Source organism: Teichococcus aestuarii (assembly GCF_003116135.1).
GTDB classification, from domain to species: domain Bacteria; phylum Pseudomonadota; class Alphaproteobacteria; order Acetobacterales; family Acetobacteraceae; genus Pseudoroseomonas; species Pseudoroseomonas aestuarii.
The window spans coordinates 1-55,507 of sequence record NZ_PDOA01000023.1 but is presented as its reverse complement, the minus strand read 5'-3'; the positions used below and the strand labels follow the sequence as shown (position 1 = coordinate 55,507).

53 protein-coding genes and 4 pseudogenes (1 of these 57 cut by a window edge) are annotated in these 55,507 nt (G+C 63.8%); 32 read left to right on the top strand and 25 right to left on the bottom strand.

Annotation, left to right across the window (positions count from 1 at the left end):
- The 5 genes from CR165_RS21155 to CR165_RS21135 all read right to left on the bottom strand — a co-directional run.
- A protein-coding gene (locus CR165_RS21155; protein WP_109518915.1) for a VirB4 family type IV secretion/conjugal transfer ATPase crosses the window boundary here: on the bottom strand, positions 1–1,963 show its 5' portion. The gene continues 446 nt to the left of window position 1, outside the view; the window shows 1,963 of its 2,409 coding nt (coding positions 1–1,963); it begins with the start codon at positions 1,961–1,963; the stop codon falls past the left edge of the window.
- A complete protein-coding gene (locus CR165_RS21150; RefSeq protein ID WP_109518914.1) occupies positions 1,956–2,327 on the bottom strand; it encodes a VirB3 family type IV secretion system protein in 372 nt (123 codons plus the stop codon). The genes CR165_RS21155 and CR165_RS21150 overlap by 8 nt, the downstream gene beginning before the upstream one ends.
- 1 nt (position 2,328) lies before the next feature.
- Entirely contained in the window at positions 2,329–2,646 is a 318-nt protein-coding gene (locus CR165_RS21145) for a hypothetical protein (protein ID WP_146201973.1), read from the bottom strand.
- Positions 2,624–3,334, bottom strand: a complete 711-nt coding sequence (locus CR165_RS21140) for a transglycosylase SLT domain-containing protein (protein WP_181378276.1) — start codon at positions 3,332–3,334, stop codon at positions 2,624–2,626. The genes CR165_RS21145 and CR165_RS21140 overlap by 23 nt, the downstream gene beginning before the upstream one ends.
- A gap of 72 nt (positions 3,335–3,406) precedes the next feature.
- A complete protein-coding gene (locus tag CR165_RS21135; RefSeq protein WP_146201972.1) occupies positions 3,407–3,751 on the bottom strand; it encodes a hypothetical protein in 345 nt (114 codons plus the stop codon).
- A 475-nt stretch (positions 3,752–4,226) separates the two neighbouring features.
- Between CR165_RS21135 and CR165_RS25190 the strand changes: the two genes are divergently transcribed.
- The 3 genes from CR165_RS25190 to repC all read left to right on the top strand — a co-directional run bounded on the left by CR165_RS25190 (position 4,227) and on the right by repC (position 6,707).
- Positions 4,227–4,379 carry a hypothetical protein gene (locus CR165_RS25190; RefSeq protein WP_181378275.1) on the top strand — a complete coding sequence of 51 codons (153 nt, stop codon included), beginning with the start codon at positions 4,227–4,229 and terminating at the stop codon, positions 4,377–4,379.
- Between the two features lie 353 nt (positions 4,380–4,732).
- Positions 4,733–5,104: a hypothetical protein gene (locus CR165_RS21130; RefSeq protein ID WP_109518910.1), complete on the top strand. Its 372-nt coding sequence runs from the start codon at positions 4,733–4,735 to the stop codon at positions 5,102–5,104.
- Positions 5,105–5,432: 328 nt separating this feature from the next.
- Positions 5,433–6,707 (top strand): plasmid replication protein RepC, encoded by a 1,275-nt coding sequence (gene repC / locus CR165_RS21125; protein ID WP_109518909.1) that lies wholly within the window; start codon positions 5,433–5,435, stop codon positions 6,705–6,707.
- A 468-nt stretch (positions 6,708–7,175) separates the two neighbouring features.
- Here repC and CR165_RS25440 read toward each other — a convergent pair whose 3' ends face one another.
- A complete protein-coding gene (locus CR165_RS25440; protein ID WP_109518908.1) occupies positions 7,176–7,514 on the bottom strand; it encodes a transposase in 339 nt (112 codons plus the stop codon).
- Positions 7,515–7,610: 96 nt separating this feature from the next.
- On the opposite strand from CR165_RS25440, the pseudogene CR165_RS21115 reads away from it, so the two are divergent.
- Positions 7,611–7,981 (top strand): annotated as a pseudogene (locus tag CR165_RS21115) (helix-turn-helix domain-containing protein); the annotation flags it as partial.
- Between the two features lie 65 nt (positions 7,982–8,046).
- Here CR165_RS21115 and CR165_RS26060 read toward each other — a convergent pair.
- The 3 genes from CR165_RS26060 to istA are packed head-to-tail and all read right to left on the bottom strand — an operon-like array spanning position 8,047 to position 10,168.
- A complete protein-coding gene (locus tag CR165_RS26060) occupies positions 8,047–8,346 on the bottom strand; it encodes an ATP-binding protein (RefSeq protein WP_281262119.1) in 300 nt (99 codons plus the stop codon).
- 47 nt (positions 8,347–8,393) lie between these two features.
- Positions 8,394–8,909: an ATP-binding protein gene (locus tag CR165_RS26055; RefSeq protein WP_281262117.1), complete on the bottom strand. Its 516-nt coding sequence runs from the start codon at positions 8,907–8,909 to the stop codon at positions 8,394–8,396.
- Positions 8,906–10,168, bottom strand: a complete 1,263-nt coding sequence (gene istA, locus CR165_RS21105; protein ID WP_109518907.1) for an IS21 family transposase — start codon at positions 10,166–10,168, stop codon at positions 8,906–8,908. The genes CR165_RS26055 and istA overlap by 4 nt, the downstream gene beginning before the upstream one ends.
- A 140-nt stretch (positions 10,169–10,308) precedes the next feature.
- On the opposite strand from istA, the pseudogene CR165_RS21100 reads away from it, so the two are divergent.
- Together CR165_RS21100 and CR165_RS21095 are read left to right on the top strand one after the other, a co-directional pair.
- Positions 10,309–10,689 (top strand): annotated as a pseudogene (locus tag CR165_RS21100) (IS3 family transposase); the annotation flags it as partial.
- 73 nt (positions 10,690–10,762) lie between these two features.
- A complete protein-coding gene (locus tag CR165_RS21095) occupies positions 10,763–11,839 on the top strand; it encodes an IS5 family transposase (protein ID WP_109518906.1) in 1,077 nt (358 codons plus the stop codon).
- Positions 11,840–12,283: 444 nt separating this feature from the next.
- Here CR165_RS21095 and CR165_RS21090 read toward each other — a convergent pair whose 3' ends face one another.
- The 3 genes from CR165_RS21090 to CR165_RS21080 all read right to left on the bottom strand — a co-directional run bounded on the left by CR165_RS21090 (position 12,284) and on the right by CR165_RS21080 (position 15,190).
- Positions 12,284–13,627, bottom strand: coding sequence for an ATP-binding protein (locus CR165_RS21090; protein ID WP_109518905.1), 1,344 nt, complete (start codon positions 13,625–13,627; stop codon positions 12,284–12,286).
- Entirely contained in the window at positions 13,618–14,421 is an 804-nt protein-coding gene (locus CR165_RS21085; RefSeq protein ID WP_245906650.1) for a response regulator, read from the bottom strand. The genes CR165_RS21090 and CR165_RS21085 overlap by 10 nt, the downstream gene beginning before the upstream one ends.
- Positions 14,422–14,809: 388 nt before the next feature.
- Complete coding sequence (locus tag CR165_RS21080; protein ID WP_109518904.1) at positions 14,810–15,190, bottom strand: hypothetical protein; 381 nt, start codon at positions 15,188–15,190, stop codon at positions 14,810–14,812.
- Positions 15,191–16,585: 1,395 nt separating this feature from the next.
- Between CR165_RS21080 and CR165_RS21075 the strand changes: the two genes are divergently transcribed.
- From CR165_RS21075 to CR165_RS24630, 4 genes are read left to right on the top strand one after another with little or no spacing between them, the layout of a single operon-like run.
- Entirely contained in the window at positions 16,586–17,890 is a 1,305-nt protein-coding gene (locus CR165_RS21075; RefSeq protein ID WP_109518903.1) for a TolC family protein, read from the top strand.
- Complete coding sequence (locus CR165_RS21070; RefSeq protein WP_109518902.1) at positions 17,890–19,140, top strand: efflux RND transporter periplasmic adaptor subunit; 1,251 nt, start codon at positions 17,890–17,892, stop codon at positions 19,138–19,140. Before CR165_RS21075 ends, CR165_RS21070 begins: the two co-directional genes overlap by 1 nt.
- A gap of 13 nt (positions 19,141–19,153) precedes the next feature.
- On the top strand, positions 19,154–22,399 hold the full coding sequence (locus tag CR165_RS21065) for an efflux RND transporter permease subunit (protein WP_109518901.1): 3,246 nt from the start codon (positions 19,154–19,156) through the stop codon (positions 22,397–22,399).
- Between the two features lie 54 nt (positions 22,400–22,453).
- Positions 22,454–22,843, top strand: a complete 390-nt coding sequence (locus CR165_RS24630) for a hypothetical protein (protein ID WP_146201971.1) — start codon at positions 22,454–22,456, stop codon at positions 22,841–22,843.
- Between the two features lie 62 nt (positions 22,844–22,905).
- Here CR165_RS24630 and CR165_RS21060 read toward each other — a convergent pair.
- Positions 22,906–23,629 (bottom strand): annotated as a pseudogene (locus CR165_RS21060) (IS5 family transposase).
- Positions 23,630–24,033: 404 nt separating this feature from the next.
- Between CR165_RS21060 and CR165_RS21055 the strand changes: the two are divergent.
- The 8 genes from CR165_RS21055 to CR165_RS21025 all read left to right on the top strand — a co-directional run bounded on the left by CR165_RS21055 (position 24,034) and on the right by CR165_RS21025 (position 34,355).
- Positions 24,034–24,591 (top strand): hypothetical protein, encoded by a 558-nt coding sequence (locus CR165_RS21055; RefSeq protein WP_245906646.1) that lies wholly within the window; start codon positions 24,034–24,036, stop codon positions 24,589–24,591.
- A 426-nt stretch (positions 24,592–25,017) separates the two neighbouring features.
- A complete protein-coding gene (locus tag CR165_RS21050) occupies positions 25,018–26,109 on the top strand; it encodes an OprO/OprP family phosphate-selective porin (protein WP_181378274.1) in 1,092 nt (363 codons plus the stop codon).
- A gap of 93 nt (positions 26,110–26,202) precedes the next feature.
- A protein-coding gene (locus CR165_RS21045; RefSeq protein WP_408887544.1) for an IS630 family transposase occupies positions 26,203–27,263 on the top strand; the annotation gives its coding sequence in 2 pieces (ribosomal slippage) (positions 26,203–26,707 and positions 26,707–27,263; 1,062 coding nt in all).
- Positions 27,264–27,576: 313 nt separating this feature from the next.
- Positions 27,577–29,772, top strand: a complete 2,196-nt coding sequence (locus CR165_RS21040) for a heavy metal translocating P-type ATPase (RefSeq protein ID WP_109518898.1) — start codon at positions 27,577–27,579, stop codon at positions 29,770–29,772.
- 2 nt (positions 29,773–29,774) lie between these two features.
- Positions 29,775–30,680: a cation diffusion facilitator family transporter gene (locus CR165_RS21035; protein WP_109518897.1), complete on the top strand. Its 906-nt coding sequence runs from the start codon at positions 29,775–29,777 to the stop codon at positions 30,678–30,680.
- 780 nt (positions 30,681–31,460) lie between these two features.
- A protein-coding gene (locus CR165_RS21030; RefSeq protein ID WP_408887543.1) for an IS630 family transposase occupies positions 31,461–32,518 on the top strand; the annotation gives its coding sequence in 2 pieces (ribosomal slippage) (positions 31,461–31,953 and positions 31,953–32,518; 1,059 coding nt in all).
- A gap of 39 nt (positions 32,519–32,557) precedes the next feature.
- Positions 32,558–32,959 carry a hypothetical protein gene (locus tag CR165_RS24625; protein ID WP_146201969.1) on the top strand — a complete coding sequence of 134 codons (402 nt, stop codon included), beginning with the start codon at positions 32,558–32,560 and terminating at the stop codon, positions 32,957–32,959.
- 179 nt (positions 32,960–33,138) lie between these two features.
- A protein-coding gene (locus tag CR165_RS21025) for an IS3 family transposase (RefSeq protein WP_109518896.1) occupies positions 33,139–34,355 on the top strand; the annotation gives its coding sequence in 2 pieces (ribosomal slippage) (positions 33,139–33,466 and positions 33,466–34,355; 1,218 coding nt in all).
- Positions 34,356–34,389: 34 nt separating this feature from the next.
- On the opposite strand, the gene CR165_RS21020 is transcribed toward CR165_RS21025, so the two are convergent.
- On the bottom strand, positions 34,390–35,607 hold the full coding sequence (locus CR165_RS21020) for an acyltransferase family protein (protein WP_109518895.1): 1,218 nt from the start codon (positions 35,605–35,607) through the stop codon (positions 34,390–34,392).
- Positions 35,608–36,318: 711 nt separating this feature from the next.
- On the opposite strand from CR165_RS21020, the gene lspA reads away from it, so the two are divergent.
- From lspA to CR165_RS20990, 6 genes are all read left to right on the top strand, one after another.
- Positions 36,319–36,912 (top strand): signal peptidase II, encoded by a 594-nt coding sequence (gene lspA, locus CR165_RS21015; protein ID WP_367604283.1) that lies wholly within the window; start codon positions 36,319–36,321, stop codon positions 36,910–36,912.
- Positions 36,909–37,559 (top strand): SCO family protein, encoded by a 651-nt coding sequence (locus tag CR165_RS21010; protein WP_109518894.1) that lies wholly within the window; start codon positions 36,909–36,911, stop codon positions 37,557–37,559. The genes lspA and CR165_RS21010 overlap by 4 nt, the downstream gene beginning before the upstream one ends.
- Positions 37,556–38,023, top strand: coding sequence for a copper chaperone PCu(A)C (locus tag CR165_RS21005; RefSeq protein WP_109518893.1), 468 nt, complete (start codon positions 37,556–37,558; stop codon positions 38,021–38,023). The genes CR165_RS21010 and CR165_RS21005 overlap by 4 nt, the downstream gene beginning before the upstream one ends.
- Before the next feature lie 75 nt (positions 38,024–38,098).
- Positions 38,099–39,004 (top strand): MBL fold metallo-hydrolase, encoded by a 906-nt coding sequence (locus tag CR165_RS21000; RefSeq protein WP_109518892.1) that lies wholly within the window; start codon positions 38,099–38,101, stop codon positions 39,002–39,004.
- Positions 39,001–39,459 carry a disulfide bond formation protein B gene (locus tag CR165_RS20995; RefSeq protein ID WP_109518891.1) on the top strand — a complete coding sequence of 153 codons (459 nt, stop codon included), beginning with the start codon at positions 39,001–39,003 and terminating at the stop codon, positions 39,457–39,459. The genes CR165_RS21000 and CR165_RS20995 overlap by 4 nt, the downstream gene beginning before the upstream one ends.
- A complete protein-coding gene (locus CR165_RS20990) occupies positions 39,456–40,100 on the top strand; it encodes a DsbA family protein (RefSeq protein ID WP_109518890.1) in 645 nt (214 codons plus the stop codon). Before CR165_RS20995 ends, CR165_RS20990 begins: the two co-directional genes overlap by 4 nt.
- Positions 40,101–40,154: 54 nt before the next feature.
- On the opposite strand, the gene CR165_RS20985 is transcribed toward CR165_RS20990, so the two are convergent.
- The 3 genes from CR165_RS20985 to CR165_RS20975 all read right to left on the bottom strand — a co-directional run bounded on the left by CR165_RS20985 (position 40,155) and on the right by CR165_RS20975 (position 42,506).
- Positions 40,155–41,471, bottom strand: coding sequence for an Nramp family divalent metal transporter (locus tag CR165_RS20985; RefSeq protein WP_109518889.1), 1,317 nt, complete (start codon positions 41,469–41,471; stop codon positions 40,155–40,157).
- Positions 41,472–41,799: 328 nt separating this feature from the next.
- Positions 41,800–42,195: a hypothetical protein gene (locus CR165_RS20980; RefSeq protein WP_109518888.1), complete on the bottom strand. Its 396-nt coding sequence runs from the start codon at positions 42,193–42,195 to the stop codon at positions 41,800–41,802.
- A gap of 71 nt (positions 42,196–42,266) precedes the next feature.
- The gene (locus CR165_RS20975; protein ID WP_109518887.1) at positions 42,267–42,506 is read right to left on the bottom strand and encodes a helix-turn-helix domain-containing protein; all 240 of its coding nucleotides are present in this window, start codon (positions 42,504–42,506) and stop codon (positions 42,267–42,269) included.
- A 171-nt stretch (positions 42,507–42,677) separates the two neighbouring features.
- Here CR165_RS20975 and CR165_RS20970 point away from each other — a divergent pair, with 171 nt between their 5' ends.
- Complete coding sequence (locus CR165_RS20970; RefSeq protein WP_181378272.1) at positions 42,678–43,430, top strand: type I-G CRISPR-associated protein Cas7; 753 nt, start codon at positions 42,678–42,680, stop codon at positions 43,428–43,430.
- 31 nt (positions 43,431–43,461) lie between these two features.
- Here the strand turns inward: CR165_RS20970 and CR165_RS20965 are convergent.
- The 5 genes and pseudogenes from CR165_RS20965 to CR165_RS20945 all read right to left on the bottom strand — a co-directional run bounded on the left by CR165_RS20965 (position 43,462) and on the right by CR165_RS20945 (position 47,847).
- Positions 43,462–44,633: pseudogene (locus CR165_RS20965) on the bottom strand (IS3 family transposase).
- Between the two features lie 54 nt (positions 44,634–44,687).
- Positions 44,688–45,401, bottom strand: coding sequence for a hypothetical protein (locus tag CR165_RS20960; protein ID WP_219929809.1), 714 nt, complete (start codon positions 45,399–45,401; stop codon positions 44,688–44,690).
- Positions 45,402–45,411: 10 nt separating this feature from the next.
- On the bottom strand, positions 45,412–46,356 hold the full coding sequence (locus CR165_RS20955) for an AAA family ATPase (protein ID WP_099097076.1): 945 nt from the start codon (positions 46,354–46,356) through the stop codon (positions 45,412–45,414).
- Positions 46,357–46,872 (bottom strand): HORMA-1 domain-containing protein, encoded by a 516-nt coding sequence (locus CR165_RS20950; RefSeq protein ID WP_099097075.1) that lies wholly within the window; start codon positions 46,870–46,872, stop codon positions 46,357–46,359.
- Between the two features lie 9 nt (positions 46,873–46,881).
- The gene (locus tag CR165_RS20945) at positions 46,882–47,847 is read right to left on the bottom strand and encodes a CBASS oligonucleotide cyclase (protein ID WP_099097074.1); all 966 of its coding nucleotides are present in this window, start codon (positions 47,845–47,847) and stop codon (positions 46,882–46,884) included.
- Between the two features lie 159 nt (positions 47,848–48,006).
- On the opposite strand from CR165_RS20945, the gene CR165_RS20940 reads away from it, so the two are divergent.
- Genes CR165_RS20940 through CR165_RS20925 form a run of 4 tightly spaced genes read left to right on the top strand, consistent with a single transcriptional unit; the run spans position 48,007 to position 50,418 of the window.
- A complete protein-coding gene (locus CR165_RS20940; protein WP_099097073.1) occupies positions 48,007–48,219 on the top strand; it encodes a transcriptional regulator in 213 nt (70 codons plus the stop codon).
- Positions 48,219–48,836, top strand: a complete 618-nt coding sequence (locus CR165_RS20935) for a GNAT family N-acetyltransferase (protein WP_218014936.1) — start codon at positions 48,219–48,221, stop codon at positions 48,834–48,836. Before CR165_RS20940 ends, CR165_RS20935 begins: the two co-directional genes overlap by 1 nt.
- Before the next feature lie 5 nt (positions 48,837–48,841).
- A complete protein-coding gene (locus CR165_RS20930) occupies positions 48,842–49,333 on the top strand; it encodes a helix-turn-helix domain-containing protein (protein WP_099097072.1) in 492 nt (163 codons plus the stop codon).
- Entirely contained in the window at positions 49,330–50,418 is a 1,089-nt protein-coding gene (locus CR165_RS20925) for an ImmA/IrrE family metallo-endopeptidase (protein WP_109518885.1), read from the top strand. Before CR165_RS20930 ends, CR165_RS20925 begins: the two co-directional genes overlap by 4 nt.
- A 24-nt stretch (positions 50,419–50,442) precedes the next feature.
- On the opposite strand, the gene CR165_RS20920 is transcribed toward CR165_RS20925, so the two are convergent.
- Both CR165_RS20920 and CR165_RS20915 read right to left on the bottom strand, forming a co-directional pair.
- Positions 50,443–51,246 (bottom strand): DUF1883 domain-containing protein, encoded by an 804-nt coding sequence (locus CR165_RS20920; protein ID WP_109518922.1) that lies wholly within the window; start codon positions 51,244–51,246, stop codon positions 50,443–50,445.
- Positions 51,243–51,830, bottom strand: a complete 588-nt coding sequence (locus CR165_RS20915; protein ID WP_245906644.1) for an Abi family protein — start codon at positions 51,828–51,830, stop codon at positions 51,243–51,245. Before CR165_RS20915 ends, CR165_RS20920 begins: the two co-directional genes overlap by 4 nt.
- A gap of 529 nt (positions 51,831–52,359) precedes the next feature.
- Here CR165_RS20915 and CR165_RS20910 point away from each other — a divergent pair.
- Both CR165_RS20910 and CR165_RS20905 read left to right on the top strand, forming a co-directional pair.
- Positions 52,360–53,022 carry a ParA family protein gene (locus CR165_RS20910; protein ID WP_109518884.1) on the top strand — a complete coding sequence of 221 codons (663 nt, stop codon included), beginning with the start codon at positions 52,360–52,362 and terminating at the stop codon, positions 53,020–53,022.
- Positions 53,019–53,321 carry a chromosome partitioning protein ParB gene (locus tag CR165_RS20905; RefSeq protein ID WP_109518883.1) on the top strand — a complete coding sequence of 101 codons (303 nt, stop codon included), beginning with the start codon at positions 53,019–53,021 and terminating at the stop codon, positions 53,319–53,321. The genes CR165_RS20910 and CR165_RS20905 overlap by 4 nt, the downstream gene beginning before the upstream one ends.
- 102 nt (positions 53,322–53,423) lie before the next feature.
- Here CR165_RS20905 and CR165_RS20900 read toward each other — a convergent pair whose 3' ends face one another.
- A complete protein-coding gene (locus tag CR165_RS20900) occupies positions 53,424–54,254 on the bottom strand; it encodes a replication initiation protein (protein ID WP_109518882.1) in 831 nt (276 codons plus the stop codon).
- A gap of 517 nt (positions 54,255–54,771) precedes the next feature.
- Between CR165_RS20900 and CR165_RS20895 the strand changes: the two genes are divergently transcribed.
- Positions 54,772–55,440 (top strand): transposase, encoded by a 669-nt coding sequence (locus CR165_RS20895; RefSeq protein ID WP_109518881.1) that lies wholly within the window; start codon positions 54,772–54,774, stop codon positions 55,438–55,440.
- Positions 55,441–55,507 lie beyond the last annotated feature (67 nt).

Genomic DNA, 55,507 nt, shown 5'->3' with positions numbered 1-55,507 from the left:
AGCGCATCTCTGGGGCGCCGTTGATCATGGCCACGGGCGGCATGTAGGCCCGCCCCTCATCGGCATGCACCACGACACGACGGCCATCAGCGACCAGCCCGGTGCGGTAGAGCAGATAGGCGGCCAGCGGCGGCATCACCGCCGCGTCCTCCAGAACCTCCGTTGGATCGACGCTGGCGAAGGGGGCGCCAAAGTCGAGCCGATCCGCCTCGCCATCGAAGGCCCAGCCGCGCGCGTTGCCGCGGCACCACACCTCCAGACGGGCCCCGTCGCCCAGGGCATCCCCGTGGTCGAGGAACTGGCGCACCCCGGCCAGGCTGCGCATGGTGGCGGGCATGCGCATGATCCAGGCAATGCCCTTGTCGAGGCGGCGATTGCTGTCCGGCCGCAGTGCGCCGCGCCCATCGGCCATGATCAGGCCGGAGATGAATTCGTGCAGCCAGGCGCGATTGGCCTCGGTGTTTGTGAGGCCGCGGAGCGGCGCCGCGCCACTGTCCAGGCCACGCCGGATCCGGGCCACCGGCCCGCCCATGGCGCGCACCAGGATCTCGTTGGCGCCGTCCTTGTCGAAGAGGATCTGGCTGCCGCCCTGGCCGCCCACCAGCGGATCCAGCATCACGGCGTCGAAGGCCATGTCCAGCGTCTTGCCGGAGCCGGTCGGCCCGAAGCGCAGCCGGTGGCCGACATCGCGCAGGTGCCACGGCACCTCATAGGGCGTGTTGCCGACCGTGCGAACGCGATACAGCGGCTGGCCCCAGTGATGGCTGGCGTCACCCCGGGGATGCGCGTGCATCGACGACATGGCGGCAAAGGCGACGCTTGGCAGGCCACCGGCCCGGGCGCGCAGATAATGCGGCGAGCCGGGCAGCTGCGCCCAGAAGGCGCCCTCAACCCCGGCATCCTCGGTGGCCACCACGGCGCCGGCATCGGTCACGGCGTTGCGGGCCCGGGCACCCCATTCCTCCAGATCCGCCAGCCGGTCGGCGTGCACGGCCAGGGACCAGAGATGCTCGCCCAGCACGTGCTCGCCCCGGTCGACGGCGTCCATCGCCTCATCCAGCTCCAGGCGGAGCGACACGGCGCGGTCGCCGGCATTGCTCATATGGCGGGCGCGCAGCGCCATCTTGTCGCTGGCGCTGGTCCGCCCGAAGAACCCGAAGGAATTGGTCAGCACAAAGCGGAAGGGCTGGCCGATCAGCTGGTCGAACATGCCGACCCGCCAGCGGGTCGGATAGATCCGGAAGCCCAGCATCAGCCCGTGCGGGCATTCGGCATAGTCCCGGGCCGGGATCTCGACGCGGAACCCCTTGTCGGCGAAGGTGACGCGGTCATTGTAGAGCGCGGCACCCATTTGCCCGCCCTCCACCAGCGGCACCGGCATCCAGCGCGCGTAGAGCACCATCCGGTGCGCCTCGGCGATCTCGCTGAACAGCACGCCGCCCTCCTCCCGCACGCCGAGCCGCCGCGGCTGGAAGCCAGCCAAAGCGCTCATGGCGGCGCGGACCTTGTCCTGCAGCATGGATAGGCGCCGGTCGAGCCCGAGATCGCGCACAGGCTTGCGGCGACGCAGGGCCAGCGGCGCGCGCGGCCGGACGATCAGGGTCAGGAACCAGGTCGTGCCGCGCAGCCCGGCCAGGCAGGCCTGGTAGTCCCGGGCCAGGACCGCGCCATAGAAGGTGCGGTGTTCCGCCGGCGGCAAGGGGCGGACACTGTCGTGCTGGATCAGGTGTTCGTAGATGGTGAGTTCCGGCTCGGCGATGTTGCGGAGCAGCTCGGCCCGGACGGCGTGGACGGTGTTGAGCGCCGCATTACCGGCAAGCTCAAACGGGTAGCCCTCGACCTCGATGACGGCGCAGAGCGAGCCGTCGCGCATCATCATGACGTCCGGCGCGACATGCCCGTGATGCGCGGCATAGGCCGTCGCGGTCCGCTCGAAGAACGCGGAGGCCAGGCCGTCAAACATGCCAAAGCCCCCTCACCTCCTGCCGGCGGTGCCGCCGGCTGAGCGGAAAATGCGCGATCGACGCACCACCCCAGCGCGGCGCGTCGAAGGCGGCGCTGGAGGTGCGGAACCAGACGCCAATCACTGCCAGCGCGTACCAGTCGCGCTCCACCCACCAGCGCAGTGGCGCCCAGATGGCGACAAAGAGGCCAGCGGCGCTGATGGTGCCCGACAGCCCACCCCAAAACATCGCCAGTTCGACGCAGACCAGCCCCAGCAGCAGGCAGGCCGAGAAGGGCAGACCGATCCAGGGCACCAGCGGCGGCCGGGTGGCGCCCAAGGGGATCATCCCCTCCTGGCGGTCGACCTCCTCGGCCCGCGCCATGTCAGATGCCCATCCAGCCGACGATTGTCTCGAGGTTGGCCACCACCAGGCCACCACCGAGCACGCAAAGGATGGCGGCGCCGCGGAACTGCCACAGGAACAGCATCACGCCGATCAGGCCGACTGCTGCCATGGCCAGGCCACGGATCCAGGTGCTGCGTGCCCATTCAACACCCAGGGTGAAGGGATCGCCGCCCTGGGCCAGGGCTAAATCCGGCAGAAGCAGCCCGGCCAGCAGCGCGAGGGAAAGGACGCCAAGGATGCGGTTCCGCGCGCCAGCCCCGCGGGCCAACGCTTTATGGGCGAAGAGGGACGTCATTCGGACCTTCCATGGTGATGCCGCGCAGCCTGACCGGCGCCGCCGGCTCAAGATCGGGCGGCGGGGGTTCCGCAGCATCCGGCTGCGGGCAGCGTGCCCAGACATCCCACGCCGGCACATCACAACGCAGGCGTGCGGAGATGGGAGCATCAGGGCGAGGTGGCGGCACCGCCGTCGCGCCATCGACATCGCGACGGCGGAGCGCGGGCACGATCTCGGTCTGGTAGGCAGTGTGAACCTTGCCAACGTAGCCGTTGGTCAGGCCGCGCGTCGGCGTGCCGGTGTTGTAGCAGGAGAGCGTGGCATCCAGCCGCGCCGCCTCCGGCCGGTCGTCGCCAAAGCGCGTCCAGCAATCAACCAACACATCGGCGGCCACGGATAGGGCTGAACAGGGATCAAAGGCCGCCGCGATTGGCAGGCCGAGACGCTGCAGATGGCCGGCACGGTAGTTGATCTGCGCCAGGCCCAGGTCGATGTTGTCGATGCCACTCGACAGCAAGGCCTCGACCGCGGCAACAGCGTCGTCAGCCGAGTTGAAACGCCGCGAGGAGGTGGTGCGGCCCTTCACGTTCGTCGCGACGACGAAGGGATGGTAGCGGCTCTCCGTGCCGATGACGGCCAGCAGCGTGCCGCGATCCACAGCCGGCGCGCAGCTCGGCGCTAAGGCGAGCACGGCCGCGAGGGTCAACGCGACACTCATCGAGAGGCTCGGCCCCGTAGCGCCAGCACGCTGGAGCCGCTCTCCAGGCGCGGATGGCGCCTAGCGGTCGAATGCCCCGTCAGGCCGATCCGAAGGCGCTGGCTCGCTCGCTGCCGCGAACAGCGTACGGTACTTGCGGAGCTTGGGATCGTCGGCCTCATGCAGGACCATCGGGCCCGGGTAGTGCAGCTCCTCGCGAACAAAGCCGACCAGGCGGGTAAGGTCGCGCCAGGAACGGGTGCCCCGGCCGGCCCACAGGCCAATGGCCACGTAGCCACGCCGCCAGGAGGCGGCGAAGTAAGGCACGAATTCGGCCCGGCCGTCTGATCCACGCTGCATGACGATGATGACGTTCTCGATGCGGCCACCATTGGCGATCGCCGCGCGCGCATCCCCCTCAGCCATGAACTGTGGCACCCGGCCTGCTCTCCCTTTTGGAGGAGAGGGGTATCGGATGATTCGGGGCCGCTCGGCAACTCACGGGTTGACGGGGGGAGCCTTGCCCCGGCCGGGTCTTGATCAAGGCTGCCGGAGCCGAGCGACAATGCGGCATGGCGAATAGGCGCGGGAGCCTCCGCGGGGACTGCGACAGAGGATGACGTTCCAGCCGAGCAGGCACGGGGCCGTTCCGGCGGGCGCCGGTAAATCGGTGCCGCCGAGTACCGCTGATCACCTAATCCGGGTTTGGTCGTCGACATCACAGACCTGCCCTCATCACCATCCGAACCGCTCGCCGCCGCATCACCGCCAGCATCAAGATCGAAAAGAGGATTCCCCAATTCTCTAATCTGCTTTGTCCTCACGGGGTGTGAGCGTATGGGTGCGCTAGCGCTCCGGCAACCCGTTTTTGGCGAGACAGGAAAGAAAATGCAACCCTGACGTGTTCGATCTGACGGATGATTCTGCACCGGCAATATTGCGTTCTCGCAAGATCGCATCCGTCTTCTTCCAGAATCAACCAGCAGAGCTTCTAGTGGTAGGCTTCATCGAAGATGGATTGATCGCTGCCGATCAGCGCGGATTCGGTGGTTGAGCGATGTTGAGCCGGTGAGCAGATCGCTGTCAGCCAACATCGCCTCTGCGCGCCACCAACATCATGCTGGTTGCATCTCTCGGGACAATCGAGGCAGAGGATCTGCGGCTTCGCTCTGCAGCTGTCAGACGGAATACCTTCAGAAGAAGGCATCGCGGTCCTTCCAGCGCCCCAGGAGGTCGCCGGTCTCGGAGGAGTTCCTGCGATCGGACGACGGCCTCGCGGGGGGCTGGCGTTCGTTCGGCCTCTGTCGGCCGTTCTGGCTCATTCGGCCGTTTTCGGGCATCCTCGCCGCGGGAATCCACTCTGGGTGGCGGCCCGCAAAAGGAACTGGAGCCTGTTGGATACCGAGCATGGTGCGCCCGCTGACCGAGAGAACGGCCAACATGGCCAAGCTGGACGCTCCTTTGCCTGCAGGCTTTGCGAAAGCCATTCAGCAGCTCGTGGACCAACGTAATCGCGAGGGGGGGCCTGGCCACAGGCGGCTCTACCCTCGGGATCTGCACGAGGAAGCCCTCCGTGAACTGATTGGGCGGGCTGAGGCTGGAGAGGCCATCCTGTTCCTGGCGCCGCCCTCCGCGAAGGTCCGCAAGTCATTCTGGATCGACCAGGATCTCAAGCATGGCGTCGACCGTCTCGCGACGGAGCACGGCGTCACGAGAACGGCTGTGTTCGTGACGGCCTTGCACACCTACCTGGAGCGGCAACAGGCTCCCTCCAGCTGAGCTTTCGGTCGGAAAAAAATACGCGATATGCGTATCTTTATGGCTGGACATTCGCCTCGTCGTCACGGCAAGCTGGTTCTGCTCGCTACGGTTGTACCGGAGCGGGCGTGATCTCAACCGCCTTCTGGGGCCGATGATGGCGCGCTGATAGAGAAAACGGCCGGTGCCTGGCAGCACCGACCGTTCCTGAACTCGGCAACCCTAAACTGGGCTCCATTTGCAAACCCAGGATAGGTTTTGGCCTTCCTCCTCGTCAAGCAACCTCTTGCCTGACGACAGGAGAGTCGCGTTTGATGAGTTCGGGCGGCGCGCTCGCGAGGAGCGAGCCATGATGAGTGATCAACCCGTGCCACGGCTGCCACGACGCACGGGGCGACGTCGCACGACTGGCGCGCAACTGCAGGCGGTTGCCGGCTTGTCCGGACGCCTCGATGAACTCGACCGCGGTCGCGTGCTGGCCGCCTTCAAGGCGGCGGCTCCCGCCATGGGCTATACGCCTTGCGTGGTGCATATGCTGGATTTGCTGTTCCGCTACTCGGCGAACCAGGACTGGAAAGCCGGGCAGCTCCGCTATGTATGGCCCTCCAACGAAGTGTTGGTCGGCAGCACCGGGCTCACGCTCAGCGGTGTTCGCAAGCGGCTACGCCGGCTGATCGACCTCGGCCTGATCCGCGCCCACGACATCGGCACCGGGCGACGCTGGGGACACCGGGACGCGCAGACCGGGTACATTCTGCAAGCATCAGGCTTCGATCTCAGCCCCGTGGGTGAGCGGATGACCGGGTTCGTCGCCGTGGCTGAAGCGGTGGAGGCGCGTCGGCGTGAGATCAGGATGCGGCGCCGGGAGTGCAGCGCCTGGTCGCGTAAGACGCTCTCGCTCACCGACCATGGGATCGCGGCCGGAGGGAGCGACGTGGATTGGTCGTCTCTCGCGACAGAGGCCGAGAGGCTCGCCGCCTTGGTGCGCGCCGAGGGCGATCCCGTGGAACTCGCCGCCATCGAGGCTCGTCTCCGTCGCCTCCACGAGGAGGCCGAGCGGCAACTTCGGATCGCCTCGCCGGCCCTGGAAGTGGTGGACAGTGCACCCCAGGATGCGCTGCCGGGCACCCCTATTACACCTACAACCCAGCTTTCTATTTCTGAAGCAGTGACAGCAGCGGAAGGACATCCAGCGCACCACGATGGCGGTGCTACGACCAGGTCCGCCATGACCGAGCCGATAGTGGCACGGCAGCGATTTGGCCAATGCGGCGACTTGCTCAATGGGTTCCCTATGAGCCCCGCCCTGTTGCTGCATCTTGTCCCTGCCTATCGGGATTGGGTGAGTTCGGCCGCACCAGCTTGGGACGACATCCAACAGGCTTGCGAGGTGGTGCGTGCGCAGCTGGAGATCCCACCACAGGTCTATGGCCATGCCAGGATGGTGTTCGGGACAACCGGAGCGCTCGTCGCGATCGGCACCATCGCCGTCAAGCATGCTGCGCAGCGCGTCCACAATCCTGCAGGATACCTGCGGCGCATGATCGAGCGGCATCGTTACGGTGAACTGCATCTCGATCGGACACTGCACGGGCTTGCCGCCGCTGCAGCCCGAGAAAACTGAGGTCACGAATCACTGCGCGGTCCGGCTCTTCGCCAGAAAGTTACACAAACCTCGGCCCTTCCTCCATCACAAAGCGAACTTCCAATGCCTTGATCAGGCGAGAGGTGGCTCTTCTCGGAGGTGCTTTCCGTCAATCCGGCCCACCGGCGTCACGCTTATCAACCAGTTCTCCGTTCTTTATTTGTTTTACGAGTCTCATTTAGCGTCGCGCTCATGCCTGACCCCTCGCAACCTCCCGCCCCGCCCCGCCCCGCCCCGCCCCCTTTCCCGCTGCCGCCCGGCCTGTCCGCCGCCTCTGCGGAGGAGGTGGCGGACGCCCTGGCCTATGCGCTGCGCTATGACGAACGCGGCAAGCCGCCCCCCTCCGACGGCCAGTTGGTATCAAGCGATATCAGGAGCCCGGCCACCGGCTGTTGATTTGCGTTGAGACCTGGGCTCTCCCGCACTTTCCATGCTGCTGTTTTGGCCTCATGAGGGGCAGAGAACGCGGGCACGAAGGAGTTCAAAGCCGGCGCGGCCGCACATCGTGCGCTTGATCATCTTAAGCCGGTTGATCTGGCCCTCGACAGGGCTGGTACTCCAGGGCAGATCGAGCGCGGCTTGCACAGCCGCGATGTCTTTGCGCAACTCGGCGACAAAGCTCGCGAGAGGGGTGGCAACGGCCTCGTCCAATACTCCATTGAGCCTGTCGTCGCTCTGCCGCCGCAGCAGGCGGGCAATGCGCTTCGCGACAGCCACTGTTGCTTGCAGGACAGGTACTTCGCCCAGCAGGCGCATGACGAATGCACGGTCGAGTTCAGTGGGCATTTCGCCGTTTGCCATCAGCAGGCGCGTGGCAGTCCTCCGCTCCACGATTAATCGAGACACCCCGCAAGCGGACAGTATCCGCCGATGGGGTGCACGATGACGACAGAGACGATGGATGCCGCTGGTCCTGGCCGGGGTGGTCGGATGTTGCGGCAGCGCAAGCGGGACGCTGTGCTTCGGTTGCTGCGTGGCGAGGATCTGGAGACGGTCTCGCGGGCGCTGGGTGTGACCGCCGCAACGCTCAGCGGCTGGCGCGACGCCTTTCTGGCGGCTGGCGAGGCGAGCCTGGCGACGCGGCCTGCTGATGGTGAGGCGCTGGAGAGCGAGCGGCTCAAGGCCAGGCTGGGCGAGATGCTGCTGGAGCGCGAGCTGCTGGAGGCCAAGGTCGCGGCCCTCGAGGGTGGACGCCCTTTGGCCCGGCGGAGGTCACGGCCATGAGCCTGACGGTCTCGCCCAGCAGCGGCAGGTGTCAACGCCGCTCAAATTGTCCTCAGAAGTGCCGAGGTAAAATTCCTCAGTTTGGGTTTGGGGATCAGCCGTTGCTGGGATCGGCACCTCTTGGCTTGGGCGGCCTGCCCCGGCGCGGCGGTGGGGCGTGCGCGAGGGTGCTGGCCGCAGGCCGCAAGCTCTCCGGCACCAGGTCGGCATGCTGGCGCAGGCGGTAGCTGGAGCCCTCGATCGACACGACCACCGCATGGTGCAGCAGCCGGTCCAGCAGCGCGGTGGCCACCACTGGATCACCGAACACCTCGCCCCATTCGGCAAAGCCGCGGTTGGAGGTCAGGATCATGGCACCGCGCTCGTAGCGGGCGTTCACCAGTTGAAAGAACAGGTTTCCGTTGCTGCTGCTGATCGGTAGGTAGCCGATCTCGTCGACGATCAGAGTGACGCGCGGCAGAGAAAGCGGATCCGCTCCCGCAGGTTGCCCTCCCGTTCGGCCCGGCCCAGCGAGGCGACAATGTCGGCCAGCGTCGCGAAGTAGACGCTATGGCCGGCCCGCACGGCCTCGACGCCAAGGGCGATTGCCAGATGGCTTTTGCCCGTGCCGGGTGGCCCGAGCAGGTGCACCACCTCGTGACGGGCAATGAAGTCGAGCTGTGCCAGCGCCAGGATGCGATGCCGGTCCAGCGAAGGCTGGAACGCGAAGTCGAACGCCGAGAGCGTCTTGATGGTGCCGAGGCGTGCCATCTGCAGCGCCGCTTTGATCCGCCGGCTCTCGCGCAGGGTCAGTTCCTCTGCGAGTAGCGCCTCAAGTGCCTCCAGGGCGCCGACCTCGCCACGCTCGATCTGGCGCATCATATGGTCGAGCATCTCCAGGGCGCGGGGCATGCGCAGGCCAACCAGATGGCGGCGCAGCCGCTCCAGGGTTGGCGGGACGGAGAGGTCCTCCCTCATTTCTGCAGGCCCTGGTTGGCCAGGCGCTGTCCGACGGCCGCGTAGAATTCGAGGGAACGGCGGGAGACCACCTCGCCCGAGAGGACCGGCAGGAGAAACTCCTCGCGCGGTGTCGTGCTGTTGGCCGGAGGCCGTTGGCGGCGATGTCCGCCGGCGATCCGCCGCTGGCCACGCCCCTCGAGCACCGGATGGCTGGCGATGAGCCGCCCCGCCTCAAAGATCTGCACCGCGTCTGCCAGCCGGTGCACCTCCACCGGTCGCCGGCGGGTGCTGTCCGGCACGCTATAGAGGTTGCCATCCACCGAAACCATGCCGTCGCGGGTAATCCGGCGCTCCAGGCGCAGCGTCGCCTGGAAGGGCCCTGCCGGCAGCGGCTGTAGGTGCGGCCGCTCCTCGGCAAAGTGCGCGGCAACCACCCGGCGCGTGGTCGCATGCACCCGGGCGTTGGCCACCTCGTCCAGCCACTGCTGCAGCTGGGCGTTCAGGTCGTCGAGGTTATGGAAGCTCCGCGCCAGGAAGAAATCCTCGCGGACATAGCGGAACGGCCGCTCGACCTTGCCCTTGCTCTGCGGCCGGTAAGGGCGACAGGCCTTGGGCAGGAAGCTGTAATGGCCAGCACAGGCCAGCAGGGTGCGGTTGTAGGCAATGCCCTCCGCAGCATCCTCGCCGGTGACGGCCGTGCGCATGCGATCGTAGAGGATCTCCGCCGGCACCCCGCCCATGGCCTCAAAGGCAGCCAGGTGGCAGCGCAGCACCGTCGGCAGGTCCTGCTGCAGCACAAAGCGGGCCCAGAGCCAGCGGCTGTGCCCCAGCACCAGGGAGAACAGCCAGACGATGCGCACCACGCCGGGCTCGTCCGTGAACTCGGTGCGGAACTGCGCGAAATCAACCTGGGCTTGTCGGCCAGGCGGTGTCTCGAACCGCTGCTCAAAGCCGGGAGCCGCGACCGGACGGATATCGCGCAGCAGGTCAGTCAGCCGCGTATAGCCGCCCGTGTAGCCCCGCTCACGCAGTTCGCGATGCAGACGGCGGCCGGTCAATTCCGGGAAGGCCGCCACCCTCTCCCGCAGATAGGGCACGAACGGATCCAGCAGCATCGTCCGCGGTGCCCGGGGGCCATAGGCCGGCGGCTCCAGCCCGCGCGCAATGTGCTTGCGCACCGTCTTGCGGTCAAAGCCCGTCCGCCGGGCGATGGCGGACACCGACAGGCCCTGCCGGTGCAGGTCCAGAATCATGATGATGTCTCCCAGTCTGACCACCGGCGCCGCCTCCCTCAGGACCGCGGCAGCATCAGCGATCGGGTGGCCGGCCGACCCATCCAGGAACTCAGCCGGTCAGGTCACCTGGGGAATTTTCCGTCGGCACCTCTGGGGAGTATTCATCCGGCCTCTACAGCAGGCCCTATGGCTTGAACCGGGTATGCCGGATCTGGCGGGCAGCCCGAGCCACGGTCTACCGCCATCGCCTGCCACCCCGGACGGAGCAGCCCAGGCGAGCTGGGCCAGTCGGGCCAATGCCGGATGCGGCGCTGCTGGAGGCGATCCGGGCCGTCCTCGCGGCCAGCCCCTTTCATGGCGAGGGTCACCGCAAGGTCTGGGCAAGGCTGCGCATGCAGGGCGTCCGGACCTCCAGGCGCCGGGTGCTGCGGCTGATGCGTGAGCACGACCTGCTCGCTCCATCGCGGGTCGGCAGCCCTCGAGGCCCGCGCAACCACGACGGCACCATCATCCCTGACGCGGTGGACATCATGTGGGGCACTGACATGACCACCACCTGGACAGTTGGACACTTCGAAAAACCTCGCTGTTGACGCGCTGAGCTGATTCACTGAGGTCATCAGCGGAGGCAGTGGAATGGCAGGGCAGCCTGGCTTCTTCGATGTCGATGAGCGGTATGCGGCCTTGTCGGCGGCGGGCGATCCGCTGGAGCGCCTCTCGGCCGCGGTTGATTTCGAGATCTTCCGCCCGGTGCTGGATGCGGCGCTGGCGCGATCGGATCGTAGCCGTGGCGGCCGTCCGCCCTATGATGCGGTGCTGATGTTCCGCATCCTGGTGTTGCAGGCGCTCTACAGCCTTTCCGACGAGCAGGCCGAATTCCAACTGCGCGATCGTTTGAGCTTCATGCGCTTCGTGGGGCTTGCCCTGCACCAGGCGGTGCCCGATGCCAAGACGATCTGGCTGTATCGCGAGCAGCTCAAGCAGGCAGGCGCCATGGAGGGGCTGTTCCGCCGCTTTGAGGAGGTGCTGGCGGCCAAAGGCTTCCTCGCCATGGGCGGGCAGATCATCGATGCCACGATCATCGCCGCGCCGCGCCAGAAACTTACCATCGAGGAGAAGGCCACCATCCGGGAGGGCGGCACGCCAGAGGGCTGGTCCCGTGCCAAGAGGGCGCAGAAGGATCGGGATGCCCGGTGGACGCTCAAGCGCGGTAAAGCCAAGCCCAAGCCAGAAGGCAATCAGCGCCAGGTCATCCAGATCGCGGTGCCCATCTTCGGTTACAAGAGTCATATCGGCATTGACCGGCGGCACGGGCTGATCCGCCGCTGGACAGTCACCGATGCGGCCCAGCACGACAGCCGCAGCTTTCCGGCCCTGCTGGATGCCGAGAACACCGCCAGCCGCGTCTGGGCCGACACCGCCTACCGTACCAAGCGCAATCTGGAAGTGCTGGAGCAGCGCGGCCTGTCTGAGAGGATCCAGTTCCGCCGCCCACCGTGGCGTCAGCTCTCTGAACAACAGGCGAAGGCCAATGCGTCACGCGCCCGGATCCGCTCCGGCATTGAGCATGTCTTTGCCGCACAGAAGCACCGTATGAGGCTGTTCGTCTGCACGATCGGTATCGCACGTGCCCAGGTGAAGATCGGCATGGCCAATCTGGCCTATAACTTCGCCCGCCTCGCCTGGCTCAGCACCCGAGCTGCGCCCGCATAACCCCACATCCGCCATGAAGAGCCGCCTCGGCCGTCCTTGGCCGGTGACCCGGCCCTGTCAGCGGGGGCACATCAGAGCCTGAGGCGACGATCCTACGCGGCAAGGCCACTCAGCAGTGGGTACTTCGAGGTGTCCGGATGTCGCGCACCACCCGATCGGCGGGCGGCTTCGCGTTCGGTGTCAATGGCTTCTGGCTCATGGCTCGTTCCCTGCCGGTTACGATGAGCCGGAAACCCTCCTTTCCTCAACCATCCCTCTCTGTCTCATGAGCCCTGACGGCGGACAGCGCAGTCTGGTCGTCGGTCATCGTGGTCGGTCCAGAGCAAGGGGTTGTTGGTCTTAGCAACCCAACCCTAGCCACGAACCACCACGGTGACCGCCTCAGATCCGGCGGTCACCTCCTACACCACGCCCGGGGACACGACCTAACAACCTTTATCGGCCTCAACTTTGGACGAACTGCAGTGGCAGTTTGAGTGTTGCGAGTGTGCCGCGACCTGCCACACTTTCCAGATCCAGGTGGCCTGTATGAGCCTTGGCAATCGCCACTACGGTTGCCAACCCCAGGCCGCTGCCTCCGCCACGGCTGCGAGCGGCATCACCCCGAAAGAAGGGTTTGGTGACATGCGGGAGATCTTGCTCCGGAATGCCGGGTCCACGGTCACCAACAACCAGATGTACCTCGTTTCCGATGACTGTGACCTCAATCCATGGGTCTCTGCCATAGCGGAGGGCGTTAGCGACTAAGTTGGTGATTGCGCACTTCAGAGCGACGCGACGCCCAGGAACGATGGCCCGCTCATCCAAGGTGTGCTCCATCACCACCTGTCCTGCTTCTAGAAATTCGTCAACAACGGTACGAGCAAGAGCTGCTACCGAGACAGGTCGAAGAGGCTCGTGGTTAGGCTCACCACTGCGGAGGTAAGCCAGCACATCCGATACCATCGCTTCCATCTCGCCTAGATCCTGGCGAATTGGTGCCGTTACGGTATCCGGCAGTTCTTCTACACGAAGACGCAGTCTGGCAATGGGAGACATAAGATCGTGGGACAAAGCACCAAGAGCCAGTGTTCTTTGTCGGAAAGCATCGTAGGTGCGGCTCGCCATCCTATCGATGGCCTCAGCCAACTGACGTACTTCGAGAGGGCCATTCGCCGGAACGGGTTCAGGAGGCTTAGCGAGGTCCATCCGGGCAACTGTAGAGGCTAGCGCGGTAACTGGGCTGGCAATAAGGCGAGAGGCGAAGCCCATGGCGATCAGCAGGCTGATACCGAACAAGCCCGTATAGGCGTAGAGAACGCGCATCTCAGCTGAGATAACATCGGTACTGGACAACCGGATCTCAAGCCAAGTGCCATCTGACAACCAGGCCAAGCCTACAATGCCAACCAGATGACCCATTGACGGGTCGAAAGTGCCTGACTCGATGCGCAATGTCCGAACGGGTGTGGCTAATGACAACGCACGCTCAGAGATCCTCTGAAAGGCAGGCTCAGCTTCCCTCTTCGGTTCTGGGAGTAAGCCCGTGATTCGCCGAACGGTAAGATCTGGCTGTGCCAGCGCTATAGAAACGGCATCGCGTTGAGAGGCAGGTACTGCGTCCAAGGTTTCGAGCAGAGTGGCTAAGCGCTGCGCTAGAATTTCTTCAATGCTCCGGTCAACAACGGAGCGCTGCAGATAGTCGTGCAGTCCCACCATAGCGCCGATCAGCAACGAAAAGCCGATGAGCAGCGTCGCCAGGGTTTGCCCAAGCAAAGTGGAGGGTACAAGCCGGCTGATCAGGCCCATCGCACTGGACTCGTGAGCATATAGCCACTACCCCGAACGGTGCGGATGAGGTCAGCGTGATCGCCGAGCTTTGCTCGCAGGCGGCTGATCTGGACATCCATCGACCGGCCTAGGCCCCCATAGGGGCGGTTCCGGGCAAGATCGAGGAGCTGCTCTCTATTGAGAACCTGCTGAGGCCGCTCAATCAGCGCCAGCAGCAAGTCATACTCACCTCCCGTAAGTTCTACCTCGACGCCGTCGACGCGTCGCAGCTCGCGGCGTCGCGTGTCGAGTGTCCATCCGTCGAAGTGAGCGAGGGTCCGCGCCGCAACCTGCGCCGAGGTCGGCGATTGTCCCGTCCGCCTGAGGACCGCTCTGATCCGGGCGACGATCTCCCGCGGCTCTGCCGGCTTCACCACAAAATCGTCGGCTCCGAGTTCTAGCCCAAGAACCCGCTCGACTGTCTCCCCAAGCGCGGTCAGGAGAATGATGGGGATGTTGCTTTGCATCCGAAGAGAGCGGCAGATATCGAAGCCTGACTGACCAGGCATCATGACGTCGAGGACGATGGCATCCACCGGAGCGGTCTGAAGAATCAGGGACATTTCTGTACCGTCCTGCGCACCGGTAGCCCTAAAGCCGTTCCTGCGCAGGTAGGTCAGTAGCAGCCGCCGCAGATCCTCATCGTCATCCACGACGAGGATGTGCTTGGCTTCCGTGCCTCCCAGTAGAACCTCTCCTTCGGCTCCCGAAAGGCGGAGCCTGTTGAGCGGAGGCTGGTCTTCAGAATGATCGTCCGCAGGACGCTGCGGCATGATGTGTCTCCCGAGCCGTGGGTACGGCGATCCTGGTCAAAACATCCGGCCGTTTGACGCGCCGCCGATCACCTGCGGCGACCCCGTGCGGGCCGAAGTTTGAGGAGTAGCAATCCTCAGCCATAGATGACCTGAGCAACTTGGCCGGGAGAGAAGAGCAAGATCCATTGCCTTATGCCGCGCTGCTTTAAGCAGGGCAGCTTTGGCAATCCAAGCGCCCTTTTAACAAAGCCGCATTGCGTCGCCACCACTACACTTGCTGCGAGCACAAGCAGTGACGCTTTCCGGGAACCTGCGCGAATCCGGAGGCGACACCTTTCCGTTTAAGCAGGGCACGGCACGAGCAGCGAAGCTATACGCTTCGCTGCTCGTGCCGTCAGGGGGTGGACTAACCGCCAGGATTAGCGTGGCCGACCCCTTGAGCCTGGAGATGGCTTCGATGCCCCTCGGACTGAGCAATGTGACGCGTCAGAGGATGGCCGTCATAGGTACGGCCAAACGCGTCGCTGCTCGGAGCGTTGTTGGCAAGGGCGATGCTTTCCTCAAGCGCCGGGAGCTGGCGCTCGGACACCGTCATGGAGTGGGTCAAGGGGCTGCCAAGCTGCTCAATAAGAGGACCGGCGCCCATCCTGCCTCGCGTTACTTCCATATACTGTGCCAAAGGATCCCCGGTGGGGCTATCGCTCTCCCTAGCCAAGGTGGAATTTGCGCCAAAGCCAATGGAGAGAGCGAAGCCCATGGCGAAGAAGGGCATCCACTTGAAGGACATCAGTTTTACTCCTGTTGTTCTTGGTGTTCTGATGAGTTTCGGGATCAGAGGATCAAAGACGGGATGATGATTGCCCCCGCTGCTGAACACCGAGGCTTTAAGGCTCTCTGACTTCAGCCTGGACGGAGGGGATAGGCATCGACAGCCAAAGCGGGAGGAGTTTGCCTTCCGCTTGTCGATTGCCGTGACCAGCCGCAGAGATCGGCCCGGACAGAGGCTCCTGGGGCGTGGAACTTCTGAGGACGCGGCTTGCCAACGATCTGAGCCGCCGCTCACTCTGGAGGGGAGAGAATAACGGCGCGTGATACAGACGTGCTGACGCAGCCTCAGTGCAATAGAAATTCGAAGCCACTTCCTGCTGGCCACGCCAGCTAGTGATATTTATTGCCATTTGGAAGATTGATTGTGCCTCGATCATCTTATCGCTCCTGGGCGCCACGGTGCCCGTCCTCTCAATGTGTCCGCCAGGATGGCTCCAGCAAGAAGCTTTGGCAGAACATTCGGCTGAATGAGCGAAGTGATGCGAAGCAGATACAGTCTGAAATGTATTATTCAGTACATTGAAATATTTGAAATATCTGAGTTGCAAAGGACAAAATCGATGCAAGGCGAAGGCATCAGAAACTGCCTCATTGGATCAGACCCAGCAACCATAAATGGATACTTTATATCATTGTCCGGGACGTGCTTAGGTTCGTCAATTTTATTTTGATATTCAGGATTGGCGCTTGCATCTAAGATGGCTGAAGGTGATAGGTTCTGCTCTCTGCTATGCAGAGGCGTAGACCGATAGCTAACCGGACACGCTTGAAGCGTGTACGAGTTGCTGCGGGTTGGGTTGAGGCGCCGCATGAGCGCCCAGTGAAAGCCAACATTCTGCAAGCTTGCCGCACTTAAAGACTGCAGTGAGATCCTTTGATGCGTGACACCGACCGACAACCGGCTTAGAAGCGGCTTTGCATGTGCTCCACCAGGACATCGTTGGCTCTTGATAGTTTTCGCCGGGTAATGTCCGCGGTGCTGATCGCATGCTTGCTCATGTTTTCTGCAACTCAAGGTCACACTGCTGGTCACCAGACGCTGGTGGTTGGGCAGAACACCGTCGCTTCGCTTCAAGAGTCGAGCAGTGACGCTCCGCAGCCGAACACCGCACCCTGCGATTGCCTTCACACCCTCTGCGGCAAACTGGTCGCGCGTTCGCCCGAGCCCGTTGAGACAGCTACTGATCCAGTTCCTGTTTCAAAGCCAATTGCCAAGCCTGACAGAGTACTATCGTCCGGCGTTTTCGACCAATTAACTAAGCCACCTCGAGTCTAGCAGCCACGAAACGTCTCGGCATGGCTGCATTCGCTGCGGCCCTGCCTCGCGTGAATTGCTCTCGTTAGGTGTATCTCCATGCTTTCCAAGCTTTCGCTGGCGGCAGCCTGCGTTCTGGTATGGCCTGCTCTTGGCTATGCCCAGACCGCGGCTTCGACTTCTGGCGCTCTCCTGCTCACCTCGCCGCAACAGGCAGTGAGCCAAGCATTCCGATCGTCACCAGCGCTACGTGGAGCGGGAGCGTCCCGTGATGCTACGTTATCTGATAGGTTGCAGGCGCCACTGAGGCCCAATCCCGAGCTCAACACGAGCTTCGAAAGCTTCGGTGGCATGGGCGGCAACGGCGACACCAGGAGCTTCCGCAGCCTCGAGACTACGGTTGGCCTATCGCAGCGCATTGAGCTCGGCGGCAAACGTACTGCCCGCATCGGGCTTGCGGACCGTGGCGCCGAAGTAGCCGGGTTTGAGTACTCGGCTGCTCAGCTGGACTTGGCCCGTGATGTGACGGTCGCCATGGCCGCAGCGGAGGCGGCCGTGCGCAGCGTGGCGGTCGAGCGTGAAAGGCTGCGCCTTGCCAGTGAAACGCTTCGTGCGGCCCGCCTCCGTGTTGACGCGGGTCGGGATCCCATCCTCCAGGCGGAGCGCGCCGAGGTTACCCGGGCGACGGCCGAGATCGCCATGGAGCGATCTCAGCGCGAGGCGGAGATCGCGCGCGCCGAGCTCGCGGTGCTGATCGGTGTCCCTCAGGTTGAGCTAGCGGCTCGTCAGCCGTGGTTCGACGACATTGGCCCTTCCCCGGCGACGCCAGAACCTGCCGATCCATTGCTACGGCTGGCAGGAAATCCGGACTTGGCCCGGTTAGAAGGCGCCATTACCCAGCAGCGGGCCAATGTAACCTTTCAACGGTCAACTGCAGTGCCGGACGTCACCTTGAACGGAGACATTCGCCATGCTCGGGATACCGGCGAGACTTCCTTCGTGGCCGGCCTGAGCATTCCGCTTCCTTTCTCGGATCGCAACCAGGGAGGAATTGCCCGTGCTAATGCAGAGCTGCTGCGCGCGGAGACCGAGGCGCAGCGTGGCAGGTCGGCACTTGTTGCCGATCTTCTGGCGACGGAACGGCGCCTTATCCTGGCCTGGCGTGCGGCCCAGAGCCTGCGACGGGATGCACTTCCCGCCGCTGAGCGAGCTGCTCGGTCCGCCTCGGCGGGCTTTGGAGAGGGTAAGTTTTCCTTCCTCGAGGTTCTCGATGCGCAAAGAGCGCTGTCCGACACGCAGGGGCAGCTCGTCGAGACCTATCGTGAGTTCCATACCCGCCGAGCTGCCCTGGAGCGGCTTCGTGGCCAGCAACCTGCGGGCCAACCGACCGGAGTTCGCCGCTAATGCGCCGCGCAACACTTCTCGCCAGCGCCGCCATAGGCGGACTGGCTTTCGCTATCGCCTTTCCCTCGGTACCGGACACCGCCAGGACCTTGATGGGTCTGCAGGTTCCGGCATCAGCCGGCGCAGCCCAGCCCACTTCAACCGCGAAGCCGGACAATCACGGTAGTGGTGAAAGTGGTGAGGACGATCATGGCGAGGAAGGCCATATCGCCATGAGCGCTGAGCAGGTGGAGGCCTCAGGTATCATGGTCGCTGCCGTCAGCTCAGGACAGCTCCTGAGCCGTGCCACGGTTCCAGGCGTCCTAGCAGCCAGCCAGGACCGTCAGGCTAGGGTGACGCCGCGTCTCGGTGGCATTGTCGCCGAAGTCCGCCACAGCCTCGGCGACGAGGTCGCCCAAGGCGAGGTACTGGCTGTGCTGGAAAGCCGCGAAGTAGCGGATGCAAAGGGTGAGTTTCTGGCCGCAGGGCGCACGGCGGCGCTCGCCGAGACCCTACTAACCCGCGAGAGTCGCCTCTGGCGCCAGCGCATCTCGGCCGAGCAGGACTTCCTGCAGGCGCGGGCAACAGCGGAGGATGCGCGGATCAAGCTGGACCTAGCTCGACAGCGCTTATTGGCGCTCGGTCTGTCCGAGCAGGAGATCGTCACCCTGCCCCGTCAGCCTGCAGCGGCACTCCGGCGTCTTGAACTGCGCGCACCAATCGCGGGCAGGGTGACTGCCCGCGCCGCCATCCTGGGCAGCAATGCCGCGGCCGATGCGGAGCTGTTCTCGGTGGCCGATCTGTCGAAGCTCTGGGTGGAGATGACCATTCCTCCTCGCAACCTGCCAATGGCACGGCAGGGACAGACAGTGACCATCCAGGGCGAGGGTGATGTCAGATCCGAGGCACGCATCATCTTCCTGAGTCCGGTTCTGGACCCTGAAACCCGTTCGGCCCGGGCTGTTGCCGAACTGCCCAACCCGGATGGTGCATGGAGTGCCGGAGGCTTCATCACGGCACAACTGACGACCGGAGCCCAACCTGTGGACCTTCTGGTGCCGCGTGGCGCGGTACAGGAGATCGAGGGCAGGAAAGTGGTCTTTGTTCGTAACGACGAGGGATTCGAAATGCGCGAGGTGGCTCTCGGCCGCGAGGACGCTGAGAGCTACGAGGTGGTCTTCGGCCTGGACGAAGGCACGCAGATCGCGGTCGGCAATGCCTTTGTTCTGCGCGCCGAGCTCGGCAAGTCCGAAGCCGGGCATGCGCATTGAGGACTAAAGCCCAATGATAGGCCCCATCCTCGACTTCTCCGTCCGCAACCGCTGGACCGTCCTACTGATGGCGCTGATCGCCATCAGCATCGGCGGTTGGGCTCTGACCCGGCTGCCGATCGACGCCACACCGGACATTACCAACAATCAGGCGCAGATCAATACGGTCGCGCCCTCGCTTTCGCCTTACGAGATCGAGAAGCAGGTTACCTTCCCGATCGAGACCGCGCTGGCCGGGATCCCCGGGCTGGAAAGCACCCGATCCATTTCGCGCAACGGCTTCAGTCAGGTCACCGCAGTTTTCACGGAGACCACGGACATCTACTTCGCCCGGCAGCAGGTGCTGGAGCGCCTGATCGAAGCGGGCGAAAGCATGCCGGAAGGTGTTGAACCGCGGCTTGGTCCGGTCTCCACTGGCCTTGGCGAGGTCACCATGTGGACGGTCCGCTTCGCGGAGCGACACCGGGGGGATGTTGTCGCCAGTGGCGCGCCTGGCTGGCAGGCGGATGGCAGCTACCTTACGCCGGAGGGCGAGCGGCTGGTCACCGAAGTGGACCGGGCCACCTACCTGCGAACCGTGCAGGACTGGGTCATCCGGCCGGAGATTCGTAACATTCCAGGCATTGCCGGGGTGGACGCCATCGGCGGCTACGTGAAGCAGTATGTAGTGCAGCCCGACCCGGCGAAGCTGATGGCACTTGGTCTCAGCTTCGGCGACCTGTCCAACGCCATCGAGCGCAACAACGTCTCCACTGGCGCGGGCTATATCGACCGCGGCGGCGAAGGCCTCGTGGTCCGCTCCGGCGGGCGGGTGACCAGCGTCGCTGAACTTGAGCAGGTCGTGGTCGCCACCCGCGAGGGCGCGCCGATCCTGCTGCGCGATGTTGGTCGGGTTGCGATTGGTCAGGCGCCGCGCACCGGCAGCGCCAGCGGCAACGGTCAGGAGATGGTGGTTGGCACCGCCCTGATGTTGATCGGCGAGAACAGTCGCACAGTTGCCGCCGCCGTGCATGCCAGGGTCGAAGGCCTTGTGCGGATGTTGCCACTTGGCATCGAGGCAACGGCGGTTCTCGACCGTGGCATTCTGGTGGACGCCACGATTCAGACGGTTGCAAAGAACCTTGGCGAGGGTGCGCTCCTCGTCATCGTCATTCTCTTCCTGATGCTGGGCAACATTCGTGCGGCCATCATCACCGCCCTGGTCATCCCGGTGACCATGCTGATGACTGCCTTTGGCATGGTCCGCGGCGGGATCTCGGCCAACCTGATGTCGCTAGGCGCCCTCGACTTCGGCCTGATCGTTGATGGCGCGGTAATTATCACTGAGAACAGCCTGCGCCACCTGGCCGAGCGGCAGCACGAGAAGGGTCGCCTTCTGACGCTGGAAGAGCGGCTGCAGACCGTTTCGGACAGCGCCAAGGAGATGATCCGACCCTCACTCTACGGCCAAGCCATCATCATCCTGGTCTACGCGCCGCTGCTGACTTTCACCGGCGTCGAAGGCAAAATGTTCATACCGATGGCGTTGACCGTCATTCTGGCCCTTGCCTGCGCCTTTGTCCTCTCCATGACCCTGGTCCCGGCTCTTATCGCCATCTGGATCAGTGGAAGGGTGCAGGAGAAGGAAGTTGCCATCGTCCGTGGCCTGAAATCGGTCTACGTGCCGGTGCTGAGCCGGACACTGCGCGCACCGGTGCCGGTGATCGCCCTGGGTGCACTGCTGTTCCTGGGCAGCCTGACGCTCTTCTCACGTCTTGGGCAGGAGTTTATCCCGACGTTGGACGAGGGCAACCTGGCGATGCAGGCGCTGCGTATTCCCAGCACCTCTCTGCAGCAATCCCAGGCCATGCAGTCTGTGCTGGAGCGCCGCATCTCGCGTCTGCCCGAGGTGCAGATCATCTACTCCAAGACCGGCACAGCCGAGGTTGCCTCAGATCCGATGCCGCCGAATGCCTCCGATACCTTTATCATTCTCAAGCCGCGTGGTGAGTGGCCCGATCCTTCCCTGCCCAAAGCGGAACTAGTGCGACGCATCGAGCAAGCTGTTGCCGGTATCCCTGGCAACGCTCTGGAATTTACCCAACCTATCCAGATGCGCTTCAACGAGTTGCTGGCAGGCGTGCGCGGTGATCTGGCAGTCAAGGTCTTTGGCGATGAGTATGGGCCGATGCTGCAGGCGGCCAGTCAGATCGCGGCCATTCTGAACAGCGTCCAGGGCGCGGCTGACGTGAAGGTCGAACAGGCCACCGGTCTGCCTTTTCTCGAGGTCACGGTGAACCGTGCTGAGGTAGCGCGGCGTGGTCTCAGTGTCGCCGATGTCCAGGCTGTGCTGGCGACGGCCGTCGGGGGGCGTGAGGCGGGTATGGTTTATGAGGGTGACCGCCGCTTCGCTATCGTCGTGCGATTGCCCGAGGCCATGCGCAACAATTTCGAGGCACTGCGTAACCTGCCGGTGCCGCTGCCACCCGTAGCCGGGCGCCCGGCCTCCTCGGTGCCGCTGCAGCAGCTGGCCAGCCTCTCGGTGGTGCAGGGGCCAAATCAGATCAGCCGCGAGCAGGGACGACGTCGTGTCGTTATCCAAGCCAATGCCCGTGGCCGTGACATCGGCTCGATCGTTGCAGAGGCGCGTGCGCGGGTAGAACGCGAAGTGCAGTTGCCGCCTGGCTATAGCATCACCTGGGGCGGCCAGTTTGAGAACCTGGCCCAGGCGCGCGCCCGGCTGACGATCGTCGTGCCAGCCTGCTTCCTGCTGATCCTGGTGCTGCTCTACGCAGCGCTCGGCTCAGTACGAGATGCTTTGGTGGTGTTCAGTGGCGTGCCGCTAGCGCTTTCCGGTGGACTGTTGGCGCTCTGGCTGCGTGGCATGCCGTTCTCGGTACCCGCTGCCGTCGGCTTTATCGCGCTCTCCGGTGTCGCCGTGCTCAACGGCTTAGTCATGGCAAGCTCGATCAAGGACCTGCTGGCGCATGGAACCTTGTCCTTGCGGGATGCCGTGTTTCAGGGAGCCACAACTCGGCTCCGCCCCGTTGCCATGACCGCCCTGGTGGCTTCACTGGGTTTCGTGCCAATGGCAATTGCCACGGGTGCCGGGGCGGAGGTGCAGAAGCCACTAGCGACGGTGGTCATTGGTGGGCTGATCAGTGCCACCTTGCTGACCTTGCTGGTGCTGCCCGCCCTCTACGTGCGCTTCGGCCGGGTCAGCAAGGCAAGCAGTGATGAGGTCAGCGCCAGTCCTACCGGCCATGCCCCGGCTGAATGAGCATGGCGCCGTCACGGCGGCGCCTATCTACCTTCTCCTCGAAAGGAAATCGCGATGAAAAAGCTGCTTCTCGCTGCAACGGCCGTAGTCACCCTGGCTAGCCCCGTACTCGCTCAGAACACTGCCGCTGGTGGCCATGGCCACGCCGATCAAGGGCCGCATGGTGGACGCATGCAGGACGTTGCGGGCGCTCATGCGGAACTACTGGTGGCCGAGCGGACCATCACCGTCCACCTCTATGACGAGAGCGGCAAGCCAATCCCGGCGACAGGCTACTCCGCCTCTATGCTGGTCGGTACCGGCCAAGCGCGAGAGGTGGTCCAGTTGTCACCGCGGGCTGACAACACGCTGGCGGGTGACGCTAAGTCCGCGCTTGGCCGCGGTGCATCGATGACCATGCAGATCAAAAATCCAAAAGGTCGGAGCGGCCAAGCGCGCTTCTGACCGGGTTTGGAAGGCGCCGCCCTGGCGCCCTCCAGCTTGTTGTGCGCGCGTATGTGCCTGATCTAGGCCGCGTGGGCAAAGCTGATCCATAGGCGGATGGCAGCGAGTTGGACAAAGCCGAGGAAGCTGCTGGCTGTGTGGTCATAGCGGGCAGCAACCCGGCGGCAGTTCTTTAACGGCTGATGCAGCGCTCGATGCGGTTGCGGAGGGCGTAGAACGGCCGCTAGATGCTGTGCTGGATGCGCCTGTTGCGCTTGGTCGGGATCTCTGGCTGCTCTCCGCGGTCGCGCACATCCTGTCGTATGGCATCACTGTCGTAGGCGCGATTTACGAAAGATGCCGGGGGTGCTGTCCCGCTCCTCCATCAGCACGCCGTAGGCCGTGCTGTCATGCGCTTCGCCCGGCGTCAGCGTCAGGCTGATCGGCAGGCCATGAGCATTGGTGCGGAGATGGATCTTGGTCGAGAAGCCACCGCGCGAGCGTCCAAGATCCTGGCGATGAGTCCCCCTTTTGCGCCAGCCGTGCAGTGATGGGCGCGGACGATGGTGCTGTCGATTATCTGAAGGGCGTCGGCATCGCCGTCATCATCCGCTAACGCCTGCAGCAGCACATCCCAAAGACCCAAGGTGGCCCAGCGTCGATACTGCCGGTAGACGGAGTTCCAGTTGCCCAGTTCAGGCGGCAGGTCACGCCAGGGAATGCCGTGCGCGCTACCCAGAAGATGGCATCCAACACCCGGCGGTGACTACCAGGCGGGCGGCTGCGGAAGGGGCCGGTCTCGACCACGAAGGGCTCGAAGAAGGCCCATTCCTCACACCGTCAGCAAACCTCGCAGCACCGGCGCCTCTCTTCAGGAGGCAGCCTTGAATCACCTCAGGCTCAGGATGTGAAGCACCTTTGTCCACGCCGCCTAGTAACATGTGATGATCCTGTTGTGCTGCCCATTAACAATCAGCGTTCTTATGTCTCTCAATTGTAAACGGCATGTTGTTAAATGCTTCTCAACGGCATCATTGTGCAGAAGTACTCCATGACGCCCAAGCAGATCCTTGTCTGTCCTTGATTAAGCGGCGCATAGCAATTCGGGCGGAGACACCCCGAGGAGCAAAGAGATGGCGAAGAGCCGAGCACTTGTTCTGTTGCTGGGAGCAGCAGCGGTTCTGTCAGGCTGCGGTACAGGCAGAGTGAGCATGAGCGATACGCAGGCGGCACGCCCCATCAGTGGCGTCGTCTGTCCGCCTGCAGGTACAGTCGCTGTTCGTGATGATGCCACGCATGTTCGGTATGCTGGTGCCGATCCAGCTGATCCCGCAGTCTGCCTCGTCCGCGGCCCTGCCGGCACGACACAACGAATGATTGGCGGCCTTATCAGCACACATCCCGTCAATGATGCGCAACGTCGTGCTGCCATCGCCGGACTGTTCCCGCTTGCACCTGGAAAGGCCACGTCGGTCAGCTATACGCTGGTCAGCCCGCTGGTACCTCATCCGCAAGCTTTCCCTTTCGAAGAATCCTTCCGTGTCAGCGGCGACTCTTCCTATAACTTGAACGGCACCACTCGCCCAACCTGGGTCGTTGAGAGCTCACTTCGCAGCCAGTTGGACCCGGCAGCAAACTTCAACATGACCTACAACATCGACAAGGAAACGGGTGTCATCCTTTCCTACAACATCTACACGCACACGGGTGGCAACCTTGCCTCGCGTCCGTTCCGCGTGACCCAACTCGAGCTGCCAGGACGCCTTTAAAGCTCAAGACAGACTGCCATCCTTGCTGCCTGTTAAGGGAACTTTCCTGAGCAGCAAGATGTATTTGTTTTTTTGAGCGAGTTGCGGCACCGCCAAGCATAGATTTAATTTCATCATCGGCGCGGTGCCGCAGCAAAGATTTTTTGTGTGGTGCATTTATATTTCACAAATACATTGAACATAAGTATAATTCAATAAAATATTCACAGTTCAATTTGTTATTTACTGTTGATAGTCGATAGACGTCTTCGTAGAGGAAGGCCGGTCCACATTGGAGTGACAGACTTGCTTCTCCGGTCCCTTGCCCTCGGCGCTCTGGCGGCCATGCTTGGCACTCAAGCCCACGCACAATCTTCGCCGCCCAGAGATGGCGTATCCTGGTCTGGCATTCGCCCCACTCTGCGGCTGGCAGACGGCAATCTCACGATGCAGCCGGTTGCCCGCATCGATCTCCATGCGGGTTCCTACTTCGGCCAACCCGATGACTTGGGTGATCGCTTCTCCAGCGGCGCGAATGTCCGGCGCGGACGACTAGGTTTACGCGGCGCAGTGTTTGAGGACTTCGCCTACAACTTTACTTGGGAACTCGCCCCTTCGACACCGCAGGAGCCGTCGCGTGGTGGCCGCATCTTTGAGGCGTCGCTCGCATACAAGGGCATTGACGGTGCAAGCTTTCAGGTTGGAGCCTGGACGCTCCCGCACACGCTCGCATATGCCACAAGTTCGTCGGAGCTGTTGTTCATCGAGCGTCCGAGCATCGCCGCCATGGCATCCAGCGTTGCGTCCGGTGATACGCGCTTTGCTGCTGGTGGCGAGGTGTTTGGGAAGCGCTTCTATGGCTCCGCTTTCGTCACACAGGGGGTCGCTTCTACACCCTACGACAACGATCAGCGCGGTGTGGTCGGTCGCGCCGCCTGGCTGGCTCTCGACGGCGAGACAAAGGTACAGTTAGGCTTTAACGCTGCCTATCAGGCTGAACCGGGCTCCAACAGCAGTTCGTCGCAGCGCTTCCGCGACTATCCTGAACTGCGGTTGAACAGCTTTCGGTACGTGGACACACGCAGCCTTCCCGCCGACTCTTCATGGGCTTACGGCCCAGAACTCTCGGGCCTAGTTGGCAAGCTGCATTACGCGGCTGAGTATCAGATCATCGGGCTGGATACGCCGACCGGTCCGACACGCAGCTTCGACGGTTGGTACATCAACCTTGCTTACCCGCTTCTTGGTGAACCCCGCCGACGAGCTGACAGCAACGCTACTTGGCGCCGCGGCCGCGGGGGCAATCTCGACTTCAATCAGAACTGGGGCGCGCTGGAACTGGCCGGTGGCTACAGCACCGTTGATCTGAGTGATGGCCCTGTGCGTGGGGGCCGCCAATCGATCTGGAGCACGGCGCTGAATTGGTATCCTACCGACCAGATCAAGGTTACCACGCAGTATCAGAACGGTAATCTTGGCTTGCCTGGCCGGGATCGCGATTTTCAGAGCGTAGCTTTCGCCGTTATATTCAATCTCTGACAACTAATACCAAGTCTCTGTGAGTGAGACTCATGGGGGATTCCCGCCGGGCCAACGGTCTGATTCAAAGTGGCGGACGGTGTGGAGTTCGCCATGGCGGCAGCGGTGGAACTGCGGGATGACTTCGATGCTGCGGCGCTGCGCAGATTGGCGCGGCGGAGCAAGGATCCGGGCCAGATCCGGCGCCTGCTGGCTATGGCCGAGATCTACGATGGCCGCCGCCGCGGCGAGGCGGCCCGGGTTGGCGGTGTCGGTCTGCAAACCTTGCGCGACTGGGTTCTGCGTTTCAACGCCACGGGCCCTGCCGGGCTGGTCGACGGCAAGGCGCCAGGTCAGCCTTCGAAGCTCAACGACAAGCAGCGTCAGCAGCTCCTACGCATGGTGGAGACAGGCCCGACACCCGCAATCTATGGTGTGGTCCGCTGGCGCCTGATCGACCTGGCACAGTGGCTCTTTGAAGAATACGGCCTCTCGATCGCCAAGCAGACCCTCAGCCGGGAGATGCGGGCACTCCGTCTGCGCAAGATCTCCGCCCGCCCCCAGCACCATGCCCAGGATCCAGAGCAGGTGGAGGCATTTAAAAAAACTTCGCCGCCCGTCTGGCAGAAGTTGCCCAGGCAAGGCCGCCGGACACCTGGGTAGAGATCTGGTTCGCCGACCAAGCCAGGATTGGCCAGAAGAACACCATCAGCCGCCGCTGGGCTCTACGGGGCAGCCGTCCCCGTGCTCCACGGGATCAGCGGACCCGCTCGGCCTACATCTTCGGCGCGATCTGCCCACGCGAAGGAAAGGGCGCAGGCCTGGTTCTGCCCTTCTGCAACACCGCCGCCATGGAACTGCACCTCGCCGAGATCGCCCAGGCGGTCGCACCGGGCGCCCACGCCGTCCTCATCGTCGATCAGGCTGGCTGGCACACCAGTCCCAAGCTCGTTGTGCCCAGCAACATCACCATCCTGCCCCTGCCGCCCCGCTCACCCGAGTTGAACCCGGTCGAGAACATCTGGCAGTTCATGCGCGACAACTGGCTGGCCAACCGGGTCTTCAGATCCTACGCCGACATCGTCGACCATTGCTGCTTCGCCTGGAACACTCTCATCAGCCAGCCCTGGAAGATCATGTCCATCGGCCTGCGAGATTGGGCTCATAGGTTATGATCGGAGAGGCTTGGTATAACAGCAAAGGGTCAAGCTAGCGTCAGGCTTGGCCCTTACTCTGGCTTTCAGACCGGAAGTTAAGGTCGGGGCTGCGCTGGCTTAAGGGGTCAACCATGCGGCTTGGATGTTTTCGGTCCCAGGCCGTCATATGCACCTCGAAGCAATGCCATGCGCCCACGGAATAGCAGAGTTTCATGGTGTTCGATTTGGCTTGAGCCTGTAGTGACTACAGGCTGTACAGCGCTATCCGACATAGAAGGCGGGGGTTCCGATCGTGAATACGGTCAGCCGATCTTTCTGGCGGGTAGAAGGGATGGATTGCGCATCCTGCGTCGCCAAGGTGACACGCGCCTTGGAGCGTATGCCTGGCGTGACGGACGTAGAAGTCAATCTTATAAGCGAGCGGCTGTCTGCCTCATTGGCGCCGGGAAGCAGCGACCCTTCCGCGGTAAAGGCGCAGGTGGAGGCGCTCGGCTACAAGGTGACGCTTCTGAAGGGAGACAAAGGCCTAGAGAAGGCTGGCTGTTCGCTGGAGGAAACTGGTCATCATCATGTTGGTCATGATCATGACCATAGTCGCGGCGCACATGTGCATGGCGTCCTTGAGGCGCACAACCACGATCTGCCGAGCGATAAGGGCAAGGCTTGGTTTGCGACATCAAAGGCCAAACTTGTCTGGGCGCTTGGCGTGCTGGTCGCCGCTGCCTGGATAGCCGCTCAGGTCTTTCCGGCGGCCTCCTACCCGCTTTATCTGGCCACAACCTTGGTGGCGCTTATGCCCTTTGGTCGTCGGGCCATTGCTCTCGCGCGCGCAGGATCGCCGTTCTCCATCGAGACGCTCATGGTGGTCGCTGCCCTCGGCGCCGCGTTCATCGGCGCGGCTGAAGAGGCAGCTCTCGTTGTGCTGCTTTTTGCCATTGGCGAGATGCTCGAGGGGGTGGCTGCCGGACGTGCTCGCGCGGGCATCCAGGCACTGGTCGATCTGATGCCAAAGAATGCGCTACGCCTACAGTCCAACGGGACAATAGAGACGGTTTCGGCGGACAGGTTGTCACTCGGCGACCATGTGCTCGTCCGCCCGGGCGATCGTGTTCCCTGTGACGGTACCATTATCGAAGGAGTATCCTCTCTGGACGAGAGTCCAGTCACGGGTGAAAGCGTTCCGGTCGTGCGGTCCATCGGCGAGCATATTGTGGCCGGTTCGATCAATACCGATGGCGTTCTTCGGGTTGCGGTATCCGCAGCGGGCGCCGATAGCACGCTGGCGCGGATCGCGCGCTTGGTGGAGCAGGCTACGGCCTCCCGCGGTCGGACCCAGCGTTTCATCGAGCGCTTCTCCAACGTCTGGACACCGGGCGCTATGGCCATCGCTGCGCTGGCTATTGTCGTGCCGCCGCTCTTCTTTGGAGGTGAGTGGAGCACTTGGCTTTACCGCGGCTTGGCGCTGCTGTTGGTGGCTTGCCCTTGTGCCCTGGTGATCTCGGTGCCGGCCGCTATGGCGTCTGGCCTTTCCGCAGGCGCGCGGCGCGGCCTACTCGTGAAGGGCGGCGCCGCTCTGGAAGCGATTGGCGGTGCCAGGACAATCGCCTTCGACAAGACTGGAACCCTGACTGCCGGTAGGCCGCGCGTGACGGACATCCTGCCGCATCGGAGCCATGAGGAAGGCGAGATCCTGCGGCTAGCCAGCGCGGTCGAGGCCGGATCCTCCCACCCGCTGGCACGCGCTATCCTGGAAGCAGCGGAAGTGCGTGGCCTAAGCCTGCCGGCAGCCGTGGAGGCCGTGGCCGTTGCTGGCAAGTCTGTGAGTGCTCGCGTCGAAGGCGCCCTCATCGCGGTCGGTTCTCCCATCTGGGCCAGCGGCACTGGGATAGAACTGCCGGCGGCACTGGCTCAGGACGTGGCGCGGCTAGAGGCCGAAGGGAAGACAGCCGTTGTGGTCACCAAAGAGCGCGAAGCCCTTGGTGTGATCGCCATGCGCGATGAGCCACGGCCGGACGCTGCGGTGGGTATCGCGGCGTTGAAGCGGCTGAGCGTTGATGCGGTTATGCTCACCGGGGACAATCCTCGTACCGGTGCGGCCATCGCAGACTCGCTGGGCTTGTCCGTCAAGGCATCGCTGCTGCCCGCCGATAAGCTGCGTGAGATCGGCATCCTCAAGGAGAAGGGTCCCGTGGTAATGGTCGGGGATGGCATCAACGATGCCCCTGCCCTTGCCGCCGCCAGCGCCGGTGTCGCCATGGGTGGCGGAACCGATGTTGCCCTGGAGGCTGCCGACGCGGCGTTGATGAAGGAGCGTGTAGCTGGCATTGCCGAACTCGTTGAGCTTTCGCGAGCCACGCTGAGCAACGTCAAGATTAATGTTGGCATCGCTGTCGGGCTGAAGCTTGTCTTCCTCATGACCACGGTCACTGGCACGACTGGGCTTTGGGTTGCGATCCTGGCGGACACCGGAGCAACCGTACTCGTAACCCTGAATGCCTTGCGGCTTCTGGCCTGGAAGCCTGCTTAAGCATGAGCACTGAGCCAGAGCATACACACTCGCATGAGGCGCGCGTCACTGCTGGCAGCGAGCGGCGCGTCCGCTTGGTCTTCATCGGGACCGCCAGCTATGCAATCATCCAGGCGATCGGAGGCTGGCTCTCCGGATCACTCGCGTTGGTCGCCGACTCCGGCCACATGGTCTCGGACGCCGCAGCGCTGCTTCTGGCGCTGATTGCCTATCGCGTCGCCGCCCGAGCGCCTGATGCGGCGCGTAGCTATGGCTTCCACCGTGTTCGAGTGCTTGCTGCTCTAGCGAATGGCGCCACGCTGCTGCTCCTCGTCGCCTGGATCACGTGGGAAGCCGTCAATCGCTTCCGCGAGCCAACCGAGGTACTCGCTGGACCGATGTTGATTGTCGCCGTAATCGGCTTGGTAGTGAACATTGTTGGAGCGCTGGTTCTCCGAAGCGGTGACAAAGGCGACGCGAACTTGCGGGGCGCCTTGCTGCACGTCATGGGTGACCTTCTGGGATCAGTGGGTGCCATTGCAGCAGCCATCGGCATCATGCTGACCGGATGGACTGTGCTTGATCCGATCCTCTCAGTCCTGGTCGCTGCCCTGGTCGTTCGTGCTTCGTGGACGCTGGTCACGGAGTCTCTACAGGTTCTGCTGCAGGCCATGCCACGCGGACTGAACACGCCGGTCGTCGAGAGAGATCTGCTGACCATCCCTGGTGTCGCCGAAGTAGGGCACTTCCATGCGTGGACTCTCTCAGATCACAGCATCGTGGCGACGATCCATGTTGCGCCAGATGAAGGGGTAGATCCTCTGAAGCTGCCTGCGCTTGTGGTTGAGCGCCTCCACCAAAACTATGGCATTGACCACGTCACTGTACAGGTCGATCCCCCTGGGCAGATACATCAAGTGAAGCACTGACGTGTGCCATGGCATGGTGCTACAGCATTCCGAGCAGGGTGCGGCGCTCCGGCGCTCCAGTGATGCGAGCGTCGCATTGCCGACACTCTACGCCGCCCGTTCGAGATAACGATCCGGAAAGTGCTTACCTCAACCAAATCGCGCCAGAATTATTGCCCCGACGAAGCCTCCTACAATGCGTCGAGGCATCTCTGGAGAAGGCCTGCCTCGACCACTCTCATGCTCAGCATGATCTCTGCACTTTTACATCATTTTGTTTCAGATAAAAAATAAATCTGGTGATGAGAGGAAAGGCAGTATGCTCGGCCATATCCCTGGCAGGACCGCCAATCTGAGCAGGTTTAAAGAATAGGAGGAACAACGCATTCAGCATCGTCAATGGGTGCTCAGGTGCCCATGCGTCCTCAACATCTGACTACCCTACTGCTTATTCTGGTCATGATCCTGGCGACAGTGCCATCCGCTGTGAGTGCAGCATGCTCCGCAGTTACTCCGACGTTGCCAGAAGTCGTCATCGTCGACATCCCTGAGCCATCACCGCCGGTGGCGCGCGTGCCGCTGAAGACACGCGAGGTGAATGGAGAAGTCCGTCTCGAGAACGTCTACGGCACGCCAGAGATCATCAATCCTCGCTTCCGTCCCACTCTCGAGATGATGCCGATGACAGGCAGTGGTAGTGCCTGCTGGCGGCTTATACCAAGTCTCTGTGAATACGACTCATTGAGGATTCCCGGCGGGCCGTAGGTCTGATTCAAAGTGGCGAACGGCGTGGAGTTGGCCATGGCGGCCGCGGTGGAACTGCGGGGTGACTTCGATGCTGCGGCGCTGCGCAGATTGGCGCGGCGGAGCAAGGACCCAGGCCAGATCCGGCGCCTGCTGGCTTTGGCCGAGATCTACGAAGGCCGCAGCCGCGGCGAGGCGGCCCGGGTTGGCGGTGTCGGTCTGCAAACCTTGCGCGACTGGGTTCTGCGCTTCAACGCCACGGGCCCTGCTGGGCTGATCGACGCCAAGGCGCCAGGTCAGCCTTCGAAGCTCAACGACGAGCAGCGTCAGCAGCTCCTAAGCATGGTGGAGACCGGCCCGACACCCGCGATCCACGGTGTGGTCCGCTGGCGCCTGATCGATCTGGCCCAGTGGCTCTTCGAGGAATACGGCCTCTCGATCGCCAAGCAGACCCTCAGCCGGGAGATGCGGGCGCTCCGCCTGCGCAAGATCTCTGCCCGCCCCCAACACTATGCCCAGGATCCGGAGCAGGCAGAGGCTTTTAAAAAAACTTCTCCGCCCGTTTGGCAGAGCTTGCCCAGGCAAGGCCGCCGGACACCCCGATAGAGATCTGGTTCGCTGATGAAGCCAGGATTGGCCAGAAGAACACCATCAGCCGTCGCTGGGCTCTGCGGGGCAGCCGCCCGCGTGCTCCGCGTGACCAGCGCACCCGCTCAGCCTACATCTTCGGTGCGATCTGCCCGCGCGAGGGAAAGGCCGCAGGCCTGGTTCTGCCCTTCTGCAACACCGCGGCCATGGAACTGCACCTGACCGAGATCGCCCAGGCAGTCGCACCGGGCGCACACGCCGTCCTTATCGTCGATCAAGCCGCCTGGCACACCAGCCCCAAGCTCGTCGTGCCCAGCAACATCACCATCCTGCCCCTGCCGCCCCGCTCACCCGAGTTGAACCCAGTCGAGAACGTCTGGCAGTTCATGCGCGACAACTGGCTGGCCAACCGCGTCTTCAAATCCTACGCGGACATCGTCGACCACTGCTGCTTCGCCTGGAACACTCTCATCAGCCAGCCCTGGAAGATCATGTCCATCGGCTTGCGAGAATGGGCTCATGGGTGATGATCAGAGAGACTTGGTATTACTCGCGTTGAGGTCTGGTTGGAGGTCGAGGCTGCTCAGCTGCAAGTGCCAAGGGAATTTTCTGATAACGCGTGCCTCTACATCGGCGCACTCGTTTCCGCACTTGAAGACCACAACCGGATCCACACCTCAATTCGCGAGTTCTGGGGGCGTGTAATACCCAGGCTCAGCCAGTATCTGGGCGAGTTTCGTCCTGTCAATGCCAACGATAAGGGCGCAGCGACACAGACCTTCCAGGCTTGGTTGAAGCCGCGTGCGCTCCGGATGGTGGAGACGCTCCATGCTGAGGACGGTGGGCCAAACCCTCCACCGGAAAACGCAGGCTTCGAGGCCGGGCAACGCGCCTGCCCCACATTTCTTGATGAACTGATGCGCTTCAAAGCCGCTCAGCAACCTGGCATCAGACGCACCCCAATCTAAGAACGATTCCCTGCTAGCTGATACGGACGAGCACATCTCCAGAATGTGGCACATAGAAGCGGTCGATGATCCGGCGCCGCCTCCAGCGATAGCGGAGCCGTCGATGTGCCTGAGCTTGCCCCTTTAATGCCCGGACACGGTCTCGCACTTCCGTAAGGGGTAGGCGTATGACTGTGTCTATGACTGATGCTTCATCCAAGGTGGAGGTCATCACCTCCGTCCAGCGCCGCCGGAGATGGTCAGCGGCCGAGAAGGTCCGCATGGTCGAGGAGACCTACGCGCCGGGCGCCTCGGTAAGCCTGGTGGCCCGGCGGCATGGGGTGAACCCGAACCAGCTCTTTTCCTGGCGCCGTCTGGCAGCCGAGGGCGCCTACACGGCAGCCGCCGCGGGCGAGGAAGTGGTGCCCGCCTCCGAGCACCGAGCTCTGCAGCACCAGATTCGCGAACTGCACCGGCTGCTCGGCAAGAAGACGCTGGAAGCAGAGATCCTCAAAGAAACCCTGCAGCAGATCGAGCCCAAAAAAAGATTGCTGCTGCGCGGACCCTTGCTGCCGCCGGACGGTTCCCGGTGAAGGCTGTTGCCGAGACGCTCGGTGTAGCCCGGTCCGGCTTGGCCCCGTCAGGAAGGACCTCCTCGCCCAGGCGCCGGGGCAGGCCGCCTCTGCCGGAGGACGGCCTCCTGGCGCGGATCCTGGAACTGATCGCCGAGCTGCCAACCTACGGCTACCGCCGGATCCATGCCTTGCTCCGCCAGCAGGCCGAACTGGAGGAATGGCCGCCCCCAAACCATAAGCGCGTCTGGCGCGTCATGAAGGCGCACGGCCTGCTCCTGGCGCGGCACGCCGGTGGAGCAGAGCGGCGCCATGACGGCCGCATCGCTGTCGAGGCCCGCAACACCCGCTGGTGCTCGGACGGCTTCGAGATCGCCTGCGACAACGGCGAGCGGGTCCGGGTGGCATTCACCCTCGACTGCTGTGATCGAGAAGCCATCACCTTCATCGGCACCACCGGCGGCATCACCTCGGAGCACGTCCGCGACATGATGGTTGAGGCGGTTGAGCGCCGGTTCGGCCTCATCAGTCGCCTGTCCAGCCCAATCGAATGGCTCAGCGACAACGGGAGCTGCTACGTCGCCCGCGACACCCGGTGGTTCGCCGCCAGTCTCGGCATGATCCCGAGAACCACGCCGCTCCAGAGCCCGCAGAGCAATGGCATGGCGGAGGCCTTCGTTCGGACGTTCAAGCGTGACTACGCTCACGTCCGGCCCTGCCCAGATGCCCAGACAGTTCTCCAGTCACTCCCGGCCTGGTTCACCCACTACAACGAGGTCCACCCTCATCGTGCGCTCGGATATCGCTCCCCGCGCCAGTTCATCCGTGCCGTGTTAAAAACCTGACCCTGTCCGAGCATTCAGGGGCAACAACAGTGCCTTATCCGCCCGCTCCGGGAGCGGCATCCGGCAGTGTCACCAGACCATGCTTCAGCACCCTCGGAGCTGATGCCGTTCCACGAACTGCCCGAGTTCCATTGAACAGGAAGGTCAGCACGGAGCTCTTCCTGACAATGCTGTAGAAGGCGTAGGAAGAAGCCGCCGAGAGCAGGACGATCAGGACGATCTCCACCTCGGCAGGCCACGAAACCCGCATGAACGCGACGGCCAGCCAGAGCACGATGGCCACATGCACGAGGTACATGGTCATCGACGCATCCACCATGGCGCTCGACAGTGCCGTGCGCCGGTCCAGCCACCTGCGCGCTGCCGAGAGCAGCACATGGGAGAACAGGATGCCAACGATCGGCATCAGGAAGTAGGTCACGGCACGGCTGACATTGCCCTCGCTATCCTGGACACACGCCATGACCAGAGCCGACGCGAAGGCCACCCCCCAGATGGGCCAGTGCGGGCGTGAGAACCGGTCGAGCCAGGCCGGGCGTGCCGCGATCAGGGCGCCCACCAGAAAAACGAGACCGTTCGCCAGAAGCTCCGCCGGAAGAAGAATGCCGCCGAAGAGGTACATGGCATCGACGAGCTTGGCGGCGACCGCGCTGGCCAGGGTCATCAGACCTGTGAACAGCAGTGCCGCCCAGAGCAGCAGCGGGCGGCGAGCGACCGCGCTGTGCATCGCGGCGATGCCATCATCGATCCGCCGAGTACCGATGGTCCACCAGAGTGCGGCGAAGGCCCCGCAGTAGACCAGGAGGTAGATCAGGAACCAGAGATGCACCGTCCAGTTGGCGGACAGGGTGCGCGCCGCCTCGATCAGCCCCGGGATCGCGTTCGAGGCGCCTCCGCTGGCAACAGCGCTGGCCATGACCATCAACGGGCTTATGACCAGCAGCGAGGTGGCCAGGGGCACGCCAAGACGCTGCACGCGCCCCTTGAGCCACATGCCTGGTCCGTGACGCCGCACGACCAGCATGGCGAACAGCCCTGCGAGCAGAAAGAAGGCTGGCATCCTGAAGGTGTGGCTGAACTGGATGATCCAGGTTATGACCTCTGATGTGTCCGGAGACGCCACGATCCAGGTGGCGTGGGACGCGTAAACAAGGCCGACATGATAGGGAATGCCGGCCAGCATCAGGATGGCCCTCAACTGGTCCAGATAGTCCCAGCGGACGTTTGGGGTCCGCAACTCCGACGTCTCCATGCCGCATCACCTTGCAGGGGTTTCAAGGTCAGGCCGCTTCTCGGCAGCCGAGCAGGTCAGCGGCATGCCTCTCTGCCGGTCATTGCAATGTGCAATCTGCCCAGGTGTTCCTCCTCACAGGAGGCCGCGGCTTGTCCACACATCTGCCTCGCTGATCGGTCAATGCATCATAAATTACTTCGCCGCTAAAAAAATAGCTGAGGATATGCATCATTTTGTTGCTGGCGTGGGATGGGAGGCTGTCAGGATGGTAAAGCCCCCTATCATTGTTTTGGATCTTCCTTGTGCTCGCTCACTGCTCGCTTTGAGCATGGTGTGGCGAAACAGCAGTTCAGACGCTGATGCGTTCGCTTTCCACGAGCGGCCGTTCATCGGTCAGTGATGCTCAGAGCCATCATCTGATCTCCTTGCGTTGCCGGCAGAACATGGCCTTGGGGGCTGATGATTCTCACCTAGTCGGGGTACAGGATGAAAAAACTGCAACCCATGTCTTGACCCTATAGCAACTACAGAGTGCATCTTCAGGGACCTGATCAAGGCACCGGGATGCATGTCTCCCGATGGAAGGAGCCATGGAGAACAGCAGGATCGCCGGTTTTAGCAGGCAAGCTTATCTACGCGGCCATCCGCTCGGCGCGGGCCACCCCGGTGCCCGGGCAGCAGTAGCTGCGGCAACATCGCCATGCCTCTCCCAGTGGAAAGCCGGCGTGCATGTCTGATCGCGGGAAGCTGCTGCGGCGACATAGCTGGATGGTCGCCGCCTCTGCGGCGATCTTCGGGCTGCTGCTCGATCAAGCTTCCAAGTGGTGGATCCTCGTGGAGGTGATGGATCCGCCTCGCCTGATCCCGATGTCCTCCTTCTTCAACCTCACCCTGGGGTTCAACCGCGGGGTCAGCTTTGGCCTGCTGGCGGCGGACAGCCCCTTCACGCCATGGTTGCTGTCCGGCCTCGCACTGGTCGTGATGCTGGGCTTCGGTGTGTGGCTTGCCAGAAATCCCGGGCGACGGCACGGGCTGGCCGCTGGGTTGATCGGAGGTGGCGCACTCGGGAATGTGGTTGACCGCCTGCGCCAGGGCGCAGTGACGGATTTCCTCGACTTCCACTGGGCCGGCTACCACTGGCCCGCCTTCAACATCGCGGACACCCTCATCTTTCTCGGCGCGGCGCTCCTGCTTCTGGGAGGCCGCCGGCCTGCCGTCATCAATAGTCATGGTGCAGCGGCAATGCCGGCCGATGCCGTATCCGCAGCGCTGCCGGGGCTCAACGGCACCGTCGCCCTCAAACCTGAAAGGGAACAAGGATGAACCGCAGAACATTGCTGGCCACCCTTGGCGTCGGCATCCCCGTCGCGGGCGCACTCGGATGGGGCGTGTCGGAGTGGATGCTGCGGCTCATGCAGAGCCCGGCGTCGCCGTCCAGCCCGATGCAGCAGTCCATTGGGTCGCCCTTCGCGCTGACCGATCATGCTGGCCGCCGCGTCACCGACACCTCCTACGCCGGCACGGTGCGGCTGGTGTTCTTCGGCTTCACGCACTGCCCCGATGTCTGCCCGACCGGCCTGGGCTACATCGCCGAGGTCCTGGACGGTCTGGGCGACGAGGCCGCGAAGGTGCGCCCGCTGTTCATCAGCGTGGATTCCAGCCGCGACACGCCCGAGCTGCTGGCCAGCTACGTGACGCAGTTCCACCCGGCGCTGATCGGCCTGACCGGCAGCGAGGCGGAGGTGGCGCAGGCGGCCAAGGTCTTCCGCACCTACTACGGCAAGGTCTCGACCGGCGGAGATTCCTACGTGATGGAGCACTCGGCTTCCATCTACCTGCTGGGTTCGGAGGGGACGCTGCGGGGCTTCCTGGACACCCATGAGCCCGTTGCCACGGCCGTCTCCAAGGTCCGGCTGGCACTGCGGGACACGGCGCCGAACGCCGCGACGCCGGCAGGAGCCTCCTCATGAAGCGCCGCGTTCTCCTGGCCACAGCGGCGCTCACCCTGGCAGGCCGCGGCAATGCCCAGCCGTCCTCGATGCTGGTAGCCGAGCGGGCGTGGTCCCGGCCGGCGCTGGCGCGGATCGGCACCGCCGTGACCTACCTGACGCTGCGCAACGACGGCAGCGCGCCGGTGCGCGTGGTGGGGGGCAGCACGGACATCGCCGAGACTGTCGAGATCCATGAGAGCGTCGTCGACAACAATGTGGCGCGGATGCGCCCGCGGCCGGAGGGTGTTGCCGTGCCATCCGGAGGCTCTGTCCGCTTCCAGCCGAACGGCTTGCACCTGATGCTGATGAAGCCGCGTGCCGACCTCAGGGCCGGCCAGATCTTCACCATCACCCTGCGGCTCGACAACGGCGCCACTCTGGACGTGCCGGTCACTGTTGCGGCGCGGGAACCCGCTGCCGGGCACGACGGCATGCATCATTGAGCACGCTCGAGGAGGAATGACCATGCAGAGCAGCGCTGATCATCGTCCTGACCCTGCCCGCGCCTGCCGGGCGCCATGTCCATGAACGCCGCGGCACGCCCTGATGTCCGGGCCTTCCACGATGCCGCCTCCGGCAGCGTCGCCTATGTGGTCTCCGATCCTGGAGCGCGGTCCTGCGCGGTGATCGACCCCGTGCTCGGCTTCGATGCCGCGAGCGGGCAGGTGGACACCAGCTTCGCCGACGACATGGCCGCGTTCATCGCGGCGGAAGGGCTGAGCACGGAGTGGGTGCTCGACACGCATCCGCATGCCGACCACTTCTCCGCCGTGGCCTATCTTGGCGCGAAGCTGAATGCCAGAACGGGAACGGGCGCCAAGGTGCGGCGGGTGCAGGCGTTGTGGGCACCGCTCTACAACACGCCCGCGCTGTCGCAAGACGGGGGCCGGTACTGGGACAGGCTCCTGGAGGACGGTGACAGCCTCCCGCTGGGCCGCATCAGCATGACGATCATGGACAGCCCCGGCCACACCGCGGCCTCGGTCACCGTGCTGGCCGGCGATGCCGCCTTCATCCACGACACGCTCTTCATGCCCGATGTCGGCACGGCACGGGCAGACTTTCCCGGGGGCGGCAGCCAGGCGCTGCACGAGAGCATCCAGCGCATCCTGGCGCTGCCGGACGACACGCGCCTGTTCACCGGGCATGACTACCCGCCCGGAGGGCGGGAACCGCGCTGGGAGTCCAGTGTGGCCCAGCAGCGGCGCAACAATCCCTGGCTGAGCGATGGCGCGGACGGGGACGCCTTCGCGCGGCGCCGCGACCAGTGGGATCGGGAGCTGCCCTTGCCGGACCTCATGCTGAAGGCGTTGCAGGTCAACCTGCGCGGCGGCCGCATGCCGGAGGCCGAGGAGGACGGCCACTGCTACCTCAAGATCCCCGTTGGGCGCTTCGCGGATGCCTGCCCGAAGGCGCGGACGTGAGCGCGGGCAAGGCGGGCACGGCGGCGAACTCCGCCGCGGCAGGCTGGACCGCGCTCTTCGCGGCCTGGGTGGTCGCGCTCGCTGCCAGCCTGAGCGCGCTGTACATCGGCGAGGTGATGGGCCAGGTGCCCTGCTCGCTGTGCTGGCACCAGCGCGCTTTCATGTTCCCGCTCACCATCCTGCTGGCGGTAGCCTGCTACCACTCGGATGAGGCCGCGTGGCGCTACGCCGCGCCGGTGGCCGCCATCGGCTGGCTCATCGCCGGATGGCACACGCTGCTCTTTTACGGCGTCGTGTCGGAGGCCATCCAGCCGTGCAGCGCCTCCGGGCCGTCCTGCTCCGGCGAGGGCATGACCCTGCTCGGCTGGGTGCCGCTGCCGGCGCTCTCGCTGCTGGCCTTCACGGCCATCCTGCTCCTGTTGCTCGCGGTCGCCCGGGGAGGGCGCAAGGCATGAACCGGCGCGCCCTCACCATCGGCACCGGCGCCCTGGCCCTCGCGGGCTTCAGCGTGGCCGCCTGGCTGTATCCGCGGGCGGAGGTGGCAGGCCCGGCGACCACCGGGCAGGACGACATCTACGTCCGGCCGCATTCGCCGATCATCGGCAAGGCCGAGGCACGCGTCACCCTGGTAGAGTTCTTCGACCCGTCCTGCGAGGCGTGCCGCGCCTTCCATCCGATCCTGGGGCAGATCCTGGCCCGTCATCCGGAGGATGTGCGGCTGGTGCTGCGCTACGCGCCCTTTCACGAGGGCTCGGACGAGGCCGTCCGCATCCTGGAAGCGGCCCGGCTCCAGAACCGCTTCGAGCCGGTGCTGGACGCCCTCTTCGCGCGGCAGCCGGAATGGGCCGTCCATGGCGCTCCCAACCTGGAGCACGCCTGGGGAATAGCCGGCATCGCGGGGCTGGACCTCGCCCGGGCACGGCAGGATGCACGGCGGCCGCAGATCGAGCGGGTGCTGCAGGCCGATACGGCCGACCTCCAGGCCTTGCAGGTCAGGCAGACGCCGACCTTCTTCGTGAACACGCGCCCGCTGCTCTCCTTCGGCCCGCGGCAGCTCTACGAGCTGATCCTGAGTGAACTGAGCACGTCCCGCTGAGCGCTCCCTTGTCAGGAGCGTGCCGGAACAGACAGCCGGTGCGTGTTGCCCGCGCTATCGAAGAACGAAGTCGACGATCACCTTCACGTTCAGCAGGATGATGAGCGCCGCGCTTGCCCAGCCGAGGAGCAGCTGCCAGCGCGGCGCCACCAGGGGACCGAGGCGCCGCCTGTCGCCGGCGAACAGCATCAGTGGCACCACGGCGAAGGGCAACTGGAGCGACAGGATCACCTGGCTCAGGATCAGGAGCTGCGCCGTGCCGCTTGTGCCGTAGAGCCAGGTGACCAGGATGGCCGGCACGATAGCCACCAGGCGGGTGATGAGACGGCGCAGCACCGGTGGGAGACGGAACCGGAGAAAGCCTTCCATCACGATCTGGCCGGACAAGGTCGCCGTGACCGTGGCGTTGATGCCGCAGAGAAGCAGCGCGACCGCGAACAGGGTTGCCGCTGCTCCGCTTCCGACCAGCGGAGACAGCAGCCGGTAGGCTTCCTGGATCTCCGCCACCTCGGTCTGCCCGGCCGTGTTGAACACGGCGGATGCGGTGATCAGGATGGCCGAGTTGACCAGCAAGGCCAGGCTGAGCGCCAGCGTGCTGTCGATGCTCGAGAAGCGGATGGCTTCGCGCTTGCCGCTCAGATCCCTGGCATAGTCCCGCGACTGCACAAGCGCCGTATGCAGGTAGAGGTTGTGCGGCATGACGGTGGCGCCCAGGATGCCCATCGCGATGTAGAGCTGCGTCTCGTTCATGACGATCGATGTCGCCGGGATGTAGCCCAGCAGCACGGCGCCCCAGTCAGGATCCGCCAGGGCAATCTGGATAGCGAAGCAACCAAAGATCAGGGCTATGAAGCCGAAGATCAGCGCTTCCAGCCATCGTATGCCTTTGTTCTGCAGCCACAGGATCAGGAAGGCGTCGAGTGCCGTCAGCATTACGCCGAGGATCAGCGGAATTCCAAACAGCAGCTGCAGGGCGATGGCGGTGCCGATGAGTTCGGCGAGATCCGTCGCGCAGATGGCGAGTTCCGCCAGAAGCCACAGCGGGTAAGCGATCGGCGTCGGGAAGCGTTCGCGGCACAGCTGCGCCAGGTCGCGCCCCGTCGCAATCCCGACCCGGGCGCACAGGGCCTGGAGGAGGATTGCCATCAGGGATGAGAGCAGGGCGATCGAGAGCAGCGTGTACCCGAAGGCCGAACCACCGGCGAGCGCTGTCGCCCAGTTGCCGGGATCCATGTAGCCGACAGCGACCAGATAGCCCGGCCCGATGAAGGCCAGCAGCTTGCGCAGAAACCCTCCGGCGCTCGGCACACTGACGGAGCGATGAACCTCGGGCAGGCTTTCAGGGCCGGAGGGGGTCAAGGGAACCGTCATGAACGATGCCTGCCAGAATGGTGTCCACGCGCCTTAAGCCGCGGGTTCAGATTGTACCCAAGGCTACAATTAACTAGACCCGCATCACAAGCGGAATGAAAATGACAATCAGGCAATCATGGTGGGCATACCGCTATGACAGCGCCGGGTTGGAACAGAAGGCAACATCTCAGCGGATGTTGGAACGTGGGGAGCAGAGCTGCATCGTTTGGCGCAACAAGGGACCAAACAGCACAGAGGAGGATGAGGGACTGTTTGATATCCGGCTCCGCCACAGCCTCGAACTCAGTCAAGCATCTTGCCGGGGAGCGACAAGCCAGATCCCGGATCAGGGTGTCGGCCCGATGATGGTGCCCAGTTCCTCGACGTCAGCTTCCTCCAGGCCCAGTTCCTGCCGGACATGCGCGTACTGCACCGGATCCAGGCCCCGGCGCTCCCCGGCCAATTGATGTAGAGCACTCAGACCAGCCTCCGTGAAGAACGCCCGCGCGAACGGCCCTGTTCCTGACTGAACCACCAGCAGGCCGCGCTCCACCAGGCTCTGCACCGCCGCCGGCAGCTTCGGCTGCCCGGCCTGCGGCCCGCCGCGCCACCTCCGCAGATGAATGCCGTCGGCGATGCGCGGCGGGTTGCCGAACCGCACCCCGAGTTCGCGCCGGATCAGGTCCCGCTCCGCGGCGGTGAGGGTCAACGAGGCGCAGGAGGAGGGAGCAGGTTCGGCCATGGGGCCATCATAGCATCGGCAGGGCTTCGGACCCGCATGCACCGAGCGCCTCTCGCGGGCACCCGCTCCGGCTAGCCGGCGCTCCCCTGCCGGACTGCCTTGCCCGGCCGCCGCAGCAGCTCCGCCGCCTCCACCCCGAGTTCCCGCGCCAGCCGGTCCACCACGTCGATGCTGGCGGCGTAGACGCAGCGCTCGATCGAGCTGATGTAGGTGCGGTCGATCTTCGCGCGGTGCGCGAGCTCCTCCTGCGACAGCCCGGCGGCGTGTCGATGCTGGCGCAGATTGGCGGCGAGGATCTCTCGGATGTCCACGCCCGGCAGGAGCCGCCGTTGCCGAGTATTTTCCCACGGAGTATTCTCGACAAAGCGCCGGGCTGGCCTCCTTCGTCCTGAGGGGGTGCTGGCCGGCGCCGAGCACGGCGGCTGATCCCGCCCCGGAGGGAGCGGTGGATGGCGCGGCGGCCTGGTTCTGCGGGTTCTGCGATGACCCTGGACGGGCTGCGCGCGGTGGTCCGCCACGGCAGCCTGATCCGCCTCTCCCCCGACAGCCGCCGTCTGGTGGCCGACGGCCTGGTGGCGCCGGCGCTGTACGGCAAGGTGGAGGCCAGCGCCGCGCCGGCCGAGATCCAGCGCTGGTGCCAGGCGACCCAGAACGCCTACTTCCCCGGCCGCGACCCGGAGGGCCGGGAGAGCGTCTGCGTCACCCTGAACTCGGTGGCCGCCGAGGCCAACGCGCTGGAGGCGGCGCTCGCCGCCGCGGCCCTCCTCGGCGCCCCGGTGCCCGACATCGCGGTGGACTTCACCGAGGCCGAGGCAACCCGGCACCTCGGCACGATCGGCGCGCTGACCGCGCCGCACCGCGGCTATGACGCCCTGCTGCGCGACAGCCTGCTGGACGGCCAGCCCTTCACCGAGACGGTGCTGGGCCGCCGCCTGACCGAGGCGCGGGTGGGCACGGCTACCGGCGCGCTGCTGCTGCCGCACATGCTGGTGCTCGGCGCCTGGCACAGCCAGGGCCTGCGCGGCGGCCACGGTGCCAAGTTCGGCCGCGTCCTGGTGTCGGAGATCACCGGCTACGGCGCGGCGCCCGCCGCGAGCGCCAGCAGCCGCCTCGACCCGGCGGCCATCGCCGGGGTGTCCATCTACGAGGCAACGGCGCCCGGCGCGGCGGGACGTCCCTTCCTGGGCTGGGACACGGAGCCGCCGGCGGACGGCAGGCGCCGGCCGACCCTGTGACCAGCCCCCGTTAACTGGTCCGGACAAGATTTTAGTGGAGCATGGTCAGAGGCGGCGGCGATGAGCCGTTGGAACCGGGGTGGGGCATTGGTCCGCCTCTTTCCGGCATGATCACCTCCGGTGCTGGTGGCCTATAGCCAAGCGAGGAATGGGGGCGGGCCGTGTTGTAGTGGACCCGCCACTGCTCGATCAGCACCCTGGCTTCGGCCAGTGTGTTGAACACCTCGCCGTCAAGCAGTTCATCGCGCAGCTTGCCGTTGAAGCTCTCCACATAGCCGTTCTCCCAGGGGCTGCCGGGCTCGATGAAGGCGGTCTTCGCGCCAACGCCGCGGATCCAGCCCTGCACCGCCTTGGCCACGAACTCAGGGCCATTGTCGGAGCGGATATGCGCGGGCGTGCCCCGGGCGATGAACAGCTCCGTCAGCACGTCGATGACATCGAGGGAGCTCAGCTTCCGCGCCACCCGGATCGCCAGGCATTCACGGGTGAACTCGTCCACCACGTTCAGCATGCGGAGCTTGCGTCCGTCGCGCGTCCGGTCCTCCACGAAGTCGTAGGCCCAGACATGGTCCGGCCGTTCGGGGCGCAGCCGCACGCAGGAGCCGTCGTTCAGCCACAGCCTTCCACGTTTGGGCTGTCGGGCAGGCACCTTCAGCCCCTCGCGGCGTCAGATCCGCTCCACCCGCTTGTGGTTGCAGTGCCAGCCTTCGGCCCGGAGCAAGGCCGTGATCCGGCGGTAGCCGTATCGGCCGTATTGCCGGGCCAGGCCAATGATCGCCGCCGTCAGCGCCGCTTCGTCGTCCGGAGGGGCTGGTGCCTGCCGCTGCGTCGCGCGATGCTGCCCCAGCACACGGCAGGCGAAGCGCTCCGAGACGCCCAGTGACGCCCTGACATGCTCCACCGCCGCCCGGCGACGCGCGGCGCTCAGAAGTTTCCCGACGCGGCTTCCTTCAGCACCAGCTTCTCCAGCGTCAGATCCGCCACGGCCTTGCGCAGGCGGCCATTCTCCTGCTCCAACTGCTTCAGCCGCTTTACCTGGTCCAGCTTCAGGCCACCGTATTCCGACCGCCAGCGGTAGTAGGTCGCCTCCGTCACCCCAATGACCCGGGCCCCCTCGGCCACCGTCTTGCCTTGCGCCACCAACACTTCGACCTGGCGCAGTTTGGCCACGATCTCCTCCGGTTTGTGCTGCTTCCTCGCCATCTCAACCTCCTCCTCTCCGCGTCCCGCCAATCTCACATCAGCGGCGGTCCACTTTTAAGGGGGCAGGTCACCCTGCGCCATCCACTGGAATATCGCGTCGTCATAGGGAAAAGCACTCTCGTTAGCTGGAATGCGGCGTAATCCGACCAAGCCAAAAACGGCATCAAGATACTCCCGGAGCCCATCGAGTGTATCTGTGGCTTGGCCAAAAGCTAGAGTTCGTGCGAGGAGCCGAAGCTCATTCTCATCAATGGCCAGATGATCGCGCCAAGCTTTCCGAACCGCACCAGCCCGGCTGTTGTCGGTACTCGAGCCGTACAGCCTATTGAGGCGCATTGCCCCCGATCGGTTGCCGATCATCTCACGAAGAGGATCGGCGCGGTCGAGCGACCAGTTGGTCAGCAGCTTGAAGCGAACTCCGTCACCGGTCGGCGCATAGTTCAGCTGGGCCTCTCGGGCTCGCTGCAGCAGCGAGCGAGCGTTGGCGTTGACAAACTCCGGATCGATGAGATGAGCGTAGCCGTAGCTATCGGGACTGACATGCCATTTACACTGAATGTGTTCGCGGCGTAGTGGCTCGCCGTACTGGTCAGCTGCGCTACGGGCAGGATCGTACTCGATCCAGATGTCGTCAAAGCTCTTAGGCCCCATCTCGAAGCCTACGCGAACGATCGGGCTCTGCGGATCAAGCAGTCGGGCGGCGTGCCACCAGAACAACCTAGCCTGGAAGGTATCGCCATCGCGGCGTACGGTGACGGCCTGGGTCATGATGCGTGCCTCACGCCGGCGCCCCATCCCGGAAGGGTGGCGTCGGCGCAATGGTGCGTGCAACCTCGACGGCCCGAGCGCCCTCAACGGCGCGCGAAGGATAGGCGTCGAGGACAATGGATGGCAGCAGCCTTTGCGTCATGTCCGAGAAGGTGAACCCGTAATCGCGCTTTCCCCGCTCCGCGCCAGTCGCAGCGACAAGCTGGTCGATATGGACACGTCCAATACCCATCGACTCCAGCCGGCTGGTCAAGATGAAGCGGCGCTGATCGTCGCTCGGGCGGGCAAAGCTCAGCACCTCGGCAGCCCGTCGCCGCACTGCGGGGTCGAGCGAACTCAGCCGATTGGTACACATGATCACGGCCGCAGGGAGCTTGCCGTTTGCGATGCGGTCTATCCCGCGGATGAATGCGTTGACGCCGGCGCGGTCCTCATGGTGCATCTGTGTGGCTTCGCGGGACTGGGCGAGCGCGTCGGCCTCGTCGACAAGCAGAATAACCGCCCCTCGCGCCTTGCCTGATACGGATTTGAGTCGGTTTGCCTCGGCAATGGTGTAGTCGAAGGCAGCCGATAAAAGCTGGGTCATTTCTCCGACCCGGCCCTGACCGCGCGTTGATAGACTGAGCGGCAAGAGCGTGATGTCAATCCGCTCTTGCCGGGCGACCGCGTCCCCGATGGTTTCGGCAAGTTCGGTCTTGCCGGATCCCACGTCCCCAGCAAGGATGACTAGCGGCGGCCGGCGTAGCACCGTGTCGAGTAAGGCTTGCGCACCCGGATGGTGGTGGCGCGCCCAGTCTTCCAACCCGGCAGGGTTTACCAACAGCGCCAAAATTTTGGTCAGCCGGGATTTTTGCTCGTCCAAGCCGATGAGGCGCGCAAGACGCGCCTGCGTTTCGATATCAGGATAGGTAATACGGCGCTCAAAGAGGTCATCGAGAGCAGGCTGGGTGGTCATCTAGAAGCTCCGAAGTGTGGCGCGGTCGAGCGCCCGCCCGCCCGAGGAGTAGGTCTTATCGGTGGCCAGGTAGCCGGCGAGGCCGGGCTCAGGGCTGCCATTGCGCGAGAGCGGCAGCGTGGCCTCGAAGGCGGTCTGTTGCGCCGAGGTCAGCTGCCTCCAGGCGGCACTGTAGGTCAGATAGCTCCTGAAAATGGCGCCGGACACGTTGGCACCCGGGCGGACGCGACCAGGGTCATCGTCGTTCGCTGACATGCCGGCGAGGTCGCGCGCCGTGTACCGCAACGTCGGCTCGATCCAGTTACCATCCCGCTGGAAGCCGTAGGTGACGGTGCCGAAATAGCCCGCCTTGATCAGCTCGACCGCTTCAGCTTCGAACTGCGCGATGCGCGCATCCGATGGCGAGCCGTAAAGGCGCTGCATGCGCTTCAGGTCGGTGGCGACCTTCGCCGCCATGTGCCGGGCATGGGTGACGGTGAAGGCCGTAGACTCGGTGTAGGAATAGCTGGCGGCCATGGGATCGCCTCACGGTTGGAAGGAGGAGCCGAAAACCTTTTGCCAGTAGGCGACGGTCAGCTGTTTAGTGGGCGCCGCGAGGGCGGAGTCGATGGCGTCGCCGGCGTCGAGCGCCGCATCGACGATGCCGTCGGCGTTGGCTGCCGTGTAGAGGCGGGCAACGTTGTTGGCGGCGTTCACCGGATCGATGATCTGCACCATGTCCGACAAAGACGGCACGGTCGAAGCGGCATAGTAGTCTGTGAACACGATCCGCTCACGGAAGTCGCTACGGGCGATGTAGGTGAAGAAGTGCTGGAGCGCTTCGGGATAGTCGGAAAAGTCCAGACCGTCGTCGCAGAGCTTGGCCAGCACCATCTCGATCATGAACGACTTGAAGCGAAAGCCGTCGCGCTCCTGCTTCATCCGCCGCGCCCAAAACTTGGCGAGACGCACGACTTGGGCGAAGTGCTTCTCCTGGCAGCGCTTGCGCTTGGAAGCGAACTCGAGATGGAGCGGGATGCTCGTCTTTAGGAACGAGCCGTCGTCCTGGCTAACCAAGTTGCCGTACCAGTTCTGATCGCCATCGTAGAGAATGGGGACGACATCGACGTCGAGGCCGCTGCCACGGAAGGAGACCGTAACTGAGTAGGTTTGCGGCTGGACCTGGTCGGGGCTGAAGTTCGGAAACGCTTTGCGTAGGCGTTCGGCAACATAGTCGAGGAGCGCGCGGATGTCGGCGGGCGCGTCGGCGCCGCTGACATAGCAGGCCACATCGATATCGTTGAGGGACCGGAGCGCGGTGCCTTTGGCAAGGCTGCCCGAAAGCATCATCTTCTTCAGGGTAAAGGTCGGATGCTCGTCGAGATAGCCTTCCAGCTTCTCCCGCAAGCGACGCGCCTGCGCTCGATATTCGTCCGCCTTATCCTTTGGCAGGTTCACCCTCTCCTGCGCGAAGGCGGCAATCTCGCTGTGGCCGACATGCTGCCGCCCCATGGTCAGATCTCCCGTCCGTGCCGAACCCTAGGTGAGTTCCGAATCACTACGTTAAAGATTTAATAGCTATAAAATGGCCATTCAAGGGGTGTATAAATGGCTACGGGGCCTTGACTTACTTCCACCAAATCTCTATGTAGGCGAACGACGGAGGATCAGATGACGGCGAAGCGGACGATGACGCTGAACCTCACCGATGCCGAGATGCGTGCGCTCGACGATCTGTCGGTGCGTAAGGACATCACTAAGACCGCCGTGCTTCGGCAAGCGTTGCGGCTTTACCAGACGATCGAGGCTCGGGTCGAAAAGGGCGACAAGCTCTTGTTCGAGAACGACGCCACGAAAGAAAAGGCGGAGCTGATGTTCCTATGATGACCGAGATTTCGGTCATTCATCTTCTCGATGTTGCGACCGGTGAGGGCGTTGAAGGCGAGCTTCGCGATGCGATTGAGCAGGCGCAGCTCGATGATTGGCAAAAAGAATGGCAGCCAGCGCTTCTGGCGGTGCTGCAGGACTTGGCACGCCGTGGCGTGCCGGTCGATCAGTGGCCGCAGAGCTGGCACTGGGACTGGGGCAAGAAGACGGCGCGCGTGCAGGGGCTGCTGGCCTTTCGCGGGTTCAGCGTCGTGGCCCAAGGCGTGACTCAGGGGCTGTCTCAGGTTGACCTGACCAAGGCGGCCCGCGAGCCCAGCCAGGCGGGCAAGCCGCTCGTTTATCTCGACTATGTTGAGGTGGCGCCGTGGAACCGCCCGGAACTCGGACGTCCGACGCGGCTGCGGGGCGTCGGCTCGGCGCTGCTCACTGCCGCCGTCGCCTTGAGCGATGAGGAAGGGTTTAAAGGTCGTATTGGGCTACACTCGTTGCCCCAAGCTGATGCCTTCTACGCCAAGATCGGCATGACCGACCTCGGGCAGGACGCGGCCTACCAGAACTTAAGATATTTCGAGATGACCGCCGCGCGCGCCCAGGCGTTCCTCGAGAAGGAGTGAGGACGATGAAACTGGAACGGAGCAAGGACTGGTGGCTGAACCGGGCGCGTCGCGAGGGTGATGCGGTCATTGGAGCCGGCTTGCTGGCGTTCGACCCGGCTCCAGAGGAACGTGCCGCGACCGCGCCGGCCGAGGACAGTCGGATCGCCTTCGGCAAATTCGTGAACCTGATGCGCCGCAGACGAGGCTTATCGATGGAGCAGCTAGCAGATGCGGCGGAAGTCGACGCCAGTGAGCTGCTCGTGATTGAGGACGACGTTCATCATAGGCCTGAGCCGCGCACGGTATATCGGCTTGCCCAGACCTTCGAAGTGTCGCAAATGCGCCTTATGCAATTGGCTGGCCTGACGGCGGCGAACGACGCCGGGCTGCGGCAGGAAGCAGTCCGGTTCGCGGCGCGTTCGGAATCCGTGCAGAAGCTGACGTCGGAGGAAAGCTCGGCTCTTGAGGCGTTCGTCGCCGTCCTGAGCGAGCAAGAGCCGAAGCGGGTGAAGTGAGGAACGTCAATCTAGGTCCTCGCACGATTGCCGATATCGACGGACAGGTCGCCAAGCTTCTCAAGGGCCTTGGCGATCCTGAGCCGCCAATCGATTTGCGCATGGTGCGCGACCTACTGAAGCTCGACCGCGGCTATTATAGCACGACGGACCAGAGCATGTTGCGCGACGTCTTTTCGAAGATGAAGGTTGCGGGCCAGCAGGTTCTGCTCCGACCGACCCTGCTGGCGGATGCCGTGCGCAGCCTCAGCCTAAAGGCGCTTTACTTGCCTGACCAGAAGCGCATTTTGATCGATCAGAACCTTCCGCCGCTAAAGCATCGGTGGAACGAGGCGCACGAGATCGGCCACGACGTCATTCCCTGGCATGCTGGTATGATGTTCGGCGACACTGAACAGACGCTGACACCTGCTTGCCATGAGATCATGGAAGCGGAAGCAAACTACGCTGCGGGGCAGCTGCTCTTTCTTGCCAACCGTTTCCGGCAGGAAGCGATGGCGTCGACGCCCAGTCTCGACTTGGTGCGAGGGCTCAGCAAACGTTTCGGCAATACGGTGACCTCGACGCTTTGGCGGCTCGCCGAGCACGGTCACGGCGACCGTCCGATGGTCGCGCTTGTGACCGGACATCCGCACCCTACACGGCGCAAGGCTGATTTCGACCCGGCCGCACCCTGCCGCTACTGCATTGAGTCGCCGCCATTCCGGGAACGCTTCGGTCGATTCAAGGAAACCGATCTCTTTGCGGTGATCGCCTCCTACTGTGGCGCGCAGGCCGGAGGCAGCCTAGGGCAGGCGGATATTGTGCTTTCGGATCACAACGGCGAGCCGCAGATCTTTTCGTTCGAGACCTTCTTCAACACACATGAAGCGCTGACCCTCGGTTACTGGCTACGCCCTCACACCAAGATCGTCGCCGCCGGTAATCCCTCATTAGCGTGCCGATCTTTAGCCCACCGCGCGAGTGCCCCAATCAGCGCATCTTCAATGCTCCTGCGCCTGCCCGCAGCTGCGCGCTGGCGGCCATGTGGGCGAGCGGAAAGCCTGCGGTGGCCGCCCTGCATGTGCACCACGCCACACGCGTGAAAGCGCGCCTTGGCGGTAGCGGGGCTACTGGGCCGGGACAGGATTGCGGATGACGTCAATGATCTCGGCCGCAATCTCCTCCACGGTGTGCGTGGCCGTGCTGCGCGCCAGCCGGTCGGCCAGGGACGGCGAGTAGCCAATCACTTCCTTCTTGGTCACGTTGTGCCAGATGGGCAGTAGAATCTGATCGCCGGAGACAGCGCGCGTCACCAGTCCATCCAGCTCATATTCCGGCCAGCCCCGCCCGAAAAAGGTGTTGGAGAGTACGACCACCCCAAAGCGGCTGCTGGCTAGGCCCCGGTCGATTTTCCGTCGCAGGCTATCGCCAATCCGCAGCTCGAACTCGTCGTACCAGACGCTCAGCCCGGCGCTGGCGAGCGCGGTAGCCAGCGGCCGGACGACTTCGTACTTGTCTTCCGAGGCGTGCGAGATGAACACATCAAACGTGCGCCCATCCGGCGCTTCGGGGGTCGGGGCCAAGTCCTGTTCTGCGTCCCGCACGAGGCTGGGAATGCTGCGCAGCGAAGCTTCGTTGATTGCCGGAAGCGGGCGCAGCGCGGCAGCTGGTATCACGCGGATGCCGGACCGTACGCTGCCGGCTAGCCCCTGCATATCGACGGCAACATGCCATGTGCCCGTGTGAGGCACCTCAAGGCGCACTGGCGAGCGCTGGGCACGACCCCCGATGAAGCGATGCTGGCGGCCAGACCGATAGGCGGAGAAGTTGGAGCTATCCATCAGGCGCACGTTGGTCTGATTGCCTTGCAGGGTGACTTCCACCACGCTGCCAGCTTGGACGTACCCTAAATCGTACTGCGTAAAGTTCATGGGCATCCTTGAGCGTCCTGCTTTGCCAGCGCGATGGGTTGCGCTGGATATACCGACAGAAACCGGCTGCGCGCGTGCGTCCATGCCTTGGCGGCTGGAGAGAGCCAGCCGGTAATCCGCACGATGTTGGCGTGGTGTTTGGGCAGGTTCCATTCCAGGATCGGCTCGTGGTGCGCGACCCGGTTGCGCAACTCGCGCAGCGGTGTGAGGGGGCGGGTCAGGCTTTTGCGGCTCAGCCCCCTGCCCTTCTCGTCACGCGCGTCCGGCTGCATGGCCTGGTGCAGCGTTGAGCGCCACAGATCCTCGTACACGGTGTTCAGCAGCGCTGTCCAAAAGCCGAAGGTCAGCGCGGCCACGATGCGGCCCGGCTCTAGGGGTTTGCCCTGCTCCGTCAGCAGTTCCTTGGCCTTCTGCACCTGCTCGACCTGATGCCCCACCTTCAGGAAGTCGGGCGCGTCAAACCAGAACAGACCGTATGCGGCGCTAAGGGTGGTGTGGAAGCGATTGCGCAGCGCCACTTCCAACATCTGCAAGGGCGTGTAGAGGGCTTCGGAGAGCGCCGTATTCAGCGCGTACAGTTCCAACGCCCGCGCTTTGTCCCCCCCGGCCCAACCTACGTAGGTTGCGAGGCGTTCTGTGGAGAGCACGCCTTTCAGCGCAGCGTGTTCGTCATCCTGATTTTCTGCGCTCGAATTTATGTGCTCTTGCAAAATCAGCCCACTTTAGCTATGTTGATTTTGTACACCCCGGTGTCGCCTCTGCGAAAGCATGCGCCCGGGGTAATTTTTTGTGCGCAGAGTACGCGCATATCATTCCCCTCTGCATGAGCGAACCGGGTAGCGCCGCATCGTTGCGGATTCTAGGAGTTCGCGCAGCTTCACTCCAGCGTTCGTTGAGCACCGGCCTCCAATTTCGCCTGCTTGGCGCTGTGGCCGAAAGGCCATTCGTGGTGGCGTTCGGCCGTACAGGCGTGTCGCCCGGACACCAGACTCTTGCCCTCACCCACGATTACCGGATAACTAAAATTACCTGGTTTTAGTGAATACATGGTAAAAGAATTTACCGGATAATCAAACATACCCGGTGTGTTGGATTATCGAGGAAAGGGGACCCATGCCGGTTGTCGTCATCGCCTCGCCCAAGGGGGGCTCAGGCAAATCCACCAGTGCCGTACTGCTGGGCACGGAACTAGCCCATGCGGGCGCGCAGGTGACCATGCTCGACTGCGACCCCAACCGTTCGCTGAGCCTGTGGGGTGAGCGTCGGGCGCTGCCACCCCGCATGACGCTGCTGGCGGACGTCACGGAATCCGACATCGTGAAAGCCATCCAGAAGCACGACGCGGACGGCGGCATCGTCATTGTGGACCTGGAAGGCGTCGCTTCCCGACTGGTCTCGCGCGCCATCAGTCAGGCCGACCTGGTGCTGACCCCTATGCGGGCTACCACGCTGGATGCCACTATTGGCGCGCGCACGCTGGCGCTGATCGGCGAGGAGGAGGAGGCGCTGGGCCGCTCCATCCGCCATGCGGTGGTGTTCACCATGACCCGAGGCATCGAGTCCAAGCAGCACCGGGGCATCGAGGCCTCGCTGGGCGGGCAGGGGGTGGACATCGTGCAGCCCGCCCTCATGGAGCGCGCTGCATTCTCCGCCCTGTTCGAGTTCGGCGGTGACCTGCGCTCCATGCCCGCGCAGGGACGTATGGAGGAGGCCATCAAGAACGCCTCGGCCTTCGCGCAAGCCATCTACCAGCGCCTGACGGAGGCTGCCCAATGAGCGATCAGCCCAAACCCTTCGCCGTCGACATCAAGCAGCTCAAGAGCAGGCCCAAGGATACGTCGCCCGCCGCCATCCAGTCCGTGGACAGGGCAGGGGAGCAGCACGGCTTTGTCGCCCGCGATGCCACGGCCAGGCGCGGCCGCCCGCCCAGCCCGCGCACCGGCCAGGTGCATGCGAAGGTGCTGCCACACATTGCCGACGAGATTGCCGCCGAGGCGACCCGGCGCGGCGTGACGCAGGGCATCCTCATCGAGGAAGCATGGGCGCTCTACCTCACCCATAAATCGGGTAAATGAAATAACCCGATAATAAAAATTACCTGGTAATCCAAATCTGGAGGCTAAGAATTGGCTCCAACGTAAGGAAATGGGGGAGCGTAGGTGGCTTTTTTCAATGGATTAGACAAGAGCGAGCACGCCCGCCACGCTCTCAACCGTCCCACGCAGGCGCGCCTTGCGGCCGACCTTGGGGCGCATCAGCTCGGTCAGCACCTCATTCCACGCTTCCGGCTCCTTGCTCTCCCAGCGCACCCGAAAGCCAGTCAGGGTGCCGCGCTGCTGGCCGCCTTCGCGCAACGGCTCGACCTCCACATTGAAGTCCGAGAGGGTGTTGATCTCGCCGATGGCAGGGGCGAGCGCCGATTGCTTGAGCTGGGGAAACGCCTTCAGCTTGTCCGGCGCGACGCCCAGCATCTCGCGGAACTCCCCGATCGAGAAATCCTGCTCGCTGCGCGCCAGGTTGCGGCGCAGGCAAAGGGCCTCGTAGAGCGCCAGCGCATACTTGGTGGAGAAGGCAAACATCACGTAGGGCTTGATGCGTCCCCAATACTCGGAACGGCGCAGAATGTCGCGCATCGTAGGAGAAAATGAGTAGCGCACTTCGCCTTGCGGATTTTCTTCGTCATCCGTCGTGGTGGTATCCGCCAGCAGCGTCGTGCGCCGCGTCGCCTTGCGACCCTTGCTGTCTTTGGTCGGCACCAGCACCAGAGTGGTCATCAGCCGCTCAATACTGTCACGCACGCGCTCGCCGCCCTTATGTGAGCTGCGCAGCTCTCGCATCGGAATGACGTGCTCGCGGTCATCGGCGATCTTATCGGCGGCGTGGCGGATGAGCAGGTTGAGCACGCGCCGGTCGTGCAGGGTCAGGGCCGAGGTATTTTTTACCTCGATCATCTCCCCGGCTTTGACGATGCCATCGGAGTTGTAGCGCTGTGCAAGGGTCTTCCCCATGCCTTCATGCCTAACTCATAACGTAAGGCGGGGCAATATCCTTCTTACGTAAGCCGCGCACGCGCCCCCAATTTCTTACGATAGCCCGCTAGGGCCGTTTGCAAGGGAAAAGGCGCTTCTTTCCATGACTCCAGTGCGTTGTGGATAACTACCATGCCAGCCCCCCCCGATTTCTTATGATAGCCCCCCAATCGCTTACGATACAGGCCCCCAATCGCTTACGATGCGCCCCCAATTTCTTACGATAGGCGCTGCAAGCCTTTGATTCCGTTTCTGAAATCGTCCCCTGAAATTAAGAAACTATAGTATTAGAACTTAAAGAACAGATCCACAGGGTGTGGATAACGTAAAGCAGCGCCACAAAGACGGCGTTACGCGCCGCCAAACGGAATGCGTCTGACGGCGCATTGGCTTTTGAAAGGGGGCCTTACCTCGACTTTGGCCATCTGGGCCGGATCCGAGGTGGCGGAGCGGGCTGACCGGCTAGGATGATGCGTCCCCGCCAAGAGACGTCACCATGCTTTGCCTGCCGACCCGCTTCGCCGCGGTGATCCTGAGCTTTGCGCCGTTCCTTTTCCAGCGGAGTTGGCGCCACGCCAAGGTGCTGTTGATCGGGGCCATTCTGGCGCCGGGCAAGCGCACGGTGACAAGCCTGCTCCGCGTCACCGGGCTCGCACGGGAGAGGCGCTTCGTGAACTACCACCGGGTGCTCAGCCGGGCGGCCTGGAACTCCCGGGCGGCGTTGCGCCTCCTGCTGGGGCACCTGATCGAAGCCTTCGCGCCGAGCGGGCCGGTGGTGCTGGGCATCGACGACACCATCGAGCGCCGCCGCGGCAAGCGGATCGCTGCCAAAGGCATCTACCGTGACCCGGTGCGCTCCTCTCACGGGCATTTCGTGAAGGCTTCCGGCCTACGCTGGATCAGCTTGATGCTACTGGCCCCTGTTCCCTGGGCTGGGCGGATCTGGGCGTTGCCTTTCCTCACTGCCCTGGCGCCCTCGGAGCGGTACTGCCGGGTGCGCGGCCTCCGGCACAAGAAGCTCACCGGCTGGGCCCGCCAGCTGGTGGTGCAGGCCCGCCGATGGCTGCGGGGGCGAGAGATCATCGTCGTCGGAGACAGCGGCTTTTGTAGACGCCGGGTGAATACTCCCCAGAGGTGCCGACGGAAAATTCCCCAGGTGACCTGACCGGCTGAGTTCCTGGAGGGGAGCGGCTGGCCGCCCCGATCGCCGATGCTGCCGCTGTCCTGAGGGA

What these genes read in the sequence shown, in the direction of transcription:
- CR165_RS21150 (WP_109518914.1), bottom strand. Translation starts at nt 2,327, where the DNA reads ATGGCGCGGGCCGAGGAGGTCGACCGCCAGGAGGGGATGATCCCCTTG.
- CR165_RS21145 (WP_146201973.1), bottom strand. Translation starts at nt 2,646, where the DNA reads ATGACGTCCCTCTTCGCCCATAAAGCGTTGGCCCGCGGGGCTGGCGCG.
- CR165_RS21135 (WP_146201972.1), bottom strand. Translation starts at nt 3,751, where the DNA reads ATGGCTGAGGGGGATGCGCGCGCGGCGATCGCCAATGGTGGCCGCATC.
- CR165_RS21130 (WP_109518910.1), top strand. Translation starts at nt 4,733, where the DNA reads ATGGTGCGCCCGCTGACCGAGAGAACGGCCAACATGGCCAAGCTGGAC.
- repC (WP_109518909.1), top strand. Translation starts at nt 5,433, where the DNA reads ATGATGAGTGATCAACCCGTGCCACGGCTGCCACGACGCACGGGGCGA.
- CR165_RS25440 (WP_109518908.1), bottom strand. Translation starts at nt 7,514, where the DNA reads ATGCCCACTGAACTCGACCGTGCATTCGTCATGCGCCTGCTGGGCGAA.
- CR165_RS26055 (WP_281262117.1), bottom strand. Translation starts at nt 8,909, where the DNA reads ATGAGGGAGGACCTCTCCGTCCCGCCAACCCTGGAGCGGCTGCGCCGC.
- CR165_RS21095 (WP_109518906.1), top strand. Translation starts at nt 10,763, where the DNA reads ATGGCAGGGCAGCCTGGCTTCTTCGATGTCGATGAGCGGTATGCGGCC.
- CR165_RS21090 (WP_109518905.1), bottom strand. Translation starts at nt 13,627, where the DNA reads ATGGGCCTGATCAGCCGGCTTGTACCCTCCACTTTGCTTGGGCAAACC.
- CR165_RS21085 (WP_245906650.1), bottom strand. Translation starts at nt 14,421, where the DNA reads ATGCCGCAGCGTCCTGCGGACGATCATTCTGAAGACCAGCCTCCGCTC.
- CR165_RS21080 (WP_109518904.1), bottom strand. Translation starts at nt 15,190, where the DNA reads ATGTCCTTCAAGTGGATGCCCTTCTTCGCCATGGGCTTCGCTCTCTCC.
- CR165_RS21075 (WP_109518903.1), top strand. Translation starts at nt 16,586, where the DNA reads ATGCTTTCCAAGCTTTCGCTGGCGGCAGCCTGCGTTCTGGTATGGCCT.
- CR165_RS21070 (WP_109518902.1), top strand. Translation starts at nt 17,890, where the DNA reads ATGCGCCGCGCAACACTTCTCGCCAGCGCCGCCATAGGCGGACTGGCT.
- CR165_RS21065 (WP_109518901.1), top strand. Translation starts at nt 19,154, where the DNA reads ATGATAGGCCCCATCCTCGACTTCTCCGTCCGCAACCGCTGGACCGTC.
- CR165_RS24630 (WP_146201971.1), top strand. Translation starts at nt 22,454, where the DNA reads ATGAAAAAGCTGCTTCTCGCTGCAACGGCCGTAGTCACCCTGGCTAGC.
- CR165_RS21055 (WP_245906646.1), top strand. Translation starts at nt 24,034, where the DNA reads ATGAGCGATACGCAGGCGGCACGCCCCATCAGTGGCGTCGTCTGTCCG.
- CR165_RS21050 (WP_181378274.1), top strand. Translation starts at nt 25,018, where the DNA reads ATGCAGCCGGTTGCCCGCATCGATCTCCATGCGGGTTCCTACTTCGGC.
- CR165_RS21040 (WP_109518898.1), top strand. Translation starts at nt 27,577, where the DNA reads ATGGATTGCGCATCCTGCGTCGCCAAGGTGACACGCGCCTTGGAGCGT.
- CR165_RS21035 (WP_109518897.1), top strand. Translation starts at nt 29,775, where the DNA reads ATGAGCACTGAGCCAGAGCATACACACTCGCATGAGGCGCGCGTCACT.
- CR165_RS21020 (WP_109518895.1), bottom strand. Translation starts at nt 35,607, where the DNA reads ATGGAGACGTCGGAGTTGCGGACCCCAAACGTCCGCTGGGACTATCTG.
- lspA (WP_367604283.1), top strand. Translation starts at nt 36,319, where the DNA reads ATGTCTGATCGCGGGAAGCTGCTGCGGCGACATAGCTGGATGGTCGCC.
- CR165_RS21010 (WP_109518894.1), top strand. Translation starts at nt 36,909, where the DNA reads ATGAACCGCAGAACATTGCTGGCCACCCTTGGCGTCGGCATCCCCGTC.
- CR165_RS21005 (WP_109518893.1), top strand. Translation starts at nt 37,556, where the DNA reads ATGAAGCGCCGCGTTCTCCTGGCCACAGCGGCGCTCACCCTGGCAGGC.
- CR165_RS21000 (WP_109518892.1), top strand. Translation starts at nt 38,099, where the DNA reads ATGTCCATGAACGCCGCGGCACGCCCTGATGTCCGGGCCTTCCACGAT.
- CR165_RS20990 (WP_109518890.1), top strand. Translation starts at nt 39,456, where the DNA reads ATGAACCGGCGCGCCCTCACCATCGGCACCGGCGCCCTGGCCCTCGCG.
- CR165_RS20985 (WP_109518889.1), bottom strand. Translation starts at nt 41,471, where the DNA reads ATGACGGTTCCCTTGACCCCCTCCGGCCCTGAAAGCCTGCCCGAGGTT.
- CR165_RS20980 (WP_109518888.1), bottom strand. Translation starts at nt 42,195, where the DNA reads ATGGCCGAACCTGCTCCCTCCTCCTGCGCCTCGTTGACCCTCACCGCC.
- CR165_RS20970 (WP_181378272.1), top strand. Translation starts at nt 42,678, where the DNA reads ATGACCCTGGACGGGCTGCGCGCGGTGGTCCGCCACGGCAGCCTGATC.
- CR165_RS20960 (WP_219929809.1), bottom strand. Translation starts at nt 45,401, where the DNA reads ATGACCCAGGCCGTCACCGTACGCCGCGATGGCGATACCTTCCAGGCT.
- CR165_RS20955 (WP_099097076.1), bottom strand. Translation starts at nt 46,356, where the DNA reads ATGACCACCCAGCCTGCTCTCGATGACCTCTTTGAGCGCCGTATTACC.
- CR165_RS20950 (WP_099097075.1), bottom strand. Translation starts at nt 46,872, where the DNA reads ATGGCCGCCAGCTATTCCTACACCGAGTCTACGGCCTTCACCGTCACC.
- CR165_RS20945 (WP_099097074.1), bottom strand. Translation starts at nt 47,847, where the DNA reads ATGGGGCGGCAGCATGTCGGCCACAGCGAGATTGCCGCCTTCGCGCAG.
- CR165_RS20940 (WP_099097073.1), top strand. Translation starts at nt 48,007, where the DNA reads ATGACGGCGAAGCGGACGATGACGCTGAACCTCACCGATGCCGAGATG.
- CR165_RS20935 (WP_218014936.1), top strand. Translation starts at nt 48,219, where the DNA reads ATGACCGAGATTTCGGTCATTCATCTTCTCGATGTTGCGACCGGTGAG.
- CR165_RS20930 (WP_099097072.1), top strand. Translation starts at nt 48,842, where the DNA reads ATGAAACTGGAACGGAGCAAGGACTGGTGGCTGAACCGGGCGCGTCGC.
- CR165_RS20920 (WP_109518922.1), bottom strand. Translation starts at nt 51,246, where the DNA reads ATGAACTTTACGCAGTACGATTTAGGGTACGTCCAAGCTGGCAGCGTG.
- CR165_RS20910 (WP_109518884.1), top strand. Translation starts at nt 52,360, where the DNA reads ATGCCGGTTGTCGTCATCGCCTCGCCCAAGGGGGGCTCAGGCAAATCC.
- CR165_RS20905 (WP_109518883.1), top strand. Translation starts at nt 53,019, where the DNA reads ATGAGCGATCAGCCCAAACCCTTCGCCGTCGACATCAAGCAGCTCAAG.
- CR165_RS20900 (WP_109518882.1), bottom strand. Translation starts at nt 54,254, where the DNA reads ATGGGGAAGACCCTTGCACAGCGCTACAACTCCGATGGCATCGTCAAA.
- CR165_RS20895 (WP_109518881.1), top strand. Translation starts at nt 54,772, where the DNA reads ATGCTTTGCCTGCCGACCCGCTTCGCCGCGGTGATCCTGAGCTTTGCG.